Annotated in this window: 51 protein-coding genes, 5 pseudogenes and 1 riboswitch (1 of these 57 running past the window's edge); of the genes and pseudogenes, 25 read left to right on the forward strand and 31 right to left on the reverse strand. The window is 44.0% G+C overall.

What is annotated here, in order from left to right:
* Window positions 1-32: 32 nt before the first annotated feature.
* Window positions 33-1331, reverse strand: a complete 1299-nt coding sequence (gmtY, locus tag RH85_RS14310) for a gamma-mobile-trio recombinase GmtY (RefSeq protein WP_006713417.1) — start codon at window positions 1329-1331, stop codon at window positions 33-35.
* A 155-nt stretch (window positions 1332-1486) separates the two neighbouring features.
* Between gmtY and greB the strand changes: the two are divergent.
* Window positions 1487-1834: pseudogene (greB, locus tag RH85_RS14315) on the forward strand (transcription elongation factor GreB); the annotation flags it as partial.
* Between the two features lie 159 nt (window positions 1835-1993).
* Window positions 1994-4324 carry a Tex family protein gene (locus RH85_RS14320; RefSeq protein WP_006713419.1) on the forward strand — a complete coding sequence of 777 codons (2331 nt, stop codon included), beginning with the start codon at window positions 1994-1996 and terminating at the stop codon, window positions 4322-4324.
* Window positions 4325-4454: 130 nt separating this feature from the next.
* Here the strand turns inward: RH85_RS14320 and RH85_RS14325 are convergent, their stop codons facing one another.
* Together RH85_RS14325 and bioH are read right to left on the reverse strand one after the other, a co-directional pair.
* Window positions 4455-4925: a hypothetical protein gene (locus tag RH85_RS14325; protein WP_006713420.1), complete on the reverse strand. Its 471-nt coding sequence runs from the start codon at window positions 4923-4925 to the stop codon at window positions 4455-4457.
* Window positions 4926-5016: 91 nt separating this feature from the next.
* On the reverse strand, window positions 5017-5838 hold the full coding sequence (gene bioH / locus RH85_RS14330; protein ID WP_006713421.1) for a pimeloyl-ACP methyl ester esterase BioH: 822 nt from the start codon (window positions 5836-5838) through the stop codon (window positions 5017-5019).
* 67 nt (window positions 5839-5905) lie between these two features.
* Between bioH and RH85_RS23185 the strand changes: the two genes are divergently transcribed.
* The 5 genes from RH85_RS23185 (at window position 5906) to RH85_RS14355 (ending at window position 12154) form a co-directional block, all read left to right on the forward strand.
* Complete coding sequence (locus RH85_RS23185) at window positions 5906-6613, forward strand: ComF family protein (protein ID WP_039949096.1); 708 nt, start codon at window positions 5906-5908, stop codon at window positions 6611-6613.
* Window positions 6614-6720: 107 nt separating this feature from the next.
* Window positions 6721-7308, forward strand: a complete 588-nt coding sequence (gene nfuA / locus RH85_RS14340; protein WP_006713423.1) for a Fe-S biogenesis protein NfuA — start codon at window positions 6721-6723, stop codon at window positions 7306-7308.
* 261 nt (window positions 7309-7569) lie between these two features.
* Window positions 7570-8118 (forward strand): ADP compounds hydrolase NudE, encoded by a 549-nt coding sequence (nudE, locus tag RH85_RS14345; RefSeq protein WP_006713424.1) that lies wholly within the window; start codon window positions 7570-7572, stop codon window positions 8116-8118.
* 25 nt (window positions 8119-8143) lie between these two features.
* A complete protein-coding gene (gene cysQ, locus RH85_RS14350; RefSeq protein ID WP_006713425.1) occupies window positions 8144-8971 on the forward strand; it encodes a 3'(2'),5'-bisphosphate nucleotidase CysQ in 828 nt (275 codons plus the stop codon).
* 537 nt (window positions 8972-9508) lie between these two features.
* Entirely contained in the window at window positions 9509-12154 is a 2646-nt protein-coding gene (locus RH85_RS14355) for a beta-N-acetylhexosaminidase (protein WP_006713426.1), read from the forward strand.
* 223 nt (window positions 12155-12377) lie between these two features.
* Here the strand turns inward: RH85_RS14355 and recG are convergent, their stop codons facing one another.
* The 5 genes from recG to gmk all read right to left on the reverse strand — a co-directional run bounded on the left by recG (window position 12378) and on the right by gmk (window position 18684).
* A complete protein-coding gene (recG, locus tag RH85_RS14360) occupies window positions 12378-14456 on the reverse strand; it encodes an ATP-dependent DNA helicase RecG (RefSeq protein ID WP_006713427.1) in 2079 nt (692 codons plus the stop codon).
* 311 nt (window positions 14457-14767) lie between these two features.
* Window positions 14768-15451, reverse strand: coding sequence for a tRNA (guanosine(18)-2'-O)-methyltransferase TrmH (trmH, locus tag RH85_RS14365; RefSeq protein WP_006713428.1), 684 nt, complete (start codon window positions 15449-15451; stop codon window positions 14768-14770).
* Window positions 15452-15517: 66 nt separating this feature from the next.
* Window positions 15518-17638: a bifunctional GTP diphosphokinase/guanosine-3',5'-bis pyrophosphate 3'-pyrophosphohydrolase gene (gene spoT, locus RH85_RS14370; protein WP_006713429.1), complete on the reverse strand. Its 2121-nt coding sequence runs from the start codon at window positions 17636-17638 to the stop codon at window positions 15518-15520.
* Window positions 17639-17675: 37 nt separating this feature from the next.
* On the reverse strand, window positions 17676-17948 hold the full coding sequence (rpoZ, locus tag RH85_RS14375; RefSeq protein ID WP_005596951.1) for a DNA-directed RNA polymerase subunit omega: 273 nt from the start codon (window positions 17946-17948) through the stop codon (window positions 17676-17678).
* 112 nt (window positions 17949-18060) lie between these two features.
* Window positions 18061-18684 carry a guanylate kinase gene (gene gmk / locus RH85_RS14380; protein ID WP_005596953.1) on the reverse strand — a complete coding sequence of 208 codons (624 nt, stop codon included), beginning with the start codon at window positions 18682-18684 and terminating at the stop codon, window positions 18061-18063.
* Between the two features lie 373 nt (window positions 18685-19057).
* A riboswitch (purine riboswitch) is annotated at window positions 19058-19157 on the forward strand.
* 65 nt (window positions 19158-19222) lie between these two features.
* On the opposite strand from gmk, the gene RH85_RS14385 reads away from it, so the two are divergent.
* From RH85_RS14385 to pdxY, 3 genes are all read left to right on the forward strand, one after another.
* Window positions 19223-20593 carry an NCS2 family permease gene (locus RH85_RS14385; RefSeq protein WP_006713430.1) on the forward strand — a complete coding sequence of 457 codons (1371 nt, stop codon included), beginning with the start codon at window positions 19223-19225 and terminating at the stop codon, window positions 20591-20593.
* A gap of 125 nt (window positions 20594-20718) precedes the next feature.
* Window positions 20719-21144 (forward strand): phosphate-starvation-inducible protein PsiE, encoded by a 426-nt coding sequence (locus RH85_RS14390; protein ID WP_006713431.1) that lies wholly within the window; start codon window positions 20719-20721, stop codon window positions 21142-21144.
* Between the two features lie 284 nt (window positions 21145-21428).
* Window positions 21429-22292: a pyridoxal kinase PdxY gene (gene pdxY / locus RH85_RS14395; protein ID WP_006713432.1), complete on the forward strand. Its 864-nt coding sequence runs from the start codon at window positions 21429-21431 to the stop codon at window positions 22290-22292.
* A gap of 85 nt (window positions 22293-22377) precedes the next feature.
* Here pdxY and RH85_RS14400 read toward each other — a convergent pair whose 3' ends face one another.
* Window positions 22378-23244: a YicC/YloC family endoribonuclease gene (locus RH85_RS14400; RefSeq protein ID WP_005596962.1), complete on the reverse strand. Its 867-nt coding sequence runs from the start codon at window positions 23242-23244 to the stop codon at window positions 22378-22380.
* Between the two features lie 196 nt (window positions 23245-23440).
* On the opposite strand from RH85_RS14400, the gene rph reads away from it, so the two are divergent.
* Together rph and pyrE are read left to right on the forward strand one after the other, a co-directional pair.
* Window positions 23441-24157, forward strand: a complete 717-nt coding sequence (gene rph, locus RH85_RS14405; RefSeq protein WP_006713433.1) for a ribonuclease PH — start codon at window positions 23441-23443, stop codon at window positions 24155-24157.
* A gap of 221 nt (window positions 24158-24378) precedes the next feature.
* Window positions 24379-25020, forward strand: coding sequence for an orotate phosphoribosyltransferase (pyrE, locus tag RH85_RS14410; protein ID WP_006713434.1), 642 nt, complete (start codon window positions 24379-24381; stop codon window positions 25018-25020).
* A gap of 224 nt (window positions 25021-25244) precedes the next feature.
* On the opposite strand, the gene RH85_RS14415 is transcribed toward pyrE, so the two are convergent.
* From RH85_RS14415 to coaBC, 3 genes are all read right to left on the reverse strand, one after another.
* Window positions 25245-26195 carry a Kdo(2)-lipid IV(A) acyltransferase gene (locus tag RH85_RS14415; protein WP_039949111.1) on the reverse strand — a complete coding sequence of 317 codons (951 nt, stop codon included), beginning with the start codon at window positions 26193-26195 and terminating at the stop codon, window positions 25245-25247.
* A gap of 56 nt (window positions 26196-26251) precedes the next feature.
* Entirely contained in the window at window positions 26252-26842 is a 591-nt protein-coding gene (gene slmA, locus RH85_RS14420; protein WP_005596971.1) for a nucleoid occlusion factor SlmA, read from the reverse strand.
* A 113-nt stretch (window positions 26843-26955) separates the two neighbouring features.
* Window positions 26956-28155: a bifunctional phosphopantothenoylcysteine decarboxylase/phosphopantothenate--cysteine ligase CoaBC gene (gene coaBC / locus RH85_RS14425; protein WP_006713436.1), complete on the reverse strand. Its 1200-nt coding sequence runs from the start codon at window positions 28153-28155 to the stop codon at window positions 26956-26958.
* A 239-nt stretch (window positions 28156-28394) separates the two neighbouring features.
* Between coaBC and RH85_RS14430 the strand changes: the two genes are divergently transcribed.
* The 7 genes from RH85_RS14430 (at window position 28395) to mutM (ending at window position 34622) form a co-directional block, all read left to right on the forward strand.
* Entirely contained in the window at window positions 28395-30074 is a 1680-nt protein-coding gene (locus RH85_RS14430; RefSeq protein ID WP_006713437.1) for a methyl-accepting chemotaxis protein, read from the forward strand.
* A gap of 121 nt (window positions 30075-30195) precedes the next feature.
* Window positions 30196-30870, forward strand: coding sequence for a RadC family protein (gene radC, locus RH85_RS14435; RefSeq protein WP_006713438.1), 675 nt, complete (start codon window positions 30196-30198; stop codon window positions 30868-30870).
* A 281-nt stretch (window positions 30871-31151) separates the two neighbouring features.
* A complete protein-coding gene (gene rpmB, locus RH85_RS14440) occupies window positions 31152-31388 on the forward strand; it encodes a 50S ribosomal protein L28 (RefSeq protein WP_004728407.1) in 237 nt (78 codons plus the stop codon).
* Window positions 31389-31402: 14 nt separating this feature from the next.
* A complete protein-coding gene (rpmG, locus tag RH85_RS14445; RefSeq protein ID WP_005596979.1) occupies window positions 31403-31573 on the forward strand; it encodes a 50S ribosomal protein L33 in 171 nt (56 codons plus the stop codon).
* 118 nt (window positions 31574-31691) lie between these two features.
* Window positions 31692-33224, forward strand: coding sequence for a phosphoethanolamine transferase (locus tag RH85_RS14450; protein WP_006713439.1), 1533 nt, complete (start codon window positions 31692-31694; stop codon window positions 33222-33224).
* A gap of 79 nt (window positions 33225-33303) precedes the next feature.
* Window positions 33304-33804: a hypothetical protein gene (locus RH85_RS14455; protein ID WP_006713440.1), complete on the forward strand. Its 501-nt coding sequence runs from the start codon at window positions 33304-33306 to the stop codon at window positions 33802-33804.
* An 11-nt stretch (window positions 33805-33815) separates the two neighbouring features.
* Window positions 33816-34622 (forward strand): bifunctional DNA-formamidopyrimidine glycosylase/DNA-(apurinic or apyrimidinic site) lyase, encoded by an 807-nt coding sequence (gene mutM / locus RH85_RS14460; RefSeq protein WP_006713441.1) that lies wholly within the window; start codon window positions 33816-33818, stop codon window positions 34620-34622.
* A gap of 15 nt (window positions 34623-34637) precedes the next feature.
* Here the strand turns inward: mutM and RH85_RS14465 are convergent, their stop codons facing one another.
* Genes RH85_RS14465 through RH85_RS14485 form a run of 5 tightly spaced genes read right to left on the reverse strand, consistent with a single transcriptional unit; the run spans window position 34638 to window position 38712 of the window.
* The gene (locus RH85_RS14465; RefSeq protein WP_006713442.1) at window positions 34638-35579 is read right to left on the reverse strand and encodes a glycosyl transferase family 90; all 942 of its coding nucleotides are present in this window, start codon (window positions 35577-35579) and stop codon (window positions 34638-34640) included.
* Window positions 35576-36061, reverse strand: coding sequence for a pantetheine-phosphate adenylyltransferase (coaD, locus tag RH85_RS14470; RefSeq protein WP_006713443.1), 486 nt, complete (start codon window positions 36059-36061; stop codon window positions 35576-35578). Before coaD ends, RH85_RS14465 begins: the two co-directional genes overlap by 4 nt.
* On the reverse strand, window positions 36054-36854 hold the full coding sequence (locus RH85_RS14475) for a glycosyltransferase family 2 protein (RefSeq protein ID WP_006713444.1): 801 nt from the start codon (window positions 36852-36854) through the stop codon (window positions 36054-36056). Before RH85_RS14475 ends, coaD begins: the two co-directional genes overlap by 8 nt.
* On the reverse strand, window positions 36851-37618 hold the full coding sequence (locus tag RH85_RS14480; protein WP_006713445.1) for a glycosyltransferase family 2 protein: 768 nt from the start codon (window positions 37616-37618) through the stop codon (window positions 36851-36853). Before RH85_RS14480 ends, RH85_RS14475 begins: the two co-directional genes overlap by 4 nt.
* Window positions 37619-37656: 38 nt before the next feature.
* Window positions 37657-38712: a glycosyltransferase family 9 protein gene (locus tag RH85_RS14485; protein ID WP_006713446.1), complete on the reverse strand. Its 1056-nt coding sequence runs from the start codon at window positions 38710-38712 to the stop codon at window positions 37657-37659.
* 132 nt (window positions 38713-38844) lie between these two features.
* On the opposite strand from RH85_RS14485, the gene RH85_RS14490 reads away from it, so the two are divergent.
* Both RH85_RS14490 and RH85_RS14495 read left to right on the forward strand, forming a co-directional pair.
* Window positions 38845-39222 carry a diacylglycerol kinase gene (locus RH85_RS14490; protein WP_006713447.1) on the forward strand — a complete coding sequence of 126 codons (378 nt, stop codon included), beginning with the start codon at window positions 38845-38847 and terminating at the stop codon, window positions 39220-39222.
* Between the two features lie 36 nt (window positions 39223-39258).
* Window positions 39259-39957 carry a 3-deoxy-D-manno-octulosonic acid kinase gene (locus tag RH85_RS14495; RefSeq protein WP_006713448.1) on the forward strand — a complete coding sequence of 233 codons (699 nt, stop codon included), beginning with the start codon at window positions 39259-39261 and terminating at the stop codon, window positions 39955-39957.
* 32 nt (window positions 39958-39989) lie between these two features.
* On the opposite strand, the gene RH85_RS14500 is transcribed toward RH85_RS14495, so the two are convergent.
* The 14 genes and pseudogenes from RH85_RS14500 to RH85_RS22400 all read right to left on the reverse strand — a co-directional run.
* Window positions 39990-40733: a glycosyltransferase family 2 protein gene (locus RH85_RS14500; protein ID WP_006713449.1), complete on the reverse strand. Its 744-nt coding sequence runs from the start codon at window positions 40731-40733 to the stop codon at window positions 39990-39992.
* Window positions 40733-42319 carry a hypothetical protein gene (locus tag RH85_RS14505; RefSeq protein ID WP_006713450.1) on the reverse strand — a complete coding sequence of 529 codons (1587 nt, stop codon included), beginning with the start codon at window positions 42317-42319 and terminating at the stop codon, window positions 40733-40735. Before RH85_RS14505 ends, RH85_RS14500 begins: the two co-directional genes overlap by 1 nt.
* Window positions 42310-42690, reverse strand: a complete 381-nt coding sequence (locus RH85_RS14510; RefSeq protein WP_006713451.1) for an HAD-IIIC family phosphatase — start codon at window positions 42688-42690, stop codon at window positions 42310-42312. The genes RH85_RS14505 and RH85_RS14510 overlap by 10 nt, the downstream gene beginning before the upstream one ends.
* Before the next feature lie 255 nt (window positions 42691-42945).
* Window positions 42946-43884, reverse strand: a complete 939-nt coding sequence (locus RH85_RS14515; protein ID WP_006713453.1) for a WavE lipopolysaccharide synthesis family protein — start codon at window positions 43882-43884, stop codon at window positions 42946-42948.
* Window positions 43885-43977: 93 nt separating this feature from the next.
* Window positions 43978-45240, reverse strand: coding sequence for a lipid IV(A) 3-deoxy-D-manno-octulosonic acid transferase (gene waaA / locus RH85_RS14520; RefSeq protein WP_039949102.1), 1263 nt, complete (start codon window positions 45238-45240; stop codon window positions 43978-43980).
* Window positions 45230-46573 (reverse strand): O-antigen ligase family protein, encoded by a 1344-nt coding sequence (locus RH85_RS14525; protein ID WP_160162463.1) that lies wholly within the window; start codon window positions 46571-46573, stop codon window positions 45230-45232. Before RH85_RS14525 ends, waaA begins: the two co-directional genes overlap by 11 nt.
* Window positions 46525-47553, reverse strand: coding sequence for a lipopolysaccharide heptosyltransferase II (waaF, locus tag RH85_RS14530; protein WP_006713456.1), 1029 nt, complete (start codon window positions 47551-47553; stop codon window positions 46525-46527). The genes RH85_RS14525 and waaF overlap by 49 nt, the downstream gene beginning before the upstream one ends.
* The gene (locus tag RH85_RS14535; protein WP_006713457.1) at window positions 47550-48281 is read right to left on the reverse strand and encodes a glycosyltransferase family 25 protein; all 732 of its coding nucleotides are present in this window, start codon (window positions 48279-48281) and stop codon (window positions 47550-47552) included. The genes waaF and RH85_RS14535 overlap by 4 nt, the downstream gene beginning before the upstream one ends.
* A complete protein-coding gene (lpxM, locus tag RH85_RS14540; RefSeq protein WP_006713458.1) occupies window positions 48281-49270 on the reverse strand; it encodes a lauroyl-Kdo(2)-lipid IV(A) myristoyltransferase in 990 nt (329 codons plus the stop codon). The genes RH85_RS14535 and lpxM overlap by 1 nt, the downstream gene beginning before the upstream one ends.
* A gap of 145 nt (window positions 49271-49415) precedes the next feature.
* Window positions 49416-50582, reverse strand: coding sequence for a nucleotide sugar dehydrogenase (locus RH85_RS14545; protein ID WP_006713459.1), 1167 nt, complete (start codon window positions 50580-50582; stop codon window positions 49416-49418).
* A gap of 44 nt (window positions 50583-50626) precedes the next feature.
* The gene (rfaD, locus tag RH85_RS14550; protein ID WP_006713460.1) at window positions 50627-51568 is read right to left on the reverse strand and encodes an ADP-glyceromanno-heptose 6-epimerase; all 942 of its coding nucleotides are present in this window, start codon (window positions 51566-51568) and stop codon (window positions 50627-50629) included.
* A 46-nt stretch (window positions 51569-51614) separates the two neighbouring features.
* Entirely contained in the window at window positions 51615-52640 is a 1026-nt protein-coding gene (locus RH85_RS14555; protein ID WP_006713461.1) for an NAD-dependent epimerase/dehydratase family protein, read from the reverse strand.
* A gap of 84 nt (window positions 52641-52724) precedes the next feature.
* Window positions 52725-53101: pseudogene (locus RH85_RS22395) on the reverse strand (integrase core domain-containing protein); the annotation flags it as partial.
* 22 nt (window positions 53102-53123) lie between these two features.
* Window positions 53124-53753 (reverse strand): annotated as a pseudogene (locus RH85_RS22400) (IS3 family transposase); the annotation flags it as partial.
* Between the two features lie 139 nt (window positions 53754-53892).
* Between RH85_RS22400 and RH85_RS14570 the strand changes: the two are divergent.
* From RH85_RS14570 to RH85_RS14585, 4 genes and pseudogenes are all read left to right on the forward strand, one after another.
* Window positions 53893-54752, forward strand: a pseudogene (locus tag RH85_RS14570) (IS5 family transposase).
* Between the two features lie 206 nt (window positions 54753-54958).
* Window positions 54959-56000: pseudogene (locus tag RH85_RS14575) on the forward strand (IS630 family transposase).
* A 120-nt stretch (window positions 56001-56120) separates the two neighbouring features.
* The gene (gene tviB / locus RH85_RS14580) at window positions 56121-57401 is read left to right on the forward strand and encodes a Vi polysaccharide biosynthesis UDP-N-acetylglucosamine C-6 dehydrogenase TviB (RefSeq protein ID WP_006713466.1); all 1281 of its coding nucleotides are present in this window, start codon (window positions 56121-56123) and stop codon (window positions 57399-57401) included.
* Between the two features lie 86 nt (window positions 57402-57487).
* On the forward strand, window positions 57488-57671 hold the beginning of the coding sequence (locus tag RH85_RS14585) for an oligosaccharide flippase family protein (protein WP_006713467.1). Its footprint extends 1193 nt past the window's final position; 184 of the gene's 1377 nt are visible here — the first part of the coding sequence; it begins with the start codon at window positions 57488-57490; its stop codon lies off the right edge, out of view.

Genomic DNA, 57671 nt, shown 5'->3' on the forward strand with positions numbered 1-57671 from the left:
GCTGGTTTGGTTTATAGTTGCGTAAAACTTTTTCATCTGTGAGCGTCTCTCATTTGACTACGAACCTCGTCGTCAGAAGGTTTCAAGTAGACTAAACAACTATCTGGGCTTTTGTGATGCATCGCTTTTTGAATGTTTAGCTGAGAAAAGCCTCCTTGGTTTAATCTGTAACCATAGGAATGGCGATGTGCATGCGGTGTTGTCCCTAATGACTTGGATGGTTCGAGTCCAATTCGACGAACGGCTCTATTATGCTTTTGATTAAAGTTTTTTTTACTCTCTGGGTTACCTTTTGAGTTAACAAAAAGGAACGGAGAGTCTGAAGTGGGTTTAGTCGAAAAGTACTTTTGTAGTAGCAGAGTGAACTCAACGGCTTTATTTGCCGGATAAAACATGACATCAAAGGACAGATTACGATTTGTAAGCAAAGGTCCTTTCCAGCCAGAGTAGAGTCTATGGCTTCTCGAATACTCATTCCGTGGATTCAGTCGGCATGTATTAGCCAAGTATTCGTTTCGTTTATTGAAACGTTCATCTGGAGACTTTCCATCACTAGGATGGAAAACAGATATAAGAGCTGCACCTGATTTAGGATCTATTGATATATCATTGGCATATATGTGGAAGCACTCTGACAGCCGTAGCCCACCAAAATGCATCAACATTACGATTAGCTGACTACCATAATCCGGCTCCCCTGAAGCAGAAACAAACCCATGTAGCAGTAAGTCTTCAATTCGGTCTTCTGGAAAGCGATATACCGCTTCAATATCGACTAGATGCCTCTCTGGTCCTCGAATCTTTCTAACCACTGAGAATTGTTGTCGGGATGGTTTAGCTAAATGATTCAGAAAGCAACGACTGTGCCTCCTGTAGTAAGCACACCACTGCAAACGTTCTTCTGCATAAGTCGAGTATCTTAATGGGTTTAGTTTCGGTAGATCAGTTCCATGTATATTGTCTAGATAACCGCAATAATCCGTAATATGTTGAAGTAGAACATTTACGTCCTCATTTCTTCTTGAAGACCAGAACAGTCCCGAACTGTCATCCCCTTCTTGGATAGTGCCAAATTGCAAAGCCTCAACAAATGCTCTGAGCAATTCTGTTGCCGAAGGAAAGTTACAGACTTGGTGGTCTATAAATTTCAAAAGTTGCTCCATAGCGAAAGTGTTCCTCTCTATCCATGATTGGGACTTGCTTCGATTAGCATATAAGTATCGTAAATGAGAGAGTAGTAAGCCATTTTCTGTGAAAATTGCCGGGAAGAGAAAAGAAGGTCCAGACTGTCGGGCTTTGAAATAAACCTTCCTTTTAATCACAAAACCCATTCTGCCTCCACTTAACAATACTAAGAAATCCTTAACATACTAATTAGTATATAGTTGATAGATCTTAGCATTGCCAACATGAAGTAGATAAAATTCAACCTCAGGGTTGAAAGGTGGTTTATCTATAAATAGTATGCGAAATTAAGTGGGACTAATATCAGTACAACAAAAAGCGTTTGCGTGAGATAGACCGTCGGGTGCGATTTTTACGTAAGCGTTTAGAGCAGGTGACCGTGGTCGACTACTCTCCTCAGCAAGAAGGCAAAGTGTTCTTCGGCGCTTGGGTGGAGATTGAGAACGAAGCGGGTGATTGCAAAAAGTTCCGTATCGTTGGACCGGATGAAATCTATGGTGACGCGAAAGGTTATATCTCGATTGATTCACCGATGGCGCGGGCGTTATTGAAAAAAGAAATCGATGATGAATTTGTCGTGCGCACACCTGAAGGTGAAAAAGAGTGGTTTATCAATTCGATTGAATACGATACACGGGTTCAGGAATAACCATTTTCCCCGGTCATAAAGCGATAATTTTACCTTGCCGTGACCCGTCAGGTGTCACATAGATTACGATTGCGTTATTACACGGTAATCACAGCGGTGGATTTTTTACGATTCGCCCTAATATATACCCAAACGCCCTTAAATATAGAGATTCAACGGATGAGCCAAGCTATCTGTAAACTGATTGCTCAAGAACTGAATGTTCGCCCAGAGCAAGTCACCGCCGCGGTTAACTTAATTGACGACGGCAATACGGTTCCCTTTATTGCTCGTTACCGTAAAGAGGTGACGGGTGGATTGGATGATACCCAATTGCGTAATCTAGATAGCCGCTTGTCCTATCTGCGTGAGTTGGAAGATCGCCGCCAAACAATTTTGAAATCGATTCAAGACCAAGGCAAGTTAAGCGCCGCGTTAGAGCAAGAGATTCAACAAGCGGACAGCAAAACCCGTTTGGAAGATTTATACCTGCCATACAAACCTAAGCGTCGTACCAAAGGCCAAATCGCGATTGAAGCAGGTCTTGAGCCGTTGGCGGATGCGTTATGGAATCAGCCACAAACTGAACCAGAAAGTGAAGCGGTGAAATACATCGCGGCTGACAAAGGTATTGCCGATAGCAAAGCTGCGCTTGATGGCGCACGTGCGATCATCATGGAGCGCATTGCGGAAGACGCCAACTTACTGGAAAAAGTACGCAGCTACTTAACTCGCCATGCGGAATTGGTCTCGCGTGTAGTGACTGGCCAAGAGCAAGCGGGCGAGAAGTTCAAAGATTACTTTGCGCACAATGAAGCATTGAGCAAAGTGCCTTCGCATCGCGCTCTGGCGATGCTACGTGGTCGTAACGAAGGTTTCTTAACGCTGGCGATGAATGCCGATCCTGCGCAAGAAGAAGGCGTACGCCAATCCTACTGTGAAAGCTTAATTGCTGATCACTATGGCATTTCGTTGAGCCAAGCGCCGGCTGATGCATGGCGTAAGCAGGTGATCAGCTGGGCGTGGCGCATCAAAGTATCGATGCACATGGAAACCGAATTGATGGGCGCGCTAAAAGAGCGTTCTGAAATTGAAGCGATTGAAGTGTTTGCTACCAACTTAAAAGATTTGTTGATGGCGGCGCCGGCTGGCCCTCGCGCCACACTAGGTTTAGATCCAGGTTTACGTACCGGTTCTAAAATCGCGGTGGTTGATTCAACCGGCAAGGTGCTGACCACAGAAACCATTTATCCGCACTCACCACAAAAACAGTACGATCAAGCGATGGCTGTTGTCGATCAATTGGTGCGTAAGTTCAATGTTGACTTGATTGCGATTGGTAACGGCACTGCTTCACGTGAAACCGACAGCTTTGTTGGCGATCTGATTGCTCGTGGCAATCTGAAAGTGCAAAAAATCATGGTCAGTGAAGCGGGAGCTTCGGTTTACTCGGCGTCTGAATTGGCAGCGAAAGAGTTCCCGAATATGGATGTATCGCTGCGTGGTGCAGTCTCGATCGCTCGCCGCTTGCAAGACCCATTGGCGGAACTGGTGAAAATCGATCCTAAATCGATCGGTGTGGGCCAGTACCAACACGATGTAAGCCAATCAATGCTGGCAAAACGTCTTGATGCTGTAGTAGAAGACTGTGTAAACGCGGTTGGTGTGGATGTAAATACCGCTTCGGCAGCACTGCTGACTCGCGTGGCAGGCCTGTCTACCACGATGGCGCAAAACATCGTTGATTACCGTGACGAGAATGGTCGCTTTGAAGCGCGTACGACGCTTAAAAAAGTGGCGCGATTGGGGCCAAAAGCGTTTGAACAGTGTGCGGGCTTCCTACGCATTATGGATGGTAAAAACCCACTTGATGCGTCTTCGGTGCACCCGGAAGCTTACCCTGTGGTTAAAGCGATTGCAGAAAAGAACAGTAAAGCGGTTAAGAGCTTGATTGGTGATACCGAGTTCTTACGTGGCTTGCATGCGGTTGATTACACCAATGATAGTTTTGGTTTGCCAACCGTGACGGACATTATTAAAGAGTTAGATAAGCCGGGGCGCGATCCGCGTCCGGAGTTTAAAACCGCGACCTTTGCTGACGGGATTGAAAAGGTTTCTGATCTTGAAGTGGGCATGGTGTTGGAAGGTGTGGTTTCTAACGTGGCGAACTTTGGTGCTTTCGTTGATATTGGCGTCCACCAAGATGGCTTAGTGCATATTTCAGCGCTGACGGATCGTTATGTTGCTGACCCGCGTGAAGTGGTTAAAGCCGGTGACATTGTCAAAGTGAAAGTGATGGAGGTGGATGTACAGCGTAAGCGTATCGCCCTTTCCATGCGCCTTAACGATGAGCCGGGACAAGACAATCGCACTCAGCGTAGTTCTGAGCCGCGTAACAATCAAAACCAAGCGCGTTCACAAGGTGGTCAACAGCGTCGTCGTGAAGAGCCGGCAGGCAACAATGCCATGGGCGGCGCATTTGCGGCTGCTTTTGCCAAAGCGAAGCGTTAATTGACGCCAATTAATGAATGCCATTGTGTAAAGTAAAAAAAAGCCCCGCTCAAATGAGTGGGGCTTTTGTCTTTTGGTATTCACTGAGTATGGATTCAACCCGTAGGATTTAGACCGATACATATAGCGACTACAACACCGCAATGACCTCTGAAGGTGTGTTTGGTGCCACAGCATGTCCATAGTGAAACTTAATCACTACTCGCCGTTTTGCCATTCTTCCTTCGGTTATCGCTGCATCGATTACGCGCTTAGGTAAGCGAAACCGCATTGCGTAGCCTTTTCCTTGCTGTTCGCTATAGCTGGCTAAAGACAGCAGTTCAAACAACCGATCTAACGGATTATCTGGCGGGTCATGTTGAGGGGCGAGTATCGCGTTCTCATCATCGGCGCCATAGTTCGGATGTTCAGATGGGTCCCAAGCCGCATTGCGACGTCGTTTATCATCTGAATTGATTTTGCGTTCAGCATTAGTTCTGGCTGGTGCAACCGTGGCTATAATCGGCTCGCGAATTTTATTATCACGCGCCGCTTGCTCTGTTTGCACGTTAACCGATGGGGCGATAAGTGGCACACTCACATTGGTGGGTGACACGATCATAACCGAGACCTCCTCAGCTTCGCCCACTGACATGGCTATCGTTCTGTCAGTTGAATACGTTATCGACTGAGAGAGTCAAAAATTTAGCGTTTTATGCAAATAATTTGTTATTTTGAAACGCGATCACTTGTGCACAAAAGGCATCAGGCTCAGTCATAAAGGGGGCGTGAGAGGAGTGATTAAAGACAAAGCTTTGGCTATTGGGCATGAGCTTTGCCACCTCTTCGGCCACTTTAATTGGCACTAATCCATCTAAGCGTCCGTAAAGGCGCAGGGTCGGCACGCTGATGTGAGTCAGTTGAGCGCGATAGTCGAGATCGGCCAACAAGCTTAAACCAGAGAGTAACGACTGTTGATTGGGGGATGGACGAGACAGTACCGCTTTTTTGAGGCTCTTTACATCGTGGCGCGCGGAAGGGCTGCCCATTGCTTGCAGTGCCATAAAGCGTTCGATGGTTAGCTGGAAATCTTCCATTAACTGGGCGGTAAAGGCGTTGAGTACTTTCGCTTGAATACCACGCCAAGGCGCTTGTTCATTATCTTCATCGGCCGGTTGAGCTGCAAAGCAGGGAGAGCTAGCCACACTGATTAACCCCTGCGCTCGCTCGGTATGATGTAGGGCGATGTGCGATGCGACCAGCCCACCTAAAGACCAGCCAAGCCAAATAGCGCGTGCGGGCGCATCTTGCAGCACTTGAGCGGTCAAATCTTCCATGGTAGAAAAATGGCTCTGATGGCTCAGACCAAATCCTGGCAAGTCGACTACATGCACACAATAGTGTTGGCTGAGTGTTTCGACCGTTTGTTGCCAGACGGCACCATTCATGCCCCAGCCATGCAGTAAAACCAGATCTGGCCCAGCGCCGTGGCTTTGCCAATGTAAGGCTGGTGGTGTTGTCTCAGATTGTCGCACTTATTTCATCCTTCCAGTTGCTGGCTACGCGGCATTATCAGCTAAACCCTTGCCGTTAAGTGTGCTTATGTTAACTCAATGGTGGCAGAAAAACAGACAGCGGATGATTGCGCATTATTGTCAGCATTGTCTGTTGCCAATCGAAGTGCGCGACCCAACCTGTTTAGCGCCATGGCTCTTATGCCAAAGTTGTCTTGCAATGCTGAGCATACAAGCTCGTTGTGATTGTTGTGGTATGACAACCCTGCAACCGGTGACCCAATGTGGTCGATGTTTATCCCATCCTCCACCTTGGCAGCGGCTCTATTGTGTTGGCGATTACACACCGCCCCTGTCGGACTATGTACAGCAGCTCAAATTTTCGCGGCAATTGCACTATGTCGAACTGTTGGCTGAGCTATTAGCATTGCGGATTGACCCCAATACTCAGATGATTACTTTTGTGCCTTTGCATTGGCGTCGTCAGTTGTGGCGCGGTTTCAATCAAAGTGAATTGTTAGCGCAAGCATTAGCTCAGCGACTTTCTTTGCCTTGTGAGTCCCTGTTTAAGCGCACTCGAGTCACGGATGCCCAGCGAGGAATGGATCGCAAGCAACGCCAACGTAATTTACGTGGTGCATTCCAATTGACTCAATCAGTGCAAGGCGTTGAATCGGTAGCGATTGTCGATGATGTGGTGACCACAGGGAGTACCGTGCAGCAATTATGCAAATTACTACTTGATGCTGGAGTAAAAAGTGTTGATATTTACTGTATCTGCCGCACTCCTGAATGATTCGGTTATAGCTAAGCATGATCAATTATGCGTAAAAGGCTAGATCTCAGAATTTTCAGGAGTAGAATGGTGAACAAATAGCCTACAAAATTACTCAGGTATTCGTCGTGTCAAATACAATTACTATTACTGAAAGCGCTCAAGAACACTTTGCCAAGTTGCTTGCACAGCAGCCTGAAGGCACTAACATTCGTGTGTTCGTGGTAAATCCAGGAACTCAAAATGCTGAGTGCGGTGTTTCTTACTGTCCGCCAGAAGCTGTAGAAGCTACTGATACTGAACTGACATTCCCAGCGATATCTGCATACGTAGATGAGCTAAGCCTGCCATTTTTAGACGATGCAGAAATTGATTATGTAACTGATAAGATGGGTTCACAGCTAACATTGAAAGCACCAAACGCCAAAATGCGTAAAGTGGCTGATGATGCTCCGCTGGTAGAGCGTGTTGAATACGCAATTCAAACCCAAGTTAACCCACAATTGGCTGGTCACGGTGGTCACGTGAGCTTAGTTGAGATCACTGAAGAAGGCGTAGCGATAGTTGCCTTTGGTGGCGGTTGTAACGGTTGTTCAATGGTTGATGTGACATTGAAAGATGGCATCGAAAAAGAACTTCTTCAACAGTTCGAAGGTGAGTTGTCTGCTGTTCGCGATGCGACCGAGCACGACCGTGGTGAGCACTCTTACTACTAATATCACTCGTGTGATGACAGAACACTATCTAAATGGGGCTCTTTGAGCTCCATTTTTGTATCTATCTCTCCGCTATTGCTCCTCTGTTATGCGCGTAGTTATACCGAGATAAATGAGCTTGTTTGAGCTTTGTGACTCGCTAGTGCAGGGATATATGTTGCGACTAGTTCGGTTTTATACAAATAAGATCGCCGAGAAACTGGTCTAACGTATTGTCTTCTCATATATTAAGAATCTATTGCTTAGAGAAGGAGAAACATTGTGGCCAAACGGACACCACCAGAAATTCTGGCTAAGCAGACAGTCGCACAATCTCGACTGTTTTCAATTGAAGCGCTTGATTTGCGTTTTAGTAACGGCGAAGAGCGCACCTATGAGCGCATGCGCCCCAGTGGCCGACATGCGGTGATGATTGTACCTGTCACCGAGCAGGGTGATTTATTGCTGGTACGTGAATACGCGGCTGGCACTGAGCGCTACGAGTTGGGCTTTCCTAAAGGATTGATTGATCCAGGTGAAAGTGCGATTGAGGCGGCTAACCGAGAGCTAAAAGAAGAGATCGGTTTTGGCGCTGAACAATTGGTAGCACTAAAAGAAGTGGTTTTGGCGCCGTCATACTTTTCAAGCAAGATGACGTTGTTTATTGGTCAAAATCTCTATGCAGAGCAGTTAGTTGGTGATGAACCTGAACCGCTAGAAGTCGTGCGTTGGCCATTGGCTCAAGCAGAAGAATTGCTCACCCATCTCGATTTTTGTGAAGCGCGCAGTATTACGGCATTGATGCTTGCCCTGCGATATTTAAAATCATAATAAGTGCATAGCCCAAGGAACTATTATGCCAATAAGCCCCGATCTTTCTCATCATCTTCCTGCGGTCATTGATATTGCTCGCACTGCAGGTCAGTTGATTTTAGATATTTATCAGACCAAACAGTATGAAGCGTATACCAAAAGTGACTCCACGCCAGTCACCAGCGCCGATCTTGCTGCGCATAAGTTTATCGTTGAAAAACTGTCTGAACTGACGCCGGATATTCCGGTGTTGTCGGAGGAAGCGGCAGATATTAGCTTAGAGCAACGTTCACAGTGGGATCGCTACTGGCTGGTGGACCCACTCGATGGGACGCAAGAGTTTATCGCGCGCAGTGGTGATTTTGCCACCATCATAGCCTTAATTGAAAATAATAAACCGATCATGGGTGTGGTGTATGGGCCGGTTTCCGGCGTGACTTACTATGCTTACCAAGGCAAAGGCGCGTGGAAAATTCCGGATATGAGCGAAAATGTTCGTATCACGACCCATAAACATCAAGGCCCGCAGCAACCTATCGCCATCGCGATCAGTCGTCGTCAAGATATCAACCGTATTACCGATCGCATGAGTAGCGCATGGAACTATGATTTAGTGCCGTTAGGTTCGGCCGCATTGAAAGCTTGTTTGGTTGCTGAGGGCGCGGTGGATTGTTACTTACGTCTAGGTCCTACTGGTGAGTGGGATACCGCAGCCACGCAATGTATTGTTGAAGAAGCGGGTGGGCGTATTCTCAGCACCTTGCTTGAACCGCTCTCTTACAACGAACGTGATACGTTAGAGAACCCTAATTTTATCGTGCTTGGTGATGAGCAGTTGCCGTGGCACGATATTCTATTGGTCAAAGACTAAACTCGCACCTGACAAGGATCGAGGAATGACGATCATCAACTAGCTCGCTTTTGCGGGCTTTTTTATTGGCCAAATTTCACCACTATACTGCTACAAAAATCCTACCTATTACCCGGTGACTTGTTATTTTCGCCAGGAAAAATTGTCAAAATCGAAATATTAACGAGTGTTAACGGCGGCAAAATGGCGATCTTATTCACGTTTTTGTAGAGAAAAATTAACGAGATGCTGTTTCGAATCGCGATAAATCGCTGGGTTGACGAGTTAAGTTATTGATTGATGTGTCATTGAGAGTGATTTTGATCGCAGAAATTTCGTCAAAACTTTTTTAATGATTTTGACGTAGCATTTAAGTTTTTGATTTGTATTGTTTTATATTTTTTAGTTTCAAGCGAGTTTGAACTGGATCACTGATTTCTGCCTATTAATTTTACGCCGAAAAATAACTCCCTATATTTTGACGTCATTGGATGTATTTTTTTGGTAAGTGCAGCTGTTTTGGCTGTTTGTTTAGGTAAGTGTTTAAGGGTGAGTAAGATGTTGAAACCAACTTTGATCGCAGTTTCAGTGTTAGCAACTTTGGCCGGTTGTTCTTCACTGCAAAGTCCACAACAAGTGGTAGATTCACTAGCAGATAACTTAGATATCAATTATCAAGTGTTGACCAATCATGGCGCTAACGATGGTTTAGCCTGTGACACTCTTGGCGCAGAATGGGCATCATGCAATAAAGTGATGATGACCTTAGAAAACCAAGGTGAAGCGGTTAACGCAAAAGATTGGACGATTTATTTCCACAGTATTCGTTTGATTTTGGACGTGGATAGCGATCAGTTCAAAGTTACACGTGTTACTGGTGACCTGCATAAGTTAGAGCCAACTGACAAATTTGATGGCTTCGCTGCAGGCGAAAAAGTTGAATTGGGTTTGATTGGTGAGTACTGGCAGTTATTTGCAACCGATTTTCTACCGGGCGCATTTGTTACAGCACCAGATGCTGAACCAAAGATGATTGCTTCGCTAAATACAGAGGATGTGGCGAGCTTTGTTTCTGGTTTAGAAGGTGACAACCTAAAACGTACCCCAGATGACAATAACGTTTTCGCTAATGCGGTGACTCGTTTTGAGAAAAACGCCGATCTAGCGCAACAAGACGTATCAACCACGCTATTGCCAACCCCATTGCATGTTGAAGCGGGTGAAGGTTCAGTTGGCCTTGCTCAAGGCATCGCACTACCAAGCGAGTTGTTCAGCGCGGAACAATTTAACGCACTACAAGCACGCGCTGCGCTATTGGACATCAACCTAGCTGGTAAGCTTGCGGTTGAGACCAGCATTGTACCGAGTGAATTCCCAGAGAAACTAGCGAAAGCAGGCGCTTACGAATTAGTGATTGGCGAGCAGGGCATTAAGATTGTTGCTTTCGACCAAGCGGGTCTGTTCTACGGCGTACAATCGATCTTTGCTCTTGTGGGTGAAGAAGCAACATTGCCACAAATCCGCATCATTGATGCGCCACGCTTTGATTACCGTGGTGTGATGGTGGATGTGGCGCGTAACTTCCATAGTAAAGACGCGATTCTAGCGACGCTAGATCAAATGGCGGCTTACAAGATGAACAAGCTACACCTTCACTTAACCGATGATGAAGGTTGGCGTTTAGAAATTCCAGGCCTTCCTGAGTTAACTGATATCGGCGGCCAGCGTTGCTTTGACCTTGATGAGCAACAGTGTCTGTTACCACAGTTAGGCTCTGGTCCTACTTCGGATAACTTTGGCTCAGGCTACTTTAGCAAAGCCGATTACGTTGAAATCTTGAAGTACGCGAAAGCACGTAATATTGAAGTGATTCCTGAAATCGATATGCCAGCGCACGCGCGTTCTGCGGTTGTATCGATGGAAGCACGTTACGATCGTCTGATGGCTGCTGGCCAAACAGAACAAGCGAACGAATACCGTTTGATGGACCCTCAAGACAGCTCGAATGTCACCACGGTTCAGTTCTACGACAAGCACAGCTTCATCAACCCGTGTCTTGATTCTTCAACGCGTTTTGTCGACAAAGTGATCTCTGAAGTAGCAGCGATGCACACCGAGGCTGGCGCGCCTCTAACCACATGGCACTTTGGTGGTGATGAAGCGAAGAACATCAAGTTGGGCGCAGGCTTCCAAGATGTAAACGCAGAAGAGAAAGTAAACTGGAAAGGCACGATTGACCTGTCTCTACAAGACAAGCCATTCGCGAAATCGCCACAATGTAAGACCCTCATTGAAAACGGTACTGTGAGCGATTACGGTCACCTACCAAGTTACTTTGCGGAAGAAGTATCGAAGATTGTGGCCGAGAAAGGCATTCCGAACTTCCAAGCTTGGCAAGATGGTTTGAAATACAGTGAAGGTGGCGAGAAAGCCTTCGCAACCGAAAATACCCGCGTAAACTTCTGGGATGTTCTTTACTGGGGCGGTACGTCTTCAGTGTATGAATGGTCTGAAAAAGGCTACGACGTGATTGTTTCGAACCCAGACTACGTTTACATGGATATGCCGTACGAAGCAGATCCTCAAGAGCGCGGTTACTACTGGGCAACACGAGCAACCGATACTCGTAAGATGTTTGGCTTTGCACCGGAAAACATGCCACAAAACGCGGAAACCTCTTTAGACCGTGATGGCAATGGTTTCACCGGTAAAGGCACAATTGAAGCGAAACCGTTCTACGGTCTATCAGCGCAACTTTGGTCTGAAACTGTGCGTACTGATGAGCAATACGAATACATGGTCTTCCCTCGCGTACTAGCTGCCGCTGAGCGTGCTTGGCATGAAGCTGAGTGGGAAAACGACTACCAAGTGGGCGTTGAATACTCGCAAAACACCAACCTAGTTGATAAAGAAGCACGTAATCAAGATTACAACCGCTTTGCGAACGTGTTAGGCCAACGTGAACTGGCGAAACTGGAAAAAGCGGGCATTGATTACCGCCTACCAGTACCGGGTGCGAAAATTGAAAACGGCAAGTTAGCAATGAACAGTGCGTTCCCTGGTATTGAGCTGCAATACTCAATCGATGGTGACAACTGGCTAACTTACGCAGACAGTCAACGTCCAGCAGTAACAGGTGAAGTCTTCATTCGCTCTGTTTCAGCCAGCGGTGAGAAAGCAAGCCGCGTGACGTCAGTGAAGTAATCACTGAACAAGCAAATTTATGTTGTTGGTAAGCCAAGGCCCTGCTTAATGCAGGGTCTTTTTTATGTGCGAAGCAATATGGACTGAGCCAGTTGTGCCGAATCATGGTGCGAGGTTCAGTTTGAGGTTCAATCAATGCCATTCCCTTTAGTGAGGAACGAACGTGATAGGGAATCTATTTCCGTTGTGCCGATGCTCAGTACGGCTCAAAAGTGCTTTAGCACTAAGCCTTGGAATAAATGTCGCGCTCACCCAACCAACGTTCGATGATCGCGCTGGCATTGTGCGGGTATTGATCGTGAATATGGCGTGCAATGCGCTGAACTTCGGGGATTAAGCGTTGATCACGCACCAAATCGGCGATTTTAAAATCGGCCATACCAGTCTGTTTGGTGCCAAGCAGTTCACCCGGGCCACGAATTTCCAAATCACGCTGTGCAATCACAAAGCCATCGTTACTTTCGCGCAGCACGCCTAAGCGCTTCTGAGCGGTTTTTGATAATGGTGAGTGATACAGCAATACACAATGGCTTGCTACGGTTCCTCGGCCTACACGGCCGCGTAATTGGTGCAATTGCGCCAAACCTAAGCGCTCTGGGTTCTCAATGATCATCAAACTGGCGTTTGGCACGTCCACACCGACTTCAATTACTGTGGTGGCGACCAATAGATGCAATTCATTGTCTTTGAATGCCTTCATCACCGCTTGTTTCTCTGCTGCTTTCATACGGCCATGTACTAAACCAATTTTGACATCCGGTAGGATACGTTGCAGCTCTTCGGCGGTATCCGCTGCCGCTTGTGCTTCGAGTACTTCTGACTCATCAATTAAGGTACATACCCAATAAGCTTGTTTGCCTTCGTTCAAGCAGGCATTGCGTACGCGCTCGATGATGTCGTCACGCTTAGTATCGGGAATGGCTACGGTTTGAATCGGGGTTCGACCCGGTGGCAGTTCATCAATCACTGAGGTTTCTAGATCGGCGTAAGCGGTCATTGCCAAGGTGCGCGGAATTGGCGTCGCCGTCATGATCAACTGATGCGGGAAACTACCTTGTTTTTCACCTTTAGCGCGCAGCTCTAAACGTTGGTGGACACCAAAGCGGTGTTGTTCATCAATAATAACTAAAGCCAGATTATGGAAAGCAACATGCTCTTGGAACAAAGCATGAGTACCAACCACCATTTGTGCCTCACCACTGGCAATCGTGGCCAGTTGCGCCTCTTTGGCTTTGCCTTTGAGTTTACCGGCTAGCCAACCTACCTTGATGCCCATCGATTCAAACCACTGGGCAAAATTGATTGCGTGTTGTTCGGCCAGTAGTTCAGTCGGTGCCATCAACGCCACTTGGTAACCGTGTTCAATTGCGCGCACAGCCGCTAATGCCGCCACTAAGGTTTTGCCTGAGCCTACATCGCCTTGCACTAAGCGCATCATAGGGTGTGGCTTCGCCAGATCTTGCTCGATTTCAGCCACCACGCGTGCTTGCGCATTGGTGGGTGAGAAGGGCAGTTGCGCTAACAATTGCTGTTTAAGTTGATTGACCTCTGGCAGCGCGAGCGCCATATCTTGTTGGCCTTTGCTGCGCACAGCTAACATCGATAGGTTCTGCGCCAACAACTCTTCCATGATCAGGCGAACCTGCGCAGGATGGCGACCTTCATCAAACTGGGCCAAATCAATATCTGGTGTTGGACGATGAATGGTATGCAATGCTTGAGCAAGAGTGGTTTGCTGTGGGTAGAGCCCATTGGGCAACAGTTCTTGCACCGCGGCTTTGTCTAATAAAGCGAGCGCTTGATCGGTTAAGTTGCGCAAGGTCAGTTGGCGTAAGCCTTCAGTGGTTGGATAGACGGGCGTTAAACTTTGTTCGGTTTCTGTCGGCTGGTTAGGCGCATAAAATTTGTAATCAGGATGGACGATCTCCAAGCCATAGTTACCGCGCTTAATTTCGCCATAGGCATGCACTGTTTTGCCTTCAGCAAAGTTGTTTTTCATTCCAGCGGTAAAGTTAAAAAACTTTAGCGCAACCGTGCCGTTGCCATCACTGATTTTCACCGTCAGCATTTTACGCTTACCAAACAGGGTATCAGCACTCATCACTTTACCTTGCACCGCCGCCCAAAGGCCGGCGTGCAGTTTGATCATTGGGTAAACGCGAGTGCGATCTTCGTAACGCAGTGGTAGGTGAAACAGCAGATCTTGCACGCTGTTGAGGCCAACTTTTTCGAGCTTCTCGGCCACCTTGGCACCAACGCCAGTCAGGGAAGTAAGAGGGACAGCAGAAAGAAGTTGCGACATAACACGAGGCTCGTTAACGAAGATAAAGCTAGTTAACCATTTGGCTGTGTTTTTGTACAGGGGAAAGTGAGTGCGCAAAAGCAAGAGCTGAGAAGCGAGAGAAAAGCAAAGAATCCAGAATTGAGAGTCGGGAATCGAGAAAAAGGCTGAGAGGCGGGAGAAAGTAAAGAATCGAGAGTCGAGAAGGAGCTAGAAGCTCCCAATTCTCGTCACGAAGAGCTCTCGCTTCTAAATCTATTTCTCGAAGTGAAGCGCTCTCAATTCTCGCTCTTTCTCGATTCAGGCTTTTTCTCGCCTCTCGATTCTAGCTTCTATTTCTTCTGCATCTCTGTCCACCAATCGTCATCGGCGACGATTTGGCCTTCGTCATCTAATGGTGGGTAAGGCATCTTTTTGCGTTTAGCGACTTTGGCCAGAACTGGGTGGCCGCGTTCAAACAGAATGCGCTGAATCACTTCTTCAGACAGCGGGCTGGTTTCGCGATCGTACATACCGGCTGCTTCACGTTGGCGCTGCGCTTCGTACATGATCACCGCACTGGCAACCGAAACGTTGAGCGATTGCACCATGCCCATCATCGGGATGATGATGTCTTGGTCAGCCAATTCTTTCGCGCGAGCAGATGCGCCGACTTTCTCACTGCCGAGAATGATTGCGGTAGGCTTGGTGTAATCAATCTCACGAAAGTCGACGGCGCTATCAGAAAGATTAGTTACCAAAATCTGCATGCCTTGTGCTTTAAGTTCACTGATCGCTTCATCAATGCTTGAGTGAGTATCCACTTCCACCCAGTTGCGCGCGCCGGCAGAGGTGTGCGTTAGGGTGCGCATTTTGGCTGGCCAAACTGCATGGATTTTATGAATGCCTGTGGCATCAGCGGTACGGATCACCGCAGAAACATTGTTCGGCTTGTGTACTTCTTCTAAGCAGAAGGTGAGATCAGTTTGGCGTGCTTTAAGCACTTGTTGAATGCGGTTGTATCGTTCTAAATTCATAATCAGCGTACTAAAAATAAAAGCCCTTGAAATGGGTGATTTCAAGGGCCAGTAACAGGTATTAAATCAGTTCTTACGACGACGAACTTTCAGAGTGTGCGGCATCGACTTAATCCGGCGCATAATGCTGGCCAAATGAACACGGTCTTTGGTGGTGAGTAGTACCGTAACGGTATACAAACGGCCATCGCGTTCTTCGGTTGAGAGGCCATGTATGTTAGAACCGGTTTTTGAGATCACGTTGGTGAGCTCAGCCAAAGCGCCTTGACGGTTTTGCACGTCAACGCGTAGCTCGGTACTGAACTCTTGATCGTAATCGTCTGACCATTCTACTGCCATGTACTTATCAGGTTCACGTTGGTAACCACGTACGTTTGGACAAGTCTCGCGGTGCACCACTAGACCACGGCCTGGTGATACGTGAGCGATAATATGGTCGTCTGGAATCGGGTGACAACAATTGGCAAACGTCAGCAAAATACCTTCCGAACCACGAATTGGCATTTTCTTCTTCGGCGTGTCGCTGGTGGATTCAACTTCAGTCAGTTCGTCTGCATCGCCCAATAGGCGACGGGCCACAACGATGCTCATGAGCTCACCCAAACCAATATCGGCCAGCAGATCTTGCACCGTATTGATCTTCAGATCTTTCAGTACATGATTGATATTGTCGTCATTGATGTCCGATAGCGATAGCTCACCTAAGGCATGATTAAGCAGACGACGACCAAGAGTAATCGACTCTTCACGACGCATGGTTTTCAATACTTGGCGGATCTTAGTACGCGCACGAGACGTGACGACATAGTTCAACCAAGCCGCGTTAGGACGTGCGCCAGGGGCTGAAATGATCTCAATCGTTTGGCCGTTTTTCAGCGATTTGCTTAATGGGTATGGGTTGCGATCAACACGCGCACCCACACAGGTATTACCCACATCGGTATGTACCGCATAAGCAAAATCGACCGCCGTTGCGCCGACTGGCAATTCAACGATACGACCTTTTGGTGTGAAGACGTAAATCTCATCTGGGAACAGATCAGATTTTACGTTTTCAATAAATTCAAATGAGTTGCCCGCACTTTGCTGCAGCTCAAGTAGGCTTTGCATCCAGCGCTGAGCTTTGACTTGCGCAGTGGTGCCTGTGCGATCGCCATTGCCTTTATAAGACCAATGCGCCGCAACACCTTTATCCGCCATTTGATCCATATCTTCAGTACGGATCTGCACTTCAACCGGCACGCCATGAGGGCCAACCATTGAAGTATGAATAGATTGATAGCCATTGGCTTTTGGAACCGCGATGTAATCTTTAACACGACCCGGACGTGGCTTGTAGAGGCTGTGTACTTGGCCTAGTACGCGATAACAGGTATCGGCAGCATCAACAATCACACGGAATGCGTAGATATCCATAATGGTATGGAATCGCTGATCCTTGGTTTTCATCTTGTTATAGATAGAAAACAGATTTTTCTCGCGGCCAACGACACGTGCCGTTAGACCGACTTCGTCAAGACGACCTTCAATCTCGCTATGAATACGCTGGATCATCTCTTTACGATTACCACGCGCCGCTTTGACCACTTCTTTCAAAACACGATAACGATTAGGGTAGAGGGCTTCAAAGCCAAGCTCTTCCAATTCGGTTTTGATGTTATGGATACCAAGGCGGTGGGCAAGTGGAGAGTAGATCTCAAGGGTTTCACGGGCGATGCGACGTTTTTTATCTGGGCGAAGAGCTCCCAGCGTGCGCATGTTGTGGGTTCGGTCAGCAAGTTTGATCAGAATAACGCGAATGTCTTGCACCATGGCAAGGACCATTTTGCGGAAGTTTTCTGCTTGTGCTTCTTTGCGATCTCGAAATTTAAGCTTATCCAGCTTAGAAACACCATCCACAAGTTCAGCAACGGTTGTGCCAAATTTTTCTTCTAGATCTTCTTTGGTGACATCACAATCTTCGATGACATCATGAAGTAGAGCCGCTTGGAGCGTTTCAATATCAAGGCGCATTTCGGCCAAGATGCGAGAAACCGCAACAGGGTGGATGATATAAGGCTCGCCGCTTGAGCGAGTTTGCCCTTCATGGGCGTCTTTCGCTACCACATAAGATTGACGCAGAGCCTCAATTTGAGGCTCTGTTAGGTATTCTTGGGCAACGTCTTTGAGGCTATCGAATAGATACAAACTTTAGGCCTAAAAAAGAGTTGTAGAGAAAGTCAGATTAGCGAGTGTGAGCGATGCTGCTTACTGCTGCTAGTTCTGCTGCTTCTTGCTCTTGTTGCTCTTGACGCTCGCGTGCATCAAGGATGTCTTTTGTGATTAGACCTTCTTCGATTTCGCGTAGAGCGATAACCGTTGGTTTATCGTTCTCTTCTGGCACTAGTGAATCTTTCATGCCAGTTTGCATTTGACGAGCGCGGCGAGCCGCAATCAGTACTAGGTCGAAACGGTTGCCAACTTTTTCAACAGCGTCTTGAACAGTTACGCGTGCCATGAGGACTCCAAATAGTTAACTAAAATTTTGAATGACGAGAAATTATACAGGCTTACGCGACTATATTCTAGCCACAGCGCTGTCTCATCTGTGAATGGCTTTTGGGAGACCCTTACTCAGCCAATAGAGCGTCAAGCATGCCTTTATATTTAGCAGCTTGCTTATCTTGCTTCAATCGTTCTGCACGGATGATTGCTTTAAAGTCCATCAGTGCAGTATCAAAGTCATCGTTCACAATAACGTAGTCGTACTCGTTATAGTGAGAAATTTCTGCTTTTGCTTCCGCCATGCGTTTTGCAATCACGGCTTCGCTATCTTGACCGCGCGCGTTTAGACGACGTTCTAACTCACCATTTGATGGCGGTAGAATGAAGATGCTTTGCGCTAAAGGCATTTGTTCGCGAATTTGACGCGCACCTTGCCAGTCAATGTCGAGGAATACGTCGATACCTTTTTCTAGGTTTTCTTCGATCCAGACACGAGAAGTACCGTAGTAGTTACCGAATACTTCGGCATACTCAAGGAATTCTGATTTTTCAATCAACTCTTCAAAATGTTCTTTTTGCACAAAGTGATAGTGCACGCCATCTTGCTCACCCGGGCGCATACCGCGCGTGGTGTGAGATACAGATACTTTCATCGCGTATGTTGGATTGGTTTCCAGCATCGCTGAGATCAAGCTAGATTTACCAGCGCCGCTCGGTGCCGAGACGATATATAGAGTACCTTTGCCCATATGTAACGTTCCACATTTGGTTGGATGGTGTCGAAAGAAGAGTCGACTGTTTAAAGATAGCACTGACCAAGAAGAATCACGTAAATAGTGAAAATTAGGTCAGAAAAATGGAGGCGAAGAGTAGCACGATCACAAGGATCATAACAAGGAAAAGAAATGACCTTAACAGTTTAATCCGCTAGACAAGAGAGGGATAGTAGCGCTTGAGTCGATTGTGATGCAGCTTGTGCTTGGGAGTGGTTTTGTCGCGTTAACTGATATGTGTGTGGTTGATTAAAAATCGTGTATACAATGAAACAGACAAAGCAATCGTTTGCATTATTTCGCAATCACAAGGTAAAAAGCGTTGAACTTTTACTCTAAACCCTTACAATCCGCGCAAACGATTACGTGCTGTATATGTCTAGTGAATTGGACTGGACGTCTCTACCATCGAGCCTATCTCGGTGACTACAGTAAGTTGGCTTATCTTGAGCTAACTTTCTCTATATCAGCATGTGTACCCATCTTCTATTTTATTAAGTTGTAAGGTTACATTGTGAGTGTCGAATCTACCCTTAAAGCCCAGAAATCTTCTGGCATTCTAGAATCGATCTTTAAGATCTCAGAACGAAAAACCACGGTTAGCACCGAGCTGTACGCTGGCTTTATTACTTTCCTAGCGATGAGCTACATTCTCGCGGTCAACCCAGCGATTTTGGGTGGCATTCCGGGTATGGATAAAGGCGCGGTGTTCACGGCGACGGCGATCTCAGCGGCGATTGCGACCTTGATTATGGGCATTTGGGGTAACTACCCAGTGATGCTGGCGCCGGGTATGAGTATGAACGGCTTCTTTAAAGGCATGTTGCTCAGCGGTTCAGTAGCGGTGGTATGGCACGAAGCACTTTTCGGTATTTTCCTCTCTGGTGTGCTGTACCTGATTTTGTCGATGACTAATATTCGTAAGGCGATGATTGAATCACTGCCAGAAGATCTGAAGCTGTCGATCACGGTATCCTTGGGTCTGTTTATTGCGTTTTTGGGTTTGAAAAACGCAGGCATCATCGTTTCTAACCCAATCATTTTGGTCAGCATGGGTGACATTGCCAACCCACAAGTCTTGATTGCTTACATCAGTATCTTTATTGCTCTTGGCTGTATGGTGCGTGATATTAAGTTAGCGACCTTTATTTCGTTTGTCTCGGCTATTGTATTAACGGTTATGGCCGACTGGCTGCTTGGCACCAATTACGCGCCGATCCCAGATCAAATCGTTTCTATGCCACCGAGTATGGACAGCACCTTTGGCGCTATTTTTGATTTGTCTGGCATTACGATGGATAAGTGGTTCGATTTGCTGTTTATCGTGGTGATCTTCTTGATTGTCGATTTCTTTGATGGCCTTAGCACCATCATTGGTGTTGGCCGTGATGCGGGCATTATTGACGAAGATGGCAAAGTGCCAAACGCTCGTTCTGCGCTGGTTGCCGATGCAGGTGGTACTGTGATTGGTTCGATTCTAGGTACCACATCGATTACCGCGTTTTCAGAATCCGGTATCGCTTCTTCGCAAGGCGCTAAGACGGGTTTGGCGGCAGTACTGGTGGCGGGCATGTTTATGCTGTCGTTGTTCTTGTACCCGTTGTTTTCTATCTTCTCAGCAGCAATGGTCGCGCCAGCAATGGTAGTGGTGGGTATCTACATGATTGGTCGTTTGGGCCAAATCAATTGGGATCAAAAAGAATCACGCATTTCAGCCTTCTTTACCATCATGTTTACTGTATTGAGCTTCTCGCCAGCGAACGGCATGGCGATGGGTTTCATCACTTACTGTTTTGCGATGGTCGTTGCCGGTCGTGGTAAAGAAGTTCACCCAGCAATCTATGTATTGTCATTGGTGTTCCTTGCGTACTTAGTGTTGTTGTAATCCCGCGCAGCAGTTATTGGTATAAAACCGCAAAATAAATGGCCTTGTGCTTTGCAAGGCCATCCTATCTTCATAAAGCCGTGATAAAATTAACAATAGACGTTAATTATTGAGAGCTTTGAGCCATGCCTTCTCATCTTCCTAAGTCGTTCAGTCGACCGTTTTTGAAAATTTTCCATATTTTGGAAGCAATCTTGTTGGTAGCTATCACGCTGGCGACGCTATTTGCTATGGTGGAAGAGTTCGTTCATGTCTTTGTCGAAAGACGAGTGCAACTGACTGATATCTTACTGATGTTTATCTACCTTGAAGTGCTAGCAATGGTGCAGCAGTTTGTGATGAACGGTAAGATCCCGGTGCGCTATCCGATTTATATCGCCATGATGGCGATTGCTCGCTACATCACCTTGGGGATGAAAGAGCTCGATGCGACTTTGATCGTTTGGCTATCACTGGCGGCCTTTATTTTGGCGGCTGCGACCTTGTTGATTCGTGTTGGGCACCACTACTGGCCATATATTGATGGCCGTACCACCGAAAAAGACGAATAGTCAGCAAAATACTTCATCAAGGCCTCGCTCTCGCGGGGCTTTTTAGTGAGTGGTATAGATTTATTGATGAATTAATCAGGATAGTTACAGAAACCAGCGTACTAGGCGATGACGCCATGTTATTTTTGGTTCAAACTAATCATTCAAAGTTAATTTAGTTTTTACCCGTACGATCAAAAGAGAAGGCGGGGATATCGTTGATGAGCATTTGAAACACAACGTGAGTCATCTGTACTCTAGACAAGTAAGTGTTAGGAGCGTTAAAGCTCGCTTTTGAGGTAGTTATGCAAGGTATTCTTTCCATCCAGTCTCACGTTGTTTATGGCTGTGCAGGCAACAGTTCAGCGGTATTTCCATTGCAACGTTTGGGGCATATTGTGTGGCCGATTCACACGGTGCAATTTTCTAACCATACCCAGTACACGCAAGGTTGGACGGGTAAAGTGCTGCAACAGGGTGATATCACGGCATTGGCCGATGGTTTAATCAATATCGATGCCGCAGGTAAAGTAAAAGCGGTGATCTCTGGTTACATGGGCAGTGGTGTGCAAGCCGATGAAATTTTGGCAACCGTTGAGCGTGTTAAGCAGCACAACCCACAAGCTCTGTACGTGTGCGATCCGGTGATGGGTGATCCTGAGAAAGGTTGTATCGTCAGCCCAGAAGTCACTGAAGCCTTGTGTGAACGCGTGATGAAGAAAGCTGACATCATTGTGCCGAACCAATTTGAGTTAGCGCGTTTTACCGGCATTGAAATCCATGATTTGGACAGTGCGATTGAAGCGTGTCAGCTTGCGTTAACCATGGGGCCAAAAGTGGTTTTGGTTAAGCACCTACATTGTGCATCAAAGCAAGACTTCACCATGCTGATGGCTTGTGAACAAGGCTTGTTCTTGGTCACTCGTCCGCTGTTGGATTTTGTGCGCCAGCCTGTGGGCGTGGGTGATTTGATTACTTCTATCTTTACTGGTCACTACCTGAACAACAATGATCCAGTCTTGTCGTTTGAGCTGTGCAATACAGCCGTGTACAGCGTGCTAAAAGAGACCGCTGAACGTAATGAGTGGGAACTGCAGATTGTGCCCGTTCAAGACGCGGTTGCCAGCACTGACGAGCCAGCGTTTAAAGCGCAAAAGATTGAGCGTTAGATTATAGCGACCCTAAAATTAAAAAGCCCTGCACCGTTGCTTAAACAGTTCAGGGCTTTTTGCTATCGGGAATGTCGTAAAACGATTACTCGATGTTTTGAATCTGCTCTCGCATCTGTTCAATCAGAACTTTTAGTTCAACACCTGATGCGGTGATGTCGGTGCTGATTGATTTTGAGGCTAGCGTGTTCGATTCACGGTTGAACTCTTGCATCATGAAGTCCAGTTTACGGCCACAAGCGCCGCCTTTTTTCATAACAGCTAAAGTCTCTTTTACGTGAGAATCTAGGCGGTCTAACTCTTCTGCCACATCTGATTTTTGCGCCAGTAAGATTAGCTCTTGTTCAACGCGTGAGCCATCAAGATCAACTTTTGCATCTTCAAATTTACCCAGTAGGCGTTCACGTTGCCACACAAGAATTTCAGGCATACGTGCACGTACTTTCACCACTTCATCAGTGATGGCGGTTAAACGTTGCTCGATCAGCGCTTTCATGTTGTCGCCTTCACGGCCACGCGCTTCGATAAACTCGTTGATGGCATCATCAAAGCCAGCAAGAAGGTCTTTGTTGACGCTGTCCATATCTTGCTCAGGGGTTTCCATCACACCAGACCATTGCATGACTTGGAATGGGTTAATACGGCTGTCATCACCGGTTAGTGCCATCACTTGCTTTGCTGCATTGATCACTTGTTTGGCTAGCGTTTCGTTGATGGTGAGATCGCCTTGCGCTGCAGGGTTTGCTTCAAAACGTAGGTGACATTCTACTTTACCGCGCGCTAGACGTTTGCGAAAACGGTCACGCAGAATTGGCTCAAGGCCACGGAACTGTTCTGGTAGGCGGAAGTAGGTTTCAAGGTAGCGTTGGTTTACGCTGCGAATTTCCCATACTGCTGTGCCCCAGTCGCCTTTCACTTCTTTACGGGCATAAGCTGTCATGCTGTAGATCATCGAATTTTCCTGTCTTATATATGCTGAAAATTAACCCAGAGATAGTAGCACAGTTGGCACAGCAATCTTGCGGTCTATTATTGCTTTATGAGGATGAGAGGGATTTGAGCAGCTAGCTTTACTCGCCAGTCTCACTCTTTTCCGCTATAATCTTGCCCCAACCAAACGTTTCCCCTGCTTATTAAGGTACATGCCCATGCGTCCAAACGACCGCAAGGCGGATCAAGTTCGCCCAATCAAAATTACTCGTAACTATACTGCGTATGCAGAAGGCTCTGTACTCGTAGAGTTCGGTAACACCAAGGTTCTTTGTAACGCTTCTATTGAAGAAAACGTACCGCATTGGATGAAAGGCAAGGGCAAGGGCTGGGTAACGGCTGAATACGGCATGCTGCCACGTGCAACGCATACCCGTAACCGTCGTGAAGCGGCGAGTGGTAAGCAGGGCGGCCGTACAATGGAAATTCAACGTCTGATCGCACGCAGCCTTCGTGCTGTGGTTGATTTAAAAGCGATGGGCGAGTTCATGATCACAGTTGACTGTGATGTTATCCAAGCAGATGGCGGTACGCGCACTGCATCTATCTCTGGTGCGAGTGTGGCACTAGCGGATGCTTTCCAACACCTGATTGAAAAAGGTAAGTTGAAGAAAAACCCAATGACTGGCCACGTGGCTGCAGTTTCAGTGGGTCTGCTGGGTGAAAACGTATTGTGTGACCTTGAGTATGTTGAAGATTCAGCAGCGGACACCGATATGAACGTAGTTATGACAGAAGACGGCCGCATGATTGAAGTGCAAGGCACTGCAGAAGGCGAACCGTTTACTCACCTACAGTTGTTGGCATTATTAGAGTCGGCGAGCAAAGGTGTGGCAGATATTGTTGCGGCGCAGAAAGCGGCGTTGGCTGAATAATCATTTTTAAATAGCTTCCTTTTGGAGGCTATTTTTTTATTTTCGTCATAGATGGCATCAATGCGTTGTTAGTGTCGCTTCCTCACCCTAATCACATACTGGAGTATGCTCATAGGAATGAGGAATCTTGCTGCCTAGCCTTGAAATCATCTATTTAGAAAATATGTCGTTATTGTTTATGAATAGTCTAGAGCACTAGACCTTTATTTAGAGAGTAAGAGATGAAAGCATACCAGCGTGAATTTATTGAATTTGCATTAGAGAAGGAAGTTTTAAAGTTTGGTGAGTTTACTTTGAAATCAGGCCGTAAGAGCCCATATTTCTTTAACGCTGGCCTGTTTAATACTGGCCGTGATTTGGCGCGTTTAGGTCGTTTTTATGCGGCGGCGCTAGCAGACTCTGCTATCGAGTTTGATGTGTTGTTTGGCCCTGCATACAAAGGCATTCCAATTGCGACCACCACAGCGGTTGCACTGGCTGATCACCATGATATGGATAAGCCGTACTGCTTTAACCGTAAAGAAGCAAAAGATCACGGTGAAGGTGGCAACCTAGTGGGTAGCGCTCTTGAAGGTCGCATTATGCTGGTGGATGATGTGATCACTGCAGGCACCGCGATTCGTGAATCAATGGAAATCATCCAAGCGAACGGCGCAGACCTTGCGGGCGTATTAGTGGCAATTGATCGCCAAGAAAAAGGCAAAGGTGAATTGTCAGCGATTCAAGAAGTGGAGCGTGATTTTAACTGTGAAATCATTTCTATTGTTAGCTTGACCGATCTGATCACTTATCTTGAAGAGAAAGGCACCAGTGCTGAGCACCTAGAAGCAGTGAAAGCGTACCGCGCACAATACGGCATCTAATCGCAAATTTTTAAAGCGAGATTTCCGATCTCGTTCGTTGCTTGCTGTAGCAAGTGACAGCCAATGAGAGCGTTGTTCATGGCTCATCATCAATGGGTCATGGTCATCCTTGAAAGAGGAACGACGAGTCGGGAAGTGGGCTTTACTAAAAAAACAAAAGGGGCTGATGGATATCCATCAGCCCCTTTTTGTTCTTTTGCTGTCGTATATTGTTTCGATAGTGCTTACTTATAGCGACAGGCTTTCTTCTCGTTTTGGTCAGCCATGGTTTTAAAACGTTTGTGTAGCCACATCCATTGCGAAGGCGCGCGCAGGATAATCATCTCGACGTATTTGTTCATGTATGCCGCTGCTGCTGTTTCGTCTTTTTGTGGGTAATCTTGCTCGATAGAGATATCTGCAATGATTTCATACTTACCTTGTGCGTTTCTAAACCCAGAACCCGGGATGATCTTGCATTTGCTGGTGTAGGCAAGAATACTGGTACCGGTGGTCGTGCAGGCATCTTCTACCGCAAAAAATGGCACGAAGACTGATTTATTACGGCCATAGTCATGATCGGGTAAATAGAAGAGATGTTCGCCGTCGCGTAATACTCTGATCATCTGTTTGATGTCTTTGCGATCAATCAGTTTGTTGCCGTTGTGGGTGCGGCCCCAATACTGAATAAAATTATAGGCTGGGTTGTTGTGTGGGCGATATACGCCATAGCCGCCAATGCCCATTACGCCAAATGCGCGTGCGGTTACTTCTAAGTTGAGAGCGTGCACGCAGCAAAGCAGAACGCCTTGTTTTTCCGCGGTGTATTGGCGCAGTAGTTGAGTGTCTTTGTCGACAATGATGCGTTTGAAGCGCCATGTTGGCCAAAACCAAGTAATGCCGGTTTCAATTAACGCCAGGCCGGTGTTTTTGAAGTTGTCTTCGACGATAGCTTGGCGCTCTTGCTCGCTCAGGTCGGGAAATGCGAGTTCAAGATTACGCTGCGTGATATGCACACGTTTTTTGCCATACTTCATGCCGATTTGGCCGAGAAAGCGGCCGAAGCGGAACAGCAATGCATAGGGTAATATGTTGACGATGATGGCGAGTAGGCCAAACCCCAGCCAAACTCCCCAGTGTTTGGGGTGTAAAAGCGATAAAGAAAAGGAGGGTTTCGCGTATTTATCTTTGCTCATCATCGTCACTATCCTAAACAGAGTGTCATGTTCGGAGTGAATACTTGATTAGGCTCTTACTCAATTTGATTTTTTAGCAGGGCCCAGTATTCATCAAAGTTAGCGGTCGGTTGATATTTAAAGTCAGAACGCACGAAGCGATTTAGGCTGCCTTCTACTTGACCTAGCAATTGTGCCGCAAGGATGCTTTCATCCACTGGGAACGATTTGCCTTCACGTAGTTTACGCTCACGAAGAATTTGACGCAAAGAGGTTTCAATACGCTCAAAGAGTTGATTGATGCGTTCACGCAGGCGCTCGTTTTCAAACATCAGCGCGTGACCAGAGAGAATTCGTGTCAAACCTGGGTTACGCTCGGCAAACGCCAGTATTAATTGTAGAACTAAACGAATGCGCGTTAAGGTGTCTTTTTCTTCATCTAAAATGCGATTGATACGCGACATCAAAGACTCTTCGATAAATTCGATTAAGCCTTCAAACATACGAGCTTTGCTTGGGAAGTGTCGATAGAGTGCCGCTTCAGAAACGCCAACTTGTTTCGCCAGTTTTGCAGTTGTAATACGAGAGGCACCCTCGTTCGATTCCAACATTTGTGCCAACGCTTGTAAGATCTCTTCTCGGCGATTGGTTTTTCTTGTTACAGCCATCAACGCTTCCTTTTATTACCACTTATTAGCAAAGAAATGTTCACCCTACTTCCTACTTAAGCAAAGCAGGATCAAAGCAGGGTGATTAGCTCAAAAAAATTAAGAATTTCAGATTACAGTTTATCGGCAATCATCTGCAAAATTTGATGTGCAATCTGTTGTTTTGAGGCAAGAGTAAGTGATTGCTCACCCTCTTTCCAGTATACGGTAATGGCATTATCGTTGCTATTGAACCCTTGGCCAGCAAGCGAGACATCATTCGCACAGATCATATCGAGATTTTTGCGCTCAAGTTTACTCAGTGCGTATTGTTTTACGTTTTGCGTTTCCGCTGCAAAACCAACTGTGAAAGGGCGATTTTCTGCCATGGCGGCGACGTTCGCCACGATGTCAGGGTTCTTGATCATCTTAACCGTCATCGCATCGTTATCTGCTGTTTTCTTCAGCTTGTTGTCGGCAACGGTTTCTGGACGATAATCCGCAACTGCCGCGCAACTGATAAACACATCGTTTTGCACAGCCTCGTTCATCACCGCTTGGTGCATATCTAGCGCACTTTCAACATTCACGCGCTGACAACCTTGTGGTGTTGCTAATGCTACCGGGCCGCTGATTAGGGTTACTTGCGCGCCCAGTTTCTGCGCCATTTCTGCTAGCGCGAATCCCATCTTGCCTGAGCTATGGTTGCTAATGTAGCGCACTGGATCAATCGCTTCTCGGGTTGGTCCCGCAGTAATTAAAATCGATTTGCCTTTTAGTGGTTTATCGGCAAAAAACTGCTCACACAAGCCGACTAATTGCATTGGCTCTAACATGCGACCTGGGCCAACATCACCACACGCTTGCTCGCCTGCTGCCGGCCCCCAGATGTGCATGCCACGACGACTTAACGTGGCAATATTTTCTTGGGTGGCTAAATTTAGGTACATCTGTTGATTCATCGCAGGAGAGACGGCAATCGGTGCGTCGCTAGCGAGTACTAACGTAGTCAGCAGGTCATTACCCATGCCCGCCGCCATACGAGCAATTAAATCCGCCGTGGCTGGAGCCAGAAGAACCAAATCAGCCCACTTTGCCAGCTCAATGTGGCCCATTGATGCTTCTGCTGCGGGGTCTAATAAACTGTCGGAAACCGGTCTGCCAGAAACCGCTTGCATGGTGAGCGGGGTAATGAACTCTTTCGCTGCATGAGTCATGACAACTTGAACTTGAGCACCACGCTCAATAAGGCGACGGGTTAGCTCGGCACATTTATAAGCCGCAATACCGCCACTAATACCAAGTAGAATCTTTTTTCCTGCGAGTGTTTGCATGTTTGAATCTCCAAATTTCTGCCGCCGATAATATCACAACCGCCAATGGGATTAAGTGTGATGACTTGCGCCGAAACAAACCTAAGTCAAACTAGTGAACAATAGTTTACCTAACTAGTACTAATTCGTTACTTACTTCACAGATAAAAAATAGAGTTAACGCAATATAAAAAGTATGTGAACCAATCAGATAACTTTCGTGATTGGGGTCGGGAGCACACAAAAGATAGGTAAAGAATATGGCATTTTCGCTTAAAAGCCGCAGCAAGTTGACACTGGTCACCATCATTCCATTGGTATTGATCACCACCTTGATTACGATGGTTTATTACTTCAATGGTTTAAAAAGCCTCGATAGTCAGCTGACAACTTATCGCCAAGAGCTTATCGAAGTAAAGAAAAGTGAACTGAAAGCGTTTCTGATGATGGGTGTGACGGCAATTAAACCGCTCTATGACACCGATGTTGATGGTCAAAATAAGCAGCAAGCCAAAGATATTCTTAAAGCGATGCGCTTTGAAAGTGATGGCTACTTTTTCGCTTATGATTCACAAGGGATTAATACCTTACATGCCATTAAGCCAGAGCTTGAAGGCAAGAACCTTATGGGAATGAAAGACGAAAACGGCGTAGGCGTGATTTCAGGTTTGATTGATGCGTCTAAAAATGGCGATGGTTTCCTCTACTTCTCATGGCATAAACCAACAATTGACGCCCAAGCACCCAAGCTCGGTTATGCCGAGTATCTCAATAAGTGGGATTGGGTGTTGGGAACCGGTATCTATATTGATGATATCGATCTTCAAGTCGCCGCTTATCGTGAATCACGCATGCAAGCACTCGATACGCAAACCTTTTCCGCCATCGTCTTATCCTTTATTAGCTTGTTGATTACTTGCGGCGTGATCAGCCTCGTCATTTCTCGTGGGGTGAAGCCGCTCCAGCACATAGCTGAATCATTGAAAGATGTTGCGGCGGGAGAAGGTAACTTAGCGGCGCGTTTAAAAGTCGAAAGTCAGGATGAAGTTGGAGAAGTGGCGCAGGCTTTTAACGATTTTATGGATAAGCTCCACCCGCTTATTTCCGATATTCGTAGTAGTGCCGGTTCGGTACAAGCTGTAGCTGGGCAACTGGACGGGCAAACCAGCCAAGCAAGTGGACAAATGCAGCGCCACTGCTTAGAAACCGATAAAGTTGTGACTGCGGTAACCGAGATGAGTATGACGGCCAAAGAAGTGGCCAGTAACACCAATGCCACTGCACAAGCGATAGATGACGCCAATGTTCAGATATCAGATGCCCAACAAGAAGTGAATCATGCGATTGAAGGCATTAATCAATTGGTTAATGACGTCAACCTCACATCAGAAGCTGTATCGGACTTAAGCGCGCAAACGGAGCAAATCACTAAGGTATTACAAGTGATTGGTGAAATTGCGGAGCAAACGAACTTGTTGGCATTGAACGCTGCGATTGAAGCTGCACGTGCGGGAGAGCAAGGCCGTGGTTTTGCCGTGGTTGCTGATGAGGTGCGTTCACTGGCGAGCCGCACGCAAAATAGCACCCATGAGATTGGTGATATGTTGAAACTGCTACAAAGTGGCGTATCGCGCGCGGTGAGCACGATGGCGACCAGCCAACAACGTGGTGAGCAAACTGCGCAGGAGTCTAATCAAATCCAAGATACGTTGGCGGCGGTACAGTTTTCGGTATCCACTATTCGTGATATGGGGCTACAAACCGCGTCTGCGGCGGAAGAGCAAAGCGCAGTGGCGGAAGAGATTAATCGCAACCTGGTTGAGATTCAGCACATCGTTAATGAAATTAATCAAACTCTACAGCAGTCGGAGTCGATCAGTTCTCAATTGACCAGTTCGGGCGATGAGATGCATCGCTTGGTTGGGCATTTCAAACTTTGATGACGCACGCAATTACATTGTTTCGTTATCTTTGATAGGAAAAGCGAAAGCCAATTACCGCTTTCGCTTTTTATTTTGTTCAATGACCACTCTGACACACAATTGAGAGTGGCTGAGCATCATGCCGACAAAATGTTTACCCAATAACGTAATGCCGCGTGAAAAACTGCTTTCGCATGGCCCTGCTTCTTTAACGGATACCGAGTTGCTGGCGATTTTCCTCCGTACCGGCACTCAAGGTATTAATGTGCTGGAGTTGGCGGATCGGCTACTACGTGAGTTTGGTTCGTTGCGAAGCTTGTTTGCCGCCTCAGAAGAGCAGTTTTGTACTCAAAAAGGATTGGGCAAAGCCAAGTATGTGCAACTGCAAGCAAGCTTGGAAATGAGTCAGCGCTATCTTAATGAGACGCTCAAGCGAGGCGATGCACTGACCAGTCCGCAACAAACTAAGTTATTTTTGTCGAGTTTATTGCGTGATCGCCAACGAGAAGGCTTTTATGTTTTGTTCTTAGATAGCCAAAATAGGGTGATTCGCGGTGAATTGATGTTTGAAGGCACGATAGATTCCGCCTCGGTTTACCCCAGAGAGGTGGTAAAGCGCACCTTAGAGCATAATGCTGCGGCATTGATTCTGGCGCACAACCATCCCTCAGGCGTGGCTGAACCCAGCCAATCGGATCGCCGCATTACCCGCCGATTAAGCGATGCATTGGCCTTAGTCGAGGTGCGAGTATTGGACCATTTTGTGGTGGGGGACGGTGAAGTGGTTTCTTTTGCGGAGCGCGGGTGGATATGAATCACAATTTTAGTTGTGAGTTTGGCTAAATCTAAGTACAATCCATCGACATTTTTTAGACTAAATTCAGCTCTGCTTAAAAAAAGATCACAGAAATCTACAAAAAGGATCTGTTCGGGTATTGAGCAATGCTAACCAAGTTAGTATAATGCGCGACCTTTGATAGCCTTGTATAGACTTTCTATAGCGGATCTAAACCTCTATCCTTCTGTTTAAGAAATAGAAGAGGTTCGGCCACCAAGGTTGATATCGAGCTGAAACGATTTTGGAGAAGACATTATATGTCACGAGTATGCCAAGTAACTGGTAAGCGTCCAGTAACGGGTAACAACCGTTCACACGCACGAAATGCTACTAAGCGTCGTTTTCTGCCGAACCTACAAACTCATCGTTTCTGGGTAGAGAGCGAAAAACGTTTTGTTAAACTACGCCTTACTGCAAAAGGTATGCGCATTATTGATAAGAAAGGCATCGATGCTGTTCTTGTTGACATTCGTGCACGTGGCGAAAACGTTTAAGAGGAAAATAGGCAATGGCAAAGAAAGGCGTTCGTGAGAAAATTCGTCTAGTATCATCTGCTGGTACTGGTCACTTCTACACAACTGACAAGAACAAACGTAACATGCCTGGCAAATTTGAGATCAAGAAATTTGATCCAGTAGTTCGCCAACACGTTATGTACAAAGAAGGCAAAATCAAGTAATTGATTCTTCTTTGAAGCTTCTATAAGAAGTTTGAACGATAAAACCCAGCTCTCGAGCTGGGTTTTTTATTATAAGTACTAATTAATAAGCTCTAAGTAGTTATAAGGATGGGGTAGCATGGGATGGTTAGTAAGTGGCTTAAAGCTGATAGCATTAATTTTGTTAGCTTGGATAATTAATGCCGCACTAGGCTATGAAACTAAGGTAGATAGTTTAATTTTACTATCTATTACGGTCGCATGGATGAAAACGAACCGAGTCGGAGTTTGGTTGTTCGCCGCTCTGGTGCTCACGGCCACATTCTACATTCCAGTTTCATGGAATTACGCACATCCAAATCTAACTATTGTTTCTTCCCTCATTGAAACTAACTCCTCAGAAGCATTAGAGTTCTTCAAAGATTTAGAAGTGAGCACACTGGCTATAGCTGCATTTTTTGCTGTGGTATCTTTTAGCTTGTTTCGATTTGTACCGAAAATCCAAGGTATGAAGACGTCGATATTTTTCTTTGTCTTGTTTTCATTCTTGTTGCTCGATAAGCCGGTTAGAACTATTGCTGATCGTAATATTGAAGATCACTATACTCAAGCTCTACTCTCTAATATGCGTTATGCGCCAGTACGTTTTTTCTATGACTGGTATGACTCTTATAACAAGTACCATCAATACAATGCACAGATCATGGCGCAAAGAGAAATTCCGTCATCTTGGGTGATAACCAATAAACCGCAGCAAGCTAAAAATACCATCTTTGTTATTGGCGAAAGTGTTCGTAAAGACTATATGAATGCCTATGGTTTTTCGCTAGATAATACGCCATTTATGTCGACAGCAAAGGGTGAGCTTTGGCAGGACTTTCTTTCTCCTGGGCCGAATACATTTACTTCGGTAATGCGTTTCGTTACGTTGAACGATGGGGTTAATATTGAGTTAAATAATAATATTAACACCTTAGCAAAGGCTGCTGATATTGAAACGTTCTGGATCTCAAATCAAGGGCGGATGGGCGAATTTGATACAGGGATTAGCGCAATAGCAAATTATGCTGATCATGTGTCATTTACTCGCAGCGGTAGTTTTAGAGATTCGAATATTTACGATTCGATACTACTGAAGAAGGTTGAGCAAGCTTTAGCGAGTAGCAGTAAATCGAAGCTGATCGTTGTGCACTTGATAGGATCGCATCCTCGGTTTTGTGATCGTGTAGAGGGGGAGGTGAAATTTGACTTCAATGGCGACAAAATATCTTGTTATATTGAATCTATTAAACAGACGGATTCCCTTCTGGCTGAGATTGATGCCATGGCTCAGCAGCAAGCATCCCCATATAGCTTGCTCTATGTTTCTGATCATGGTTTAGGCCATCGAGATAACGGACAAAATTTGCGTCATGACCCAGAAGTTAAGCAGTCTTATCAAGTTCCGCTGTTTATTACGGGGTCTTCTTTTGAATCAAGAGAGCTTGTTCAGTCGCCACGTAATGGTTTTGCATTAATCAAGGCGCTTTCTGAATTAATGGGTATTTCTAGTCAACAATTAGATGCGCTACCATCATTCTTCTCACCCTATAAAGATAAGCCGATAGTGAATAATGGTGAAGGAGAATTGATAAGCTTAGATGCATTGAAAGATGATTCTATTCATATGTAACCTAAGTCGTTTTTTACTTACGGTTTAGCTTTGCTAAGCCGTAATTATTTGGGATTAGCGTCTCATCACAGGAGGTAGCATGTCCAAATTGACTCAGAGTCGACGTCGTTGGAATAACCGATTGATTTTTGGAGTCTTGGTTTTTATGTTAGTGCTAAATCTACCAACATTAATTAAGACTTATTTGTTAGATGACGTCATTGAGAGTGAGCATCCTTATCTGCTCAACCCTTACCAAGAATTGCAAGCTCTACATACCACGCAATGGTCATTAACCAACGAGCAGGGTGGTTGGCAATTGAATCTGCCATCATCGATTTTGCCTCAAGAGTTCGCTCAGCGCTGGAAAACACTGGTTGGAACGGCGCTGACTAACGAAAATTATCAATCTCTCAAGGCTAATTTAACGTCACCGCAGTCGATTGAAGTGTGGTACGTTGATCAAGAAGAACCACAAAGGATCACTTATTACCAGTTACCTCAGTTTTGGTTATTAAAGAACTGGCAAGACAAATGGATCGCTGTGACGGTTGAACCAAGCTATCTATTGCCGATTCATAATCCATCATCAGAGAAATAACGGAGAGAATTGTGCCTGAATTACCAGAAGTTGAAGTGAGTCGGATGGGTATTTCGCCGCATTTGGTCGGAGAAACGATTCGTAGTCTGACCTTTCGCACCCCAAAATTGCGTTGGGATATTCCTGTTGAACTGAAACAACTTGAAGGTCAGGTGATTCGCGATATTCGTCGCCGAGCAAAATATTTAATCATTGAAACTGATGCAGGTTGTGCGATTGTACATTTAGGTATGTCTGGCTCGCTACGGGTACTAGATGCGGAGTTTCCGCCGAGCAAACACGACCACGTTGATTTACTGCTGACCAATGGTAAGTTACTGCGCTACAACGATCCGCGTCGCTTTGGCGCTTGGTTGTTTAGCCAAGATGGCCAACATGCCGTGCTGGGACACATGGGACCAGAGCCTCTGACGGATGAGTTTAATGGCGAATATATGCTGCAAAAAGCGTTGAATAAACGCGTTGCAGTAAAGCAGTTTATTATGGATAACAAAATCGTAGTGGGTGTGGGAAATATCTATGCCAGTGAGTCTTTGTTTAGCGCCAAGGTTCATCCTACCCGCGCGGCAAGTAGCTTAACGCTTGTAGAGTGGCAGACATTAGTTGCCGATATCAAACAGGTTTTGACCACCTCAATCAAACAAGGCGGTACAACCTTAAAAGATTTTGCTCAAGCCGACGGTAAACCGGGATACTTTGCACAAGAACTGCAAGTGTATGGCAAAGCTGGAGAGCCTTGTCCGAGTTGTGGTGAAGAGATAGAAGCACTAAAAATAGGTCAACGAAATACGTTTTTTTGCCCGCAATGTCAGCTGTGAGATTGCTTAATATCGTTATTCTGGTATTTGCCCTGATTTTTGAAAGTATTTCTGTGCCACCAGAAGGGATATAAGGCGCTCACGTTTCGCATCTTTGAATTGAGCCACCCATTGCTGAGCATTTTGGATTATGGCCTCAGCTTCTTCAGGGTGTGAGAGGTAATAGTCCATCTTTTCATCAAGATCGGAAAAGTCATCTTTGATTTCAACAAAATGCGTACCCGCTTGTAGTCGGCCTTCCATAAACCATGTTTCATAACGAAGTTTTGGTGTGAAGCACAGCGAATTTGAGGACATGATCCATTTTAAATTGGTGGCGACATCCATTCCCTCAAGGCTGAGAATGAACTTATACTCAAGCTGCTCAGCAATGGTCATGGTTTTTTTCACGTAGTTGAGTTGCCTTGGGTCACTATCTTTTATATCAACACGGCCAACATTACAGCGTGGATTAGCGCAGTGAGTGGCTAGTAATAATCGTCGATTAGGCCTAAAACCTGTCCCACGCCATACCAGCATATCTTTCTTTTCACTGTAGGGTTTATCACTATCGATAAAGACATAGTGTCGAACAGCATTCAGTTTCAACAATACTGAGTTTTGATTGTCACCTTCAATGGGACGACTTTTTAAAAAGCTGGGCTCTAAAGGGACATCGATGACATCCCCATTGACATACTTAAATGCAAATCTTAGTGGGAAGCACTTAATGACTTTGAGTAAATCATAGTAGTAAGCGCTGCCACCTGTCTGTTTGAAGTTTTTAACTTTGACTAAATCCACATCGCTTAACGTGAAGTCTGTATTGTATTTGCAGTAATAGTTAACGCGGTCATTTAAGTAAGATTGATTGAAGTTACCGCGTTGAGCGATGACTTTTACTCTAACAAATCGAAAAAAAGCTGCTGGTAGATGGGGCAGCAATCCATTCGATAAGTAGTATTTTAGTTTTTTCATACTGATTCTAGTTTAGCTAAAATGGCACTGTTTACTGAAATTGGCACAAATTGGGCAACATCGCCACCATGGGTCGCGACTTCTCGGACAATGGTCGAAGACAAGAAGGCAAACTCTTCCGCTGGGGTTAAAAATATGCTCTCTAATCCGGGCAGCAATTTTCGGTACATACTGGTTAGGCCAAATTCGTACTCAAAGTCCATTGTGGTGCGCAATCCACGAATCAGTACGTCACTTTGTTGTTCTTTAGCAAAATCAACCAATAGACCACTGAAGCCAATGACAGAGACATTGCTAAGGTGGGCACATGAGCTTTTAACCAGAGTAACTCGCTCTTCTAACGTAAACATGGTTTTCTTCGACGGGCTTGCTGCGACACCAATCGTGACGGAATCGAACATGCTGGCTGTTCGTTCAATCAAATTCAGGTGGCCATTAGTGATGGGGTCGAACGTACCTGGGTAGATGACATTTTTACTCATCGCATTGTCCTGTTGTAAATTGATCAACACCGTTCTCACAACGAGTGAGGTTATTTTGGATGGTATTTTCTAGGATGGCATCATTCTCAGTTAACGAGGCGCGCGAATTTTCATTGTGGTAAAGGTGGTAACCTACGCCGGAGAATTTAAGATATAAGCGTTCTTTACCTGCATTGAGCATGCGATGAACGAATTCACTGTCTTCTCTACCCCAACCGACAAAGTCCTGATTGAAGCCATTCACCTCGATCACATCCGCTCGCCAAAATGCCATGTTGCATCCTCGAGTCGCTTTGTCGTTATTGCGTACGTATGAGAATACTTTACTGAGTAGACGGTTGGTAATGCAGTTTTTACGGTTGCGAATACCCTTTGTGAAAATAGAGGGTACTAATCCGTGATGCATAATTTCTTGGCTGCAGGCTTCGTCTGTCAGAACTCGGCCACCCTGAACAAAACGATTAGCCTGTGCGACTTGTTTGTGGGATTGAATGAAGGTAGGAGATAACACCATATCGCCATCGACCATGATCAGATAATCACCACTCGCTTTTGCTATTGCTCTGTTACGACTCATCGCGAGTTGGAAGCCATTATCTTCGTGCCAACTGTGAATTAATGGAACGGGGAAGTCTGAGCTAAATTGGTCAATGAGCTGTTTTGTGTCATCGCGGGAACCATCATCAGCAACAATCACTTCATCAGGCATAACAGATTGGCGTTTAACACTCTCAAGTACCGCTTTAAGGGCTTCTTTCCAATTATAAGTGGTAATAATTAAAGTGGTTTTCATGACTTCTTAGCCTGTTCACGTAAGTAGAGATCGATGTATTTGACGAAGGTTGAGTGCATGCAAAGCCATGCGAGGATAAAGCCATGCTTACCATCTAAAAAACCACGCTTGATAATGTACATTTTTACAAAGCTGGCAAGGGCGTGAACAATCGCGGTCGTCAGGCCGGATTTTTTCTTTCCTTCGCGCTCATCTGTCCAAGCTTTTAGGTAGCCTGTGGTTTTATTGATGTAGTGATGTAAATGCTCATACGTGTAATGGTTTAAACGCCCATCCAGCTTAATGGTTTGGAAACCATCATCTTCGACTTTCTCATGCACTAGTGCGTCATTGTAATGGGTATATTCGGTGCGATATAAACGCACGATCCAGTCAGGCGACCAACCAGAGTGGTAAATGAATTTGCCAAATGCGGCGCTAAGACGATTTACTTTATAAAGAACATTGGGTTTGTTTGCTTCTACCGCAGCTAAGATACTGGCTTTTAATTCGGGTGTGACTTGTTCATCAGCATCAAGCCAAAGAACATAATCAGCAGTGACGTATTGCTGGGCAAGTTGACGTTGCTTACCAAATCCCGGCCACTCCGAATTGGTATAGAATTTGTCGGTGTATTGTCGCGCAATTTCTTCGGTGCCATCTGTACTGCCAGAATCGAGCAGGACGATCTCATCAACCCAACCTTTCACGGTATCTAGGCATGCTTGTAGGTGCTTTGCTTCATTTTTAACAATAAGAGCAACGGCTAAAGTTGGTTTAGACAAGAAAGTCTTCCTTTTGAGTCAATTTGAGAACGCTAAGTTTACTGAGTTTGATGATGCAAATCTTCAACAACACGATCAAACATTGTGATCACCTGAGCACTCATGATGCGATTCATCGCTTTTTCATCTTTTGCTCTGGTACGCCAATCTAAATCCACACTGTATTTACCCGTTTCATCAAAGATAACCTCTTCATAAACAGAAACGGTGTAATCTAGATATCGATAAGGGCCGACACGTTTAGGGTTATGGTGAGCATACAATCCAATAATAGGTGTTTGCATTGCATTGGCCATGTGAGCAGGCCCTGTATCTGGCGCAATCACCATATCGACAATATCGATTAAAGCCAGCATTTGCATGATGCTGCTTTCTCCCACTAAATTAAGGCATGGTTCAGCAAGTAATGTTTGAATATCTTGCGCTAAATCGATTTCTACTTGAGCTGGGCTGCCCGCGAGAATAACGTTCCAGCCGAGTTGGCGAGCATGCTGAATTACTTCTACATAACCTTGAGCGTTCCAGTTTTTGTAAGCTTTACTTGCTCCGGGCACAACCAATAGATTCTGTTTTTTAAGGTTAATATTTTGCTCTGCCCACTGTTTATCAGTTCTAGCGTAGCTTAGTGACCAATCAGGTTCATTTAGCTCTACACCAATTTGTGTCGCGAAGGCCATTAAGCCATCGACAACATGTAAGGATGATGGAGAGGTCACTTTGCAGTTGGTAAACAACGTTTGAAAGTCTTGGCTACGCTGTTTATCAAAACCGAGCTTATATTTGGCCTTAATACCAAGGGTAGCGATGCTGGCACGAATCGCATATTGCATGTGCAATAAGGCGTCGAACTCTCGGCCTTTCAGTTGTTGCCACAATTCTTTGTAGCCTTGCCAGCCGGCCTTTTTATCAAACACAATGATTTCAATGTTTGCTACTGCTGCCAGCAATTGCGCCTCAAGCTTGCCAGTGATCCAAGTTATTTGCGTGTTTGGCCATTGCTTTTGAATGGCTTGCACTGTCGCGATGGTATTACACACATCACCGATAGCAGAGAGGCGAAGTATGCATAGAGATTTAGGTGGAGCAGCGAACATATTAAATGCCTGAAGAGTAAAGATACCGACTCGCTAGATTATGCAGATACCTAAGATAAATGTAAAATATCCAGCGTTGAGGGCTGAGGTACCATAAAGCCTTATCATAGATAACTTGAGTGAGACGATAGAATGACAGGCAAGCCGGGCAACACGGGAATAAAACGCATTTTCAAAGCAACAGAATACTCGATACAAGGATTAAAAGCGGCTTTTAAGTATGAAGCGGCGATACGTCAAGAGTTGGCGTTGTTATTGGTAGCATCGATTTTAGTGTGCGTTTTTGACGTTAGTGTTGTTGAACGTATTCTTATGCTTGGCGTTGTCTGTTTAGTTCTGATTGTTGAACTACTAAATTCAGCTATAGAGGCCGTCGTTGACCGAATTGGTATTGAGCATCACGAGCTGAGTGGACGAGCAAAAGATATCGGTTCATCCGCAGTGTTAGTGGCTTTGATTTTTGCCGCGTTTACTTGGGGCTATATCCTTTTAAGCCATTATGTATTTTAACTCGCTACGTATTTTAAGCTATTGCCGGAGTGCACGATGATTGAGACGATTAAAACAGAAAAGCAGTGCATTTGGTTCGATAGCGATATTATTGATGCTAGTGACGCTGCTATTTTTGACGCTAACTATTGGCAGGCAAATAACAAAGTGGTTGGTAGTGCAAAAGGACGAGGGACGACTTGGTTTGTCCAACTCGACTCTATTCAAGGTGCACTGCGTCATTACCGACGCGGTGGCTTATTCGGCAAACTGGTTGAAGATAATTACTGGTTTTCTGGCTGGGATAAAACACGCAGCGCAGCAGAATTTTCGTTGTTACTTAGCCTGAGAGAAGCGGGTGTCAATGTACCTAAGCCTATTGCCGCTCGAGCGGTAAAGTCAGGGCTCACCTATCAAGCAGATCTCTTGAGTGAACGTATTCCTCAAGCAAGAGATCTGGTCAGTATTTTGCAGGAAAAACCTTTACCAGCAGAAATCTACCAACGAATCGGCCTAGAAATCCGCAAAATGCATGACGTTGGTGTGAATCATACCGATCTCAATATCCATAATATCTTACTCGATAAGCAAGATAAGGTATGGATTATCGATTTTGATAAGTGCCAGAAGCTAGAGGGTGACACTTGGAAACAAGCTAATTGGGATAGGTTGAAGCGATCTTTTATCAAAGAGAAAGCTAAAGTCGGAATACATTGGGATGAGTCTAACTTTGAGCTTTTAGCAACCAACCGCTAAATTTTATGTCGTTTAGCAGTTGGTAAAATAGATTAAGAATACGCTTTATTTAAGAAGTCAGTGTATTCGTTAGGGACCCCGCAAAAAATTACATCGTCGCGATTGATTAAATGGTAGTGGACTGCCAAGCTATTCTGGATTAAGTGGTTGTATAAAGGCGCGATGTACAACTCACCTTTTTCCCACTCTTCTTTCGGTTTACTTAGGTATGTATTATACGCCTCTAAGTAATCTTGTTTTTTGTTGAAGTGGTACAAGCCAGTACTACAAAGATCGGAGATAGCTCTCTTCTCCGCTGTTTCTATCACCAAACTTGAATTACTTTCCTTAGGTTTAGCAAACGACCAGTTTTCACCTTCGCCTTTAAATACCTCTAAGTAGCCAGCACCAATATTGCTGACTTCCGGAAAAATAAAATTAGGACGAAAGGTATCGATATTAAAGATGGTAATAGAATCTTGGTGATTGATACCTTGTGCTTCAAGTTGTTCTAAGCCTAGAGTGACGGTTTCGGCTTGACCCCTTGTATCCTCTTTTAAAATGACAATATGAGCAGACTTTATGCCCATTCTTTCTGCTTGTTTGGCAACAAATTCAGGAGTGTCAAAAACATCTTTGACGATAAATAGAAAATCGTGGCTAGCGAAATACTGTTTGAAACTTTCAACTGAATGCTCGAACAAAGTCTTCCCATGCGCTTCGAGCATGTATTTTGGTTGTGAATAGCCCGCTTTAAAAAATCGGGAGCTCATACCTGCCATTGGAATTATGATCATTACTGAGTGAGCCTTACTAGTATTTGATGGAGTCTAAATGCATTAGCAAACAAAGCCTTTTGACGTGTTGGATCGTCAGCATGTAGCGGTAGCATTGAAAGAAATAATTGTATCTGCATTGCATATAGATGCTGAGCGGTTAAACCAAACTGTTCTTCAATGAGTTGGATGAACGCTTGTTGAGTTTCTTTATGGACGCCTTCTTCAGCAATGGTTAGCTGAATGTGGTTATCTTGGATCGCCACACTATAGTAACCCGCGATAATCCAATCATATAAACCTAAGATAGAATGGCTAAGCTTAGCAAAATCATAGTTAATATCGCCATACAAGGTAAGAGAGCCATCAGGAGTCATGCCTCTAGGATCGATAGTTTTTATCTTTCCCGCTCGAAAATCATAGAGGATATTACTAAAGCAGAAATCACCGTGAAGAATGGTATTTAGCGCTGAGCTAGGTGGTAAGTTAGCTTCACTATTTTGCAAAATTGTCTTTAAACTAACCGTTTTTTCCTGATTAAATACCCACTCGTCCTCGAGTGAAATATGTTGTTGTTTGCAGTACTCATCCAGTCTTTCATTGGTTTTCTCTCGAAATAGTAAATCTAGAGAATTGGTATTCTCTTCGTCTAGTTGTGGATGCTGTTTGCATGCTGATAAAAATTCAAGGCAGTTTGATAGAATCTGCACCCAGATATTGCTTGGCAATTTGGAAAATACAAACAGTTCATTTAATGCGGTTAAATGAAGGAATTCAAGACGGTAAGACACTTTGCCACCTTGTTCGCTGGCACCCATGAATTGCGGTGTATAGCCACGCAAAGCAAAAGGTAAGTTAGCAAACCAGTTTGCTTCGGCGGCGATTTTGGTGTTTTTTGAGCTCGATTTTTCAATCCATTCAGAATTAATGGTTAGCTCATTGAATGCACGTTGAGTGGTGAAGCGAGCTTTAGAACGGTAGTAAGTGTTAACGTGACCAAAATCTAACCATTGTTTTGATTCGACAGCGATAAGGCCAACAGAGTGATGATACCTATTTAGACCATCAATAAAGTTCCACTCGCTCTGAGTGATCGCTTTTAATAGTTCTCTTGGTTCGCTAAATTTAAAGTAACCATCAATCACGCGGTGATTTTCACAGTTATGCTGATTATTATCACTTTTGAGCCAATTTGCTTTGTCGTCGGTTAAAACTGCCCAGTTATAGCTATCCTTTGCGATTGAAACACTTGCGATGTCATCACCAACGGGTAATTCTTCAAAGAGAGTATCGCCATAAAGAATGTGTAAAGGTTTGTCGAGAGAGTGGCCGCTAATATTGACGGCTGCGACGAGTGAAGCCCCCAGAGTCAAGTTATCTGGTGTTTTGAGTATAGAAACATTGTTTTTCTCTAACCAAGCGCGATCATTTTCTAGCACGGTAAATGATTCAGGAAGCGATAGAAATAAGTTAGCTCCCTTAGGTGCGAGTGCGACTTGGTGTTGGAAAAGTCGTCTATTACCAAGCGGTAAAAAACTGGGTGGGATTTTACCAAATTCAGAAGCAAGCTCTTGGTCAACATACGCACCGGACATAATCAAGAACATGACTTTTCCTTATTGAGCATTTCAGTGATTTTCTCAAAACTTAAGTTGGCAAATTCAGAAGGGCGAACGGCTCTATCATCAATGTAGAAGCCATCATGGCCACACCAAGGTTTACCCACTAAGATTTCATCGTAAGGTACGTTATGTTTATCTAACCATTCAGTAATGGTTGGTAGTGTATGAATATTGATTTTTCCTACGTTACCTTCATAGGTTCTCATATTGCGAGCGGTTGATATGACGATCTCGAAACCATTGTCTTTATACTGTTGGAGCTGCGCTATTACTTCTAGCCTTGGTAATACATTTTTATAATCAGAAGTGTTTGCTTGGGTGAGGGTGCCATCGAGATCTACAATCAACTTTTTCATTCAGTTTTACCTATTCACAGCTTGGCGTAATTTAACGTGCAAAACGAATATGATTCGTTACGTTTATGATACTTTGATTGTAAACTTTTTAGCGTTCTCTTCAAAGAATCTATAGCGACATCCTTGCGAAGGATGATAGTGCTAATCACGAACGTGATCGTGGTATGCTTATTGAGTTCGGTCAACTTCAGTTTCTCACCACCACGGTAAACCATCCTGGTGGTGGGAAAAGAATACAGAATGGGGTGGGCGTGGTTATTTGAACTTTTTCTTGGTTATTTTATTCAGTTTGTAATTTAGGTAATCGAGCGAATCTTCGATCCAATTGGCTTTTGGTAGAGGGTACTGATGATACTTTTTATAAATTGATTGCCATTTTGGATAGGTCAGGCGCTTGCGGGTCGAAATCAAAGGTAAATAGTATTTTAAAGACTCAACACCTAATTGCTTAGCGCCTAAGACAATTAAGTTATTCACCAGTAACTCTTCATACATCGAAATCGCATCGGGGTTATTGTCAAAACTGTTCTCAAACGGAATGTTACGACCTAAAGACAAATAACGATAGGTTATATAGCTTTCTGGTGTATAGCGAAAACAATCATTTTGCTTCAGCATATAAGCAGGTTTTGGGTGATTTAAGTAATACTCAAATAGTTCTTTTGGGTATAAATCGACAGCAAAAATTTTGAGTATGTCTTCACGGTGCCCAGCATAGATGAAATCACAAACCCAGAATGGCACTTTCCACTCAGCGAGATGTGTCCTGGTCGAAAAGTCAGCCACGCAAACATGTCCTTTACCGACAGAGTAGGCCGGTGTTCTATCCAGATTCAATGCCATAAATTCAAGTAGTGAACTCGAGGTAAAGCGGAGATCGGTTCTTGTTTTAATAACAAAAGGACGTGTCGCTACTTCTAATCCTCTTTTCGTGCTGACCAATTGGCGGTTGATGTTGATTGGTGTCGAACCAACTGTCATATCGCCAGGATCATCTGTTAATACGATATGGTCACATAGAGCATTTAGTTCTTCGCCAATATCCGCGTTGATCCAAGTAGAAAGTATCACTTCAGCATCAGGGTAGAATTGTCTAATCGATCTAATAACGTCTAATGTCGAGGACTCTTCGGCTTTGAACAATTGCCCTTGTACGACCACAGAGATGTCAGAGCTATTAATTTTAATGGTCACAATGCCTCTTTGGTAATTCCGGTTAAGATGTAAAACAAGTCAATCAATACAATACATTATAGGCTTTTCTCCGATGAATTATGTTGCCTGCTTTCATTCAATCGAATTAATGTGCAATAACGTTTTAGCTAACGCGCCTTTATGCTTGTCCATAAATGCATTTGTCAGAGTAGACATGTCTTTTCTATCATTCGAAAAGACATTGTGAAGTTGTGCCACTAGCTCATCTGAATCTAAGATTATGGTCGTAATCCCCTCACTAACCAGCAACTCAGTAATATCTTTAAAATTAAAGTAACTAGGCCCAGTGATGGATGGAAGGCCAATAGCAGTAGGTTCTAATAGGTTGTGCCCGCCAACTTTATCCCCGATCAAACTCCCTCCCATAAAACACACATCTGCAGCTTTAAGCATGGTGAACATGTCTCCCATTGTATCACCAACATAAACTTGCACATCAGCGGTGATAGGAGCTTGAGAACTGCGTGAAATCGTATTGAAATTTAGCTCGCGACTCAGTTTGCCAACTGCTTGGAATCGTTCTGGATGACGAGGGACGATAATGAGCAATGCATCAGGATAATCGCACAACACTTTTTGATGGCTATCAAATATCTGCTTATCTTCACCGTCATGAGTGCTGGCGGCGATCCAAACGGGTCGGTTGCCAATCGCCTTCCTCAGTTTCAACCCCTCTTCTATTGATGCTTCAGATATTTGAATGTCAAATTTTAAAGAACCAGTCACATGAAGCTTATGTCTAGAAACGCCTAGTTGCTCAAAGTGTTGAGCATCAGCAAGAGTTTGACATAGTATTTGCTCTACGCTGTTCGAGATAACACGAAAGAGAGATGTTACTTTACGATAATTATTCATCGATTTTGCAGACAGGCGAGCATTGACAATAGATATTGGGATGCCTGAACGATGGACCGCATTTAGAGTGTTAGGCCATAACTCTGTTTCGATGATGAGCATCTGGCGTGGATTGATCACTTTAATAAAGCGTTTAACAGCAAACGAAAAATCCACCGGCATGAATCGATGTTCAACTATGCTGCCTAATTTCTCTATTTGCTCTGCCCCTGTGCTAGTCGTTGTGGTTACTAGCAATGGTATATCGGGATGCTGGCTTGAAAGCATCTTTATTAAAGGGATAGCCGCAATGCATTCTCCAACAGAAACGGCGTGAATCCATATTGGCTGTGCTTCACTACGTAATTTTGGTGTAATACCAAGCAGTTCTTTCCAACGATTTTGAAAAATGCTTCTTTTCCGGTTTTTAAATATTAACGGCAGTAATAGCAGTGGGCTAACCAATACTAGGACTAGCGAATATATAAACCTAGCGATCACTGCTTTCACCGTTGTTGTGTATCATGAATGTGAAAAATGAGCCTAACATAATGTTATGAACTAATAATCCTGAAGTACTAAATAAGTATGATTCAAACATGTTAACGGTAACCCAGTAGACAAAAAACAGGCAGCAAGCGTATTGGATTTGATTGAATTGCTGACCTTTATCTGATGCCATACAGCGACGGAAGACTAGAATCAACGTTAGGCTGATGATGGTTACCCCAAGTAATCCATAAAATACGGTTAAATCGATGAATGAGTTATGTAAATGATGTATGTGTTCTTTAATAAAAGGAGATGTTTTATCTGAAGTTAAAATTAACTCTTTATTTACACCGTGGTCACTACCTAAAATTGGTCTTTCTTGAATCCAGTCTAAGGCCGCATTCCACAGTGACACTCTTACTCCAGTGCTATCATTTGGAAGACGATCGAATTGACCTGAAAGCACGAGTGACAAAGTGTTTTGTTCGCTTTCTATTCTTTTTTCTACACTCGTGAAATGCCCAATTGAGAAGAGCACTATAAGCAATAGTAAGATGGAAAAGACAACTCGTTTTTTTGAGGCTTTAATTCTTTTTATATATACATACCAAAGGCTACCTAAACTTATAGATAGCGTAAGTCCTAGTAGGACTTGTCTGGTTTGTGTCGCGATTAAGACAAAGGTAAAAAAAAGCAAAAGACCTATATAAGCAATCCAATAAAGAGGGCGTTGTAGTGATTTTGTCGTGAATTCTTTAATTATCATAGCTATGAGCACGATGATAGCAACGCCAGACCATATCGCTGGATGTTGAGCGTTGTTCACGCCAAAAGAAATTCGAACGCCATTAGCTCCACGTAATAACTCACCAATAAAATCTGGGCTATGTGAGATAAAGCTAACAATAAACCCAGTGAGCATCGCAAACCACAATAACGTTACTCTCTCACTTTTACCTTGTAGGAAAAAAGCGATAGGTAAGAAGTAAAAAAGGTTAAACATCGGCCCTATATCTGGGAGTTCTCTTGCTAAGTGAGGAAGCTGAATTTTCGCATTGATCCAACTTAAAACAGAAGCGCCTAATGCGGCGATGAACAATTTAAATACATTATCACTAATCAATGGTTTTGGTGATGTGATACATAAAAAAATAAAACTAATGACAAAGATAGTTTGAAAAATATCGCCATAAAGACGAAATGAATATTTAAGTATGGCATATACCATAATGCAAAGTAGCATTAAGGTATTGAATGCAGTCTGTCTTTCGATATTGTTGAATGGATGCATTTTTATTGTAATAAATTGATGATTGAGTCGGAATGTAAGTTCTTTAAACAATTCATATGGCCCAGAGGGCATTTTCGTTTAAAGCAAGGGCGGCATTCTAATTCAATCGAGACAATATCAACAGAGTTAGCGAGTGGTGGCGTGTATTTAGGTGATGTTGAACCATAAACACCAATAACATGGCAACCAACTGCCGCAGCGACGTGCATTAAGCCGGAATCATTACTAACAACGGTGTGACACGCTGCCAGTAAGTCGACAGCTTCTATCAATGATGTTTTACCGGCTAAAACATGGATATTGGCTTGATTTTCCTCACCTACAAGGCTCCTGATTTTCTCACAGGTATCGATATCTTTCTGTGAGCCAAATAACCACACCTGCTTTCCTTGATTGGTCACATAGTTGGCAACCTCAGCATACTTTTCTTCAGGCCATTTTTTGGCTGGGCCAAATTCAGCGCCTGGGCAAAGGCCAATGCTTTCCTGATCCATACTCAATCCAAACTTGGTAATGGCTTGTTGTTGGCTTTTTTTATCAATCGCTAGTTTTGGGCGAGGTAAGCTTTCGAGTCCACCAAGTGAGCCAGAACCAAGCATGGTATCCTTTGAATAAGCCAAAGCAACATAACGCTCAACCATGAATTGGAAAGCCTTCATATTGCAACGAATGTCGTTGAGCAAACCAAAACGTATTTCTCCTTTCCAGCCGGTACGAACTGGGATTTTAGCAAACCAAGGGATCAAGGCGGATTTAGCTGATTTTGGTAGTATAAATGCGTGGTCGTAATTTTCGCGACGGAGGTTTTTACCCAGATCGAAACGAGCACGTAAATTTAAATCACCATGGCCGAGAGGTATTTCAATTGCTCGGTTTACCTCAGGCATACGCTCCAAGATAGGCTTGCACCAAGCGGGCGCTAACACATCAATAATGGCGTTAGGGTGTTGTTCCCTTAAGGTGATATAGAGTGACTGAGACATCACCATATCGCCAACCCAAGAGGGGCCGATCACTAAAATTTTATTCATGATTTGTGATTCCAAAACAGCTTTTTCATGATGGATTCGTAGCTTCGATAGCTCTCAATGTAGACCTTTTGCAGTACACCTAATTTTTGTTTTTCTTTGCGTTTCGTGTTTTGACTACTGATGGTTGAAATGATTTCAGCGCGTTCAAATAGAGAAGGCTTCACGCTATAGGCTTTTACCTGATGGCGCCATGGCTTTTCCATGTAGTCGTCTACAGGCTCAATGAAGTACTCAGCATTGGCAATAAATGCCTGTGCAGCTTGAGGCGAAAGTGCATAAGCGGTGGTCCCACAGCTTTTCTTTGCATATTGCCCGAGCTGTGTTTGAGTTGTTATCTCTTCAATCGGAGTAAATTTACTAGGTTGTGTTGCCGCGAGTTTTACGTAACCATATTTATTAATATAGGGTTCAAGGATTTCAAGGACGTCACCTGCGAGAGGTTGGATATCAACATTATCTTCAAGTATGACAACTGGCGCTTGTAGTTCTACACATTTTTGCCACAAGCTGTAATGGCTAGCAAAACATCCAATCTCACCAGGTTTGAGTTCATAGCCTTTGCGTTGAAAAGTTTGTTTTTGTGATGCTTTATTTGAGTATAAAAAATGCTCTTGAGAAGCATCAACGGCATCAAAAAATTCAAATTCAATACCGACATTGAGCAATTGCTGTGACATTCGCTGTCTGCGCTCTTGGGAGCGAGCAAGACTAACCACAAAAATTTTCATTAGCGAACCTTCCAATCACTGTTATATCGAGACTTAAAAAGATTGTAGTAATTACTGTCGTCTTGTTGAGTCAGCAAAAGTTGCAAAATCCACATATATTGCTCAGGTTTTGGTTCAACAAAATGCTCAATAGCGTTATTCATGGCGCGCGCATCGGCTTGTTCGGAAGCTTGAAGGTCTAAAGCGGGCAGCACTTCAATCGAGAATTTTCCTGTTTTTGGGTCGATAGACGCAAACAGAGGAACAATGTGAGCCTTAGATAGCTTTGCTAACTTGCTTAAGCCTGGCAGTGTTGCTTTAGTTGTGGCAAAAAAATCAACAAATTCACTCAGTTCAGCGCCATGATCCTGATCTGGCAAGTAATAGCCTAAGTAACCAGATTTTATTGACTTAATAAATGGCTTTATACCGCCTGAACGCTCATAAACTCGACCGCCATATTGAACTCGCTGTCGATGCATTAGCCAGTCTGCTACAGGGTTCTTCTGTTTTTTTGCCATCGCAGAGACAGGTAAATTTAAAGAAGCTAATAGAATGGCAGGGATGTCGATTGCCCAGGAGTGAGGAACAAGCAAGATAACATTCTCACCGGCATCCGTTAGCTGAGTTAGGTTATGTTTATTTACAAATTCACACTGCTGTTGTAGCCATGTCTTTGAACGTAAGGAGAGTAATACGAAACGAAGTATAAACACACCTGCGGTGTAGAGCGTTTTATAGACTAACGCTTCACGCTGCTCAAAACTCATTTCAGGAAAACAGAGCTGCAGGTTGACTCGCGTACGATGTGCAGGCCCCTTGTTTGATTTTGATAGTTTACTCGCTATCTTTTTCGCCAGCCATTGATGAAAAGACAATGGAAGCAGTGCTATTGGCACCGAGAGAATGACACCTAGCCAAGTGGGCCAGTTCTTAGGTGCTAAGAAGTGCCACTCAAAAGTAGGGTTATAGGCTTTTTCATCAAAATCGTTGCGAGGAGCTGCTGACATAGATTGCTCAATAGGCGCTTAGCGCAATAGTTAGTCGAATGTGTTTTAGTCAAGTGTACCACGCAACAAAAGGCGCTTCCTAGAGTGCAGATAGAGAAGGTGAGTAATTTGAAGGTTTACTCACCAGTTTGGAGTTCAACTCGGTTTAATCGTTACCAAATAAATCACGAGTGTATACTTTATCAGCAAATGGTAATAGCTCATCATTCATGCGATTAGATACGATGGTATCAGAGAGCTTAATGAATTCAGCAAAGTCGGTGACCACTCGTGAGTTAAAGAAGAGCGTTTCTTGTAGTGCAGGTTCGTAGACAACTACTTCAACGCCTTTCGCTTTCAGGCGCTTCATTATGCCTTGAATCGACGATGCTCTGAAATTATCAGAACCTGATTTCATTACTAAGCGATAAATTCCCACTGTCTTCAGGTTACGTTTGAGGATACTTTCCGCGACAAAATCTTTACGAGTTCTATTCGCGTCAACGATCGCCCCAATGATGTTGTTCGGCACTTCTTGGTAGTTGGCTAACAGCTGTTTGGTATCTTTGGGTAAGCAGTAACCACCGTAACCAAATGATGGGTTGTTATAGTGATTGCCAATTCGAGGATCTAATCCTACACCTTCAATGATTTGTCGTGAGTCTAAGCCGTGCGCTTCCGCGTAGGAATCTAGTTCGTTGAAGTAGGCCACTCGCATAGCTAGGTAGGTGTTAGAAAATAGCTTGACGGCTTCCGCTTCTGTTGAATTGGTAAACAGCACTGCAATATCCGTTTTTTCCGCACCTTCAAGAAGCAAGCCGGCAAAAATTTGCGCTCGCTCACTTTGTTCACCAACGATAATGCGTGATGGGTAAAGATTGTCATATAGCGCCTTGCCTTCACGAAGAAACTCTGGAGAGAAGATGATGTTCTCACAGTTCAATTCTTGTTTGATGCGCTCTGTGTAACCGACCGGTACGGTTGACTTGATCACCATCACCGCTGATGGTGCGATGGCTATGACATCACGAATAACGGCTTCAACCGATGATGTGTTGAAGTTATTCGTTTGAGGATCGTAATCAGTGGGGGTGGCAATAACAACAAAATCAGCGTTGCTATAAGCATCTTTTTTGTTGGTTGTGGCCTTGAAATTAAGTCCCTTGGTTGACAAAAAACGCTCAATATCACTATCAGCAATTGGAGATTGTTTTTTGTTTAGCAAGGCAACTTTTTTTTCAATGATATCTAAGGCTACAACTTCATTGTTTTGCGCCAATAACATTGCATTTGATAGGCCGACATAGCCTGTACCTGCGATAGCAACTTTCACTGTTCGATCCTCTACGGTTAGTCTTGGTTTCTGTACTATCGGAATTAGCGATTAATCAACGCCATGTATTCTGCGACGCCTTCCGCAACCGTTTTAAATTCATGATCACAACCAGCTGTGCGAAGTTTGGTTAAATCAGCTTGAGTAAACTCTTGGTACGCACCTTTTAGATGATCAGGAAATGGAATGTTTTCAACTTCACCTTTACCGTGGTGCTTGATAACAGCTCTAGCGACTTCCTCGAAAGATTCCGCATAACCAGTACCTAGGTTAAAGATCCCAGACACGCTATTTTCCATAAACCACAAGTTAACAGCCGCAACATCACCAACATAAATGAAATCTCGCTGGAAGGTTGCGCTACCTGCAAATAGCTTTGGATTTTCGCCAGCATTCATTTGGTTGTTCAAATGAAAAGCAACCGAAGCCATTGAGCCTTTGTGCTGCTCACGAGGACCATAAACGTTGAAGTAACGGAAACCTGTAATTTGAGAAAGTGTTTCACCATGCGCTTCGGCATCTTGCCAGACTCGACGCACGTAATTATCGAACTGCTGTTTTGAGTAGCCGTATACGTTGAGCGCACCTTCGTATTGAGGCTCTTCAATGAATGTATCAGTTTCGCCGTAGGTGGCAGCGGATGAAGCATATAAGAATGGGATATCGCGCTCTAAACAGTAATGGAGTATTTCTTTAGAATACTCATAGTTGTTGAGCATAATGTATTTGCCATCCCACTCAGTCGTCGCAGAACATGCACCCTCGTGAAAAATAGCGTCAATAGGACCAAAATTTTCGCCAGACATGATTTGAACGAGGAAGTCATCGCGATCCATGTAATCTGCAATATCTAAATCAACTAAGTTTTGAAATTTCTTGCCATTTTTAAGGTTATCGACAACCAGAATGTCATTGATGCCTTTGTCGTTTAATGCTTTAACAATATTGCTGCCAATCATGCCAGCACCGCCAGTGACGATAATCATAATTATTCCTATAAGTGTTATTACTTAAGTTTTTTAAAGGATGATTTTATTTGCGAAGACATTTAATATACCAAGGCATTGCTTTTTCAACACCTTGTTGAATATTATATAGAGGTTCATAGCCTAATTTGTTTTTTGCTTTTGTGATATCTGCTTGAGAATGTTTGACATCTCCAGCTCGAAAATCTTGATATATGGGATTGAAAGTATAGTGGATGTCATTTGTTTCAAGCATTGTTTTTAAATAATTAAACAAAGTATTAAGAGTTGTACGATCGCCTACAGCAACATTATATACTTCATTTTTAGCTTCATCAGTAGCGGTAGCGGCAAGGATGTTCATTTGCACTGTATTTTCAATAAAACAGAAATCTCGGCTAGTTTCACCATCGCCATTGATAAAAATCGTCTCATTTTTTATCATAGCAGATGTCCATTTCGGAATAACAGCAGCATAGGCACCTTGTGGGTCTTGGCGTTGACCAAATACATTGAAGTAACGTAGGCCGATACTTTTAAAATCATAGTTACGGCTATAGACGGAAGCATAGATCTCATTTACGTATTTAGTTACGGCGTAAGGAGATAACGGATTGCCAATTTGCTCTTCCACTTTAGGTAAACCAGGATGATCCCCGTAAGTAGAGCTGGAAGCAGCATAAGTGAAACTTTTCACGCCTTCGTTTTTAGCTGTGTCAAGTATATTCAAAAAACCATCTATATTGGTTGAATTTGTAGTGATTGGGTCATTAATAGAGCGAGGTACAGAGCCTAATGCGGCTTGGTGTAGTACATAATCAATGCCCTTCATTGCATTTTGACATGCTCTGTAGTCTCTAATGTCGCCTTCAATAAAGCTAAAGTTTGACCATTGAGACGCTGAAACCAAATCTCGGACTTCATCTAAGTTGAATTGATGTCCAGTTGAAAAATTATCCAGGCCAATAACTCTTTGATTTAATTTTAGTAACTGTTCCAATAGGTTTGAACCAATAAACCCTGCGACCCCGGTAATTAGCCATGTTTTTGGATTGTTAAGAAGCTCTTGTTTGACTTGTTCAAATTTTGACATATTATTCTCCGATAGTTATCTGTTATCTGTTATCTATTCGCAAAAAAGAGAAAAATCGATAGGCTTATATTATCATTGTAGTGGTCAACTATAATTGGCCACGGCTTTAAATTCCCCCAATATAATCGTTCTGATTCATTGGGGGTTAGGCCGCCGTTATATTGATGTGGCCTGAGTTGGCTAATGTAGCGGGTGATATCTTGTTGAGCTTCAGCGAAGCTATGATAACCCACAGTTGGCCCCAATTCCGTCTTCATACTTCTAAAGTATGCGCTCCATCGGCGCATTATCCCAACAGTTTCCTCGGCGAGAATTTGAAAACGCTACAGTAATTGACGGTACCTACGGTTAGTGTAATGACTGCCCTGATCGCTATGGAACATAACACTGTTAGGCTTAGCACGAGACTCATAAGCTATCGAAATAGCTTTGCCTGTAGGTAATAAAGACACTGACCAACCACCTTGATAAGATCCCAGAACTCTATACACTTTCAAGCTTCTGACAATACTGTCTTTCGCATTCATTCGGTGACAGTCCGCCATTAGTATCATGATTCCGGTTTGGATTGAAGAAGCACTCGATATATTCTAATATCTCAGAGCGTGCTTCATCATGGGTTTATAGATCCTGCGCTTTACTCGATCTTCCTTGAGCAGCGAGAAGAAACTCTCGGCAACGGCGTTATCGTGACAGTTTCCCCTTCTACTGATGCTAATTTCCATATTGTGCTTTTTTAGGAAACTGCGCCAGCCGCTAGAAGTATATTGCATACCTTGATCAGAGTGAACTAGAACCTGTTCGTTTGGTCCTCTTCGCCAAATAGCCATCAATGAAAAGATCGGTTTTTGGACTGCTCTTCATCGTCCAGCTAACTACTTTTTTAGAAAACAAATCGATAACGACGGTTAGGTAAAGCCAACCTTCATAAGTGGGAATATAAGTAAAGTCCGTCACCCAGCTTGTATCAGGTTTATCAACGGTAAACGCTCGGTCTAGGGCATTTGGAGCGGTTAAATCGACTTTTCCAGAATGGAAATCTTTGTGTCGCTTATATCCACGCAAAGCCTTAATGTTGGAGGATTTCATTAGTCGGTAAACCCGATTTTTACCACAGGGCGGCTTTGTTTCCTGAATCAGGGAACTAAATCATTAACCTACGATCTGATCGGCTAAGTTCACTCAAATACTTAGACCAATGCCCAAACCTCGCTACAAAACAACCAACTAGAAACTTTATAACCAAGCTTTAATCAATCGCGGCTCACTGACATTTTGGATTGATGAAGAGGCTGTTCAGCAATGGAAGTAAATCAAGCGTAGGAGCCGTGGAAGACCTCGCTTGTTTAGTGGCTTAGCGATCATGACTGCTCTTATGGTTAAGCGTGTATTTGCACTGCCGTTAAGAGTTCTTCGAGGGTTCATTAACTTTATTTTTAAGCTCGCTCAACTACCGTTGTCATGCCCTCGTTATTCATGCATTAGCAAACGAGCTAAAGCGGTCAACGTCGCCTTCAAGATAAAAACTAAAGGTACAATCCAGTATTTAGCTATTAATGCGACAGGGCTAAGGGTCTACGGTGAGGGGCAATGGAAGGTAAAAAAGCATGGCACTGACGGGAAACGCCGTGTCTGGAGAAAGCTACATTTAACGGTCTATGTAGACACGCATGAAATCACTGCCGAAGAGTTAAGTTTATCGAATGTGAGCGACGGTGAAGTGCTCCCCAATTTGCTCAAACAAACTCGCCGAAGAATCATAGAGATATCTGGTGACGGTGCGTATGACACAAGGTTGTGTCATGAAGCTATTCGCATCAAACGAGCCACATCACTCATTCAACCAAGAGAAGGCACAGCCTTCTGAGAACAAGGTCATCCTCGTAACTTAGCAGTCGGTTGCCAGAAGCTATATGGTTCAAATAAGCATTGGAAAAGGGAGTACGGCTACCATAAACGTTCACTCGCGGAGACAGTGATGTTTCGTGTAAAGAAACTTCTCGGTGGGACTCTAAGCTTAAGAAATTACAATGTCCAAGTTCTTACGCCATGATAAAAGCGTTAAACCAGCTCACTGGGCTAGGTATGCCTGAAACAATGATGATCGCCTAACAATTAGTCATGTTAGGCGTGTTTTAAATTGAACTCGAATTAGGAAGCAAAGCCTAACTAAGTGACAAAATGCACTATGCCACAGCTTAAGTAATGGAATGAACTTACCTGAACAAATCGCAGGTTGACGATTTAACTCAGTCGTTTATACCCGTGATCATTGAAGATACTTGATTTTTTAAACGTTCAGGATCATGCTACAGAGCATGAAAATATCTCTAACCGATAATCAGAAAAAGAACTCGAAACCCAACATGATAAAACTCGTGATGGTCGAGTACGTGACCGCATTAAAGCGGTACTTCTTGCATTTGAAGGTTGGAGTGCCGCAATTATGTCACAAGCTCTGCGTATCCATGAAACAACTGTGCATCGCCAACTTGTTGATTACACATTATCGGCAAAACTAACGCCGTTGAATGGCGGTTCATCAGGCTATCTAACGGAGATTCAAACCATGGCGTTGATAGAACACTTGACCGAACATACATACCATAACACACATCAAGCCATTGGCTATGTTATTGAACAGTTTGGTGTTCAATACTCGGTTCCTGGAATGAACAAATGGCTGCATCATAATGGTTTCAGCTACAAGATGTCCAAAGGAGTACCTCATAAGTTTGATGAAGCCAAACAGAAAGCCTTTATTGAGGCTTATGAAGCGCTAAAAGCAAGCTGTAGCAAGCTGTAGCAAGCTGTAGCAAGCTGTAGCAAGCTGTAGCAAGCTGTAGCAAGGATGAGTCGATTCTATTTATCGATACAATTCATCCTACTCAAGTGACCAAAATATCTCATGGTTGGATACGAACAGGGCAAGATAAATCGGTTGAAACAACGGGAAGTCGAAGTCGCCTCAACCTGATTGGCACTTTGAATCTTGCCGATATTGGCGGCACTATCATTAATGATTACGAGACCATAAATAGTGAAAGTATAGTCCGTTTCTTCTGCCAAATCAGAGAGCGTTATCTATTAAGTAACAAGCTCCACATTATCCTAGATGGTGCGGGATATCACCGCAGTGACTTAGTCAAAGATGCGGCGTGTGTCCTTAACGTTGAACTGTATTATCTTCCACCTTATAGCCCCAATCTGAATCCAATAGACCGGCTTTGGAAGGTGATGAACGAGTATTCAAGGTTCAAAAATAAACGGGCACTCAGAGATGCAATTGAGACATTTTTCACGGTAACTCTTCCTGAGGTCGCTGGATCACTAACGTCTCGAATAAATGATAATTTCTAGACTCTAAAATTGGCACCTTCAAGTTAATTGGGTATAGGTCGATAAAGCATTAGAAAGTAGTAGCACAAGAGTTTTGTTCGATGTATATTAAAAAAATTTTTTAAAATTAGAGATAATGAAATGTTTCAAAGAAATTTAGATTTGAAAATTGCAGTAGTTGGGTTGGGGTATGTGGGACTTCCCTTGGCTGTAGAATTTGGCAAAAAATCTGCGGTTGTTGGTTTTGATATAAACACGACACGAATTCAAGAATTAACATTATTTAATGACTCAACGTTGGAATGTAGTAGAGATGAAATTGAAGATGCGAAATATTTGTCATTTTCCAATAATGTTGATGACATAAAAGCTGCGAATTTTTACATTGTTACAGTGCCAACGCCAATTGATGATAATAAGAGACCTGATTTATCACCATTAATATCGGCATCAAAAATGTTAGGTGGCATAATTAATAATGGTGATATCATAGTTTTTGAATCTACGGTTTATCCAGGTGCAACGGAGGAGGTTTGCGTTCCAATATTAGAGGCAGTGTCAAATCTGAAATTTAACCAAGATTTTTTTGTAGGTTATAGTCCTGAAAGGATAAATCCAGGAGATAAAGATCATCGAGTTGCAAATATAGCTAAGGTTACATCTGGTTCTACTGTTGAAGTTGCCGATTATATTGATGAAGTGTATGCTAATATTATTTTAGCAGGAACATTTAAAGCAAGCTCAATTAAGGTTGCGGAAGCAGCTAAAGTAATAGAAAACACGCAAAGAGATGTCAATATAGCGTTAATTAACGAGCTTGCTCTAATTTTTGATAGGTTGGATATTGACACCTCTGAAGTGTTAGAAGCGGCGGGAACGAAATGGAATTTCCTACCGTTTAGACCTGGTTTAGTCGGTGGTCATTGTATTGGAGTCGATCCTTATTATTTGACTCATAAAGCTCAAGAGGTAGGTTATAACCCTGAAGTTATACTTTCAGGAAGAAGAATTAACGATCAGATGGGATCCTACATTGCTAACAAAGTCATTAAATTAATGATAAAAAACAAAATAGATGTAGCTAACGCTAGGGTTTTAATACTAGGTTTTACTTTTAAAGAAAACTGCCCTGACATAAGAAACACAAAAGTAATTGACATAATTGATGAATTTAATGAGGCGGGAATTGCTCTTGATATATATGATCCATGGGCTGACAAATTAGAAGCTAGTGCTGAATATAATGTTGATATCATGTCAACTCTTCCTACCATAAAATATGATGCTGTTATATGCGCCGTGTCGCACAATGAGTTTTTTGATTTGAAACATACTGAATTGAATGGTTTGTGCAAACAAAACAGTATCATTTATGATGTTAAGGGGATCATATCTAAAAACTTGATTACAAAAAGGTTATAATGAAAGGGCAACAGTAAGCATTAAATGTAACGCTATATGTAACAATAATAGCGTTACTTTCAATTTGCTTCTAAGCAATGGTTGTGATGATTTCTCAAATAATAAAGTTCGCATTGGCTAGAGGAATGCCAGCTGCAATAAATTTCTTTGCAATTGTATATTTTACTCACAAATTAGGTGCTGAAGGTTTTGGAAAATACTCTCTGAGTATGACATATATTGGTCTATCTTCAGTCCCATTATTTATGTGGATAAGGGCTGTTGTCGTGC

This window comes from Vibrio ichthyoenteri ATCC 700023 (assembly GCF_000222605.1).
GTDB classification, from domain to species: domain Bacteria; phylum Pseudomonadota; class Gammaproteobacteria; order Enterobacterales; family Vibrionaceae; genus Vibrio; species Vibrio ichthyoenteri.

Coding starts and splice junctions, on each gene's coding strand:
- gmtY (WP_006713417.1), bottom strand. CDS start 1,331: ATGGGTTTTGTGATTAAAAGGAAGGTTTATTTCAAAGCCCGACAGTCT.
- RH85_RS14320 (WP_006713419.1), top strand. CDS start 1,994: ATGAGCCAAGCTATCTGTAAACTGATTGCTCAAGAACTGAATGTTCGC.
- RH85_RS14325 (WP_006713420.1), bottom strand. CDS start 4,925: ATGATCGTGTCACCCACCAATGTGAGTGTGCCACTTATCGCCCCATCG.
- RH85_RS23185 (WP_039949096.1), top strand. CDS start 5,906: ATGTTAACTCAATGGTGGCAGAAAAACAGACAGCGGATGATTGCGCAT.
- cysQ (WP_006713425.1), top strand. CDS start 8,144: ATGCCAATAAGCCCCGATCTTTCTCATCATCTTCCTGCGGTCATTGAT.
- RH85_RS14355 (WP_006713426.1), top strand. CDS start 9,509: ATGTTGAAACCAACTTTGATCGCAGTTTCAGTGTTAGCAACTTTGGCC.
- recG (WP_006713427.1), bottom strand. CDS start 14,456: ATGTCGCAACTTCTTTCTGCTGTCCCTCTTACTTCCCTGACTGGCGTT.
- trmH (WP_006713428.1), bottom strand. CDS start 15,451: ATGAATTTAGAACGATACAACCGCATTCAACAAGTGCTTAAAGCACGC.
- rpoZ (WP_005596951.1), bottom strand. CDS start 17,948: ATGGCACGCGTAACTGTTCAAGACGCTGTTGAAAAAGTTGGCAACCGT.
- gmk (WP_005596953.1), bottom strand. CDS start 18,684: ATGGGCAAAGGTACTCTATATATCGTCTCGGCACCGAGCGGCGCTGGT.
- RH85_RS14390 (WP_006713431.1), top strand. CDS start 20,719: ATGCCTTCTCATCTTCCTAAGTCGTTCAGTCGACCGTTTTTGAAAATT.
- pdxY (WP_006713432.1), top strand. CDS start 21,429: ATGCAAGGTATTCTTTCCATCCAGTCTCACGTTGTTTATGGCTGTGCA.
- RH85_RS14400 (WP_005596962.1), bottom strand. CDS start 23,244: ATGATCTACAGCATGACAGCTTATGCCCGTAAAGAAGTGAAAGGCGAC.
- rph (WP_006713433.1), top strand. CDS start 23,441: ATGCGTCCAAACGACCGCAAGGCGGATCAAGTTCGCCCAATCAAAATT.
- pyrE (WP_006713434.1), top strand. CDS start 24,379: ATGAAAGCATACCAGCGTGAATTTATTGAATTTGCATTAGAGAAGGAA.
- RH85_RS14415 (WP_039949111.1), bottom strand. CDS start 26,195: ATGAGCAAAGATAAATACGCGAAACCCTCCTTTTCTTTATCGCTTTTA.
- slmA (WP_005596971.1), bottom strand. CDS start 26,842: ATGGCTGTAACAAGAAAAACCAATCGCCGAGAAGAGATCTTACAAGCG.
- coaBC (WP_006713436.1), bottom strand. CDS start 28,155: ATGCAAACACTCGCAGGAAAAAAGATTCTACTTGGTATTAGTGGCGGT.
- RH85_RS14430 (WP_006713437.1), top strand. CDS start 28,395: ATGGCATTTTCGCTTAAAAGCCGCAGCAAGTTGACACTGGTCACCATC.
- radC (WP_006713438.1), top strand. CDS start 30,196: ATGCCGACAAAATGTTTACCCAATAACGTAATGCCGCGTGAAAAACTG.
- rpmB (WP_004728407.1), top strand. CDS start 31,152: ATGTCACGAGTATGCCAAGTAACTGGTAAGCGTCCAGTAACGGGTAAC.
- rpmG (WP_005596979.1), top strand. CDS start 31,403: ATGGCAAAGAAAGGCGTTCGTGAGAAAATTCGTCTAGTATCATCTGCT.
- RH85_RS14450 (WP_006713439.1), top strand. CDS start 31,692: ATGGGATGGTTAGTAAGTGGCTTAAAGCTGATAGCATTAATTTTGTTA.
- RH85_RS14455 (WP_006713440.1), top strand. CDS start 33,304: ATGTCCAAATTGACTCAGAGTCGACGTCGTTGGAATAACCGATTGATT.
- RH85_RS14465 (WP_006713442.1), bottom strand. CDS start 35,579: ATGAAAAAACTAAAATACTACTTATCGAATGGATTGCTGCCCCATCTA.
- coaD (WP_006713443.1), bottom strand. CDS start 36,061: ATGAGTAAAAATGTCATCTACCCAGGTACGTTCGACCCCATCACTAAT.
- RH85_RS14475 (WP_006713444.1), bottom strand. CDS start 36,854: ATGAAAACCACTTTAATTATTACCACTTATAATTGGAAAGAAGCCCTT.
- RH85_RS14485 (WP_006713446.1), bottom strand. CDS start 38,712: ATGTTCGCTGCTCCACCTAAATCTCTATGCATACTTCGCCTCTCTGCT.
- RH85_RS14490 (WP_006713447.1), top strand. CDS start 38,845: ATGACAGGCAAGCCGGGCAACACGGGAATAAAACGCATTTTCAAAGCA.
- RH85_RS14495 (WP_006713448.1), top strand. CDS start 39,259: ATGATTGAGACGATTAAAACAGAAAAGCAGTGCATTTGGTTCGATAGC.
- RH85_RS14500 (WP_006713449.1), bottom strand. CDS start 40,733: ATGATCATAATTCCAATGGCAGGTATGAGCTCCCGATTTTTTAAAGCG.
- RH85_RS14505 (WP_006713450.1), bottom strand. CDS start 42,319: ATGTTCTTGATTATGTCCGGTGCGTATGTTGACCAAGAGCTTGCTTCT.
- RH85_RS14510 (WP_006713451.1), bottom strand. CDS start 42,690: ATGAAAAAGTTGATTGTAGATCTCGATGGCACCCTCACCCAAGCAAAC.
- waaF (WP_006713456.1), bottom strand. CDS start 47,553: ATGAATAAAATTTTAGTGATCGGCCCCTCTTGGGTTGGCGATATGGTG.
- RH85_RS14535 (WP_006713457.1), bottom strand. CDS start 48,281: ATGAAAATTTTTGTGGTTAGTCTTGCTCGCTCCCAAGAGCGCAGACAG.
- lpxM (WP_006713458.1), bottom strand. CDS start 49,270: ATGTCAGCAGCTCCTCGCAACGATTTTGATGAAAAAGCCTATAACCCT.
- rfaD (WP_006713460.1), bottom strand. CDS start 51,568: ATGATTATCGTCACTGGCGGTGCTGGCATGATTGGCAGCAATATTGTT.
- RH85_RS14555 (WP_006713461.1), bottom strand. CDS start 52,640: ATGTCAAAATTTGAACAAGTCAAACAAGAGCTTCTTAACAATCCAAAA.
- tviB (WP_006713466.1), top strand. CDS start 56,121: ATGTTTCAAAGAAATTTAGATTTGAAAATTGCAGTAGTTGGGTTGGGG.